Origin of the sequence: Rahnella sp. BIGb0236 (assembly GCF_004364755.1) — a bacterium.
Taxonomy (GTDB): domain Bacteria; phylum Pseudomonadota; class Gammaproteobacteria; order Enterobacterales; family Enterobacteriaceae; genus Rahnella; species Rahnella victoriana.
On sequence record NZ_SOAO01000016.1, the window covers coordinates 57,672 to 115,342 of the forward strand.

Below are 57,671 nucleotides of genomic sequence, written 5' to 3' on the forward strand. Positions count from 1 at the left end.
CGCCAGCGGTCAGCAACCGGGGTGCGGAACAAAATGTCGCTGCTGGCTTCAATGGTCAGCCAGGCATTTTCCAGCAACTCTTTCTCCAGCTGGCCCTGTTCCCATGCGGCGTAACCCAGCGCCACCAGCACATCTTTCGGCTGGTCTGGCGTACCCAGTGTTTCCAGCACGTCTTTGGAAGTGGTGATCATGGTGCAGTCAGAAATACGAATGCTGGAACCAAAACCTTCGCGCGGCGTATGCAGGATAAAACCGCGATCGTCAGCCAGCGGGCCGCCGGAAAATACCGGGCGATCGAGACGAATGTTCAGGTCACGGGGTTCGGGTGTGATATCCAGTTTGTCGAGCACGCTTTCAACCGTGAAATCGTCGACCAGCTTGTTAATCACCAGACCCATTGCGCCGTCTTCATTATGTTCGCAGATGTACACGACTGAACGTTTGAACTGGGGTTCATCCAGTCCGGGCATCGCAATAAGAAAGTGATGTTGTAGATTCATGGTATGTAGGATGTTTAACCTCAGGAAATAAACATGGCGTAATAAAAATATTACGCCATTTCAACACAGTTAGCGGGCAGAAAGACGCTTTTCAATGGCATCCATCAGCATGCCGGTAATGGAAATCGGGAAGGCGGCTTCGATTTCACGGGCACAGGTCGGGCTGGTGACGTTAATTTCCGTCAGGCGATCGCCAATGATGTCCAGACCAACAAAAATCAGGCCTTTCTGTTTGAGGACAGGTGCCACGGTGCGGGCAATCGCCCAGTCACTTTCGCTCAGCGGACGCGCTTCGCCCCGGCCACCGGCGGCCAGATTACCACGGGTTTCGCCCTGTGCCGGAATACGTGCCAGACAGTAAGGCACCGGCTCGCCATCGACCACCAGAACGCGCTTGTCGCCGTCCTTGATGGCCGGCAGGTAGTTTTGCGCCATGCAGAAACGGCTGCCATGTTCGGTCAGGGTTTCAATCACCACGGAGACGTTGGCATCTTCCGGTTTCAGACGGAAGATGGACGCGCCGCCCATGCCATCAAGTGGCTTGAGGATCACGTCAGTATGTTCTTTATGGAACGCTTTCAGCTGCGCGGCATTGCGGGTCACCAGCGTATCCGGCGTCAGTTCCGGGAACCACGCGGTGAACAGCTTTTCGTTACAGTCGCGCAGGCTCTGCGGTTTGTTGACGATCAGCGTGCCTTTTTCTTCGGCGCGTTCGAGGATATAGGTGGCATAAATGAATTCGGTATCGAACGGCGGATCCTTACGCATCAGGATCACATCCAGTTCCTGCAGGGCGATATCCTGCTCAGTGCCGAACTCATACCAGCCGTCGTAATCCTGCTTCACGCTGAGTTTTTTGGTGGTCGCACGGCCTTCGCCGCCACGCAGATACAGGGAATTCATTTCCATGTAATGCAGTTCATAACCGCGACTCTGCGCTTCCAGCAACATAGCGAAACTGGTGTCTTTTTTGATGTTGATGGAAGAGATCGGGTCCATCACGATGCCAAGCTTGATCATTTAGTTTCCTCTTAACCCAGATCGCCGAAACGGACCTGTAAGGCCGTTATCGCGGTGAGTGCTGTGGTTTCTGTACGCAGAACACGGGGGCCCAGCAGGATATCAGTAAATCCGTAGCCGGAGGTCATTGCAATTTCATCAGCGGATAAACCGCCTTCCGGGCCGATCAGCAGGCGAACATGGCTCACCGGCAACGGCAGGGTATTAATACTGTGGCTGGCGCGCGGATGCAGATTCAGCTTCAGGCTGTCATCCTGTTCGGCGCACCAGGCTTCGAGGGGCATCGCCGGGCGAATGTCCGGGATACGGTTACGGCCACATTGTTCACAGGCGGCAATGGCGATTTTCTGCCACTGCTGCAATTTCTTCTCCAGACGTTCGCCGTCCAGCTTCACGCCGCAACGCTCAGAGAACAGCGGTGTAATGGTGTTCACGCCCAGTTCGATGGATTTCTGAATAGTGAATTCCATTTTCTCGCCGCGTGAAATCACCTGGCCGAGATGCAGATTCAGCGGAGATTCGTTGTCTGACAGCACGCCCTCGCTCAGGCTGACGCGCACGCTTTTCTTATCAACCTGGGTGATGCTGGCGTCGAAAACCTGATTGCTGCCGTCAAACAGCTGGATCATCTGACCGGGTTGCATACGCAAAACGCGTCCGACATGGTTCGCGGCATCTTCGCTCAGCGCGATGTCGCTGTGCGCGGTCAGGGGGTCGGGATGATAAATGCGGGGAATGCGCATGTGAGGCTGCTGTCCTTAAACGGTTGAAGTGGGCTATTTTGGCAACTGTTGCCAGCCCTGTCGCTGACTATTGTGCCCTATAGTAGGTTAGCTTTTTCTCTGCGCGCAAGCCTGCTGAACATACGGGTTATGATTCCCCTGCACATTCGCGATGCGGTTATCGCGTTCACACTCCCAGGCCGTCACCGGATACTGACGATCCCATGCGGTGAACAGCTGTGTCTGCTGGCGTGACAGGTTCAGTTTGTACTGGTCGCGCATGTAGAAGTAGGTGCGGGCGATAGCGCCGCGGGCGCGGGCCGGTGGCTCAGCGGCTTTGGCCTTGAAGTCGATTTTCATCTCGCAACGGCCATACTGGCCTTCGCCGCCATTCCACTGGCTGTACATGAAGTTGTTGCGGTCGCCGTTCACTTCACCGATGGCCGGTTCAAGGTTATGCAGATCAGTTTCTATCTGACGGTAGTCGGCGCTTTTTGCGCAGTTTTTGCGTCCGCCATCCTGCCAGCATTGCATCTGATGGCCAAACTGCCACGCAGGGACCACGTGTTCCCACTCAATCCGGCTGGCGCGCTGTTCGCTTTTGCGCACCGCGTAGCCGCAGGATTGCAGATCCGGCGTGCCTTTTTTTCCCTGCCAGCTGATCTGGCAGCCGCAGTAAAATGTCGGCGCGCCCTGATTGATTTTCACGGCAGCGGCTTTGGCCTGACTGAAGTTATTGATGGCGTGACCGGACTGACTGAAGGCGCTCAGCGGTGCCAGCGCACCGATAAACAGAAAAGATAAGAACGTTTTACGAAACATGTTTCCGAATAATCCCTGTGTAAAAGGGCGGAAGGGTAACGGATGGCGCGCGGTGTGACAATCAGACATTGCTGCGATTGAGTGATTGATTTTTCAGCCGTTAGAGGTGCCGTTAGCGTTAAAACGTAACAGTTCGCCGCAATGACGGCAGCGGTATTCCGACTCTTTGCGCATCACTTTATTGTGGCGTCGCACGGTCAGCTGATGATCGCGACAGGCACATAAATAGGGATAGGTTTTGCTTTGCACGGAGGCGACTTCGAACTTGTGCGTTCTGCTGGCGGAAACCCCCAGCACATGTTCCATCATCCAGCGCCACTCTTTGCCGTGCGGTGCAGGTGCGCGACCAAAGCGGCGATAGACCAGTAAATGCGCCAGTTCATGTGGCACGACTTCATCGATAAAAGGCTGTTGATTTTCCAGCAGCAAAACAGGATTCAGGCGGATTTGCCAGTGTTGCAGGTACGCACTGCCCGCGCTGGTGCCGCGTTGCTGGTAGGTGATTTCCGGCTCCGGATAATCGGTGCCAAAAAACTGGTTTGCCATCTGGAGTTTTTCCCGCAGGCAGCGCATAACGGCTTGTTGCAGGGCAATGGGGAGGCGTGAGGTTTTCATCTGGCGAAGGATAAATCTGGCGGGAGAGAGATGCAATACGGAATTCCTCCCCTTTGCAGGGGAGGAACGGCAGACTTATTTATTGCTAACTTATTTACCGATGTCGCGCAGGGCTTCGCCTTTCATCAGATTGCGTTCGATGTGTTCCAGAGAGACGTTTTTAGTCTCAGGGATCAGCGCAATGGTGATGAAGATGAAGACCACGTTCAGCGCGGCGTACACCCAGAAGGTGTTGGCGTTGCCGAGGCTGTCGAGCATGGTCAGGAAGGTCGCGCCGACAATCATGTTGGCGATCCAGTTGGTTGCGGTAGACACAGTGATACCAAAATCGCGGCCTTTCAGCGGCTGAATTTCAGAACACAGTACCCAGATCAGCGGACCGGCACTCATGGCAAAACCGACGATAAACATCAGCAGCATAGCGATAGAGAAGTATTTCGCTGCATCGGATTCGACACCGATATGCAGCATGGTACCCAGCACGCCCATACCGACGGCCATCACCAGGAAGCCCAGTTTCAGCGTCGGTTTACGGCCCCAGCGGTCAACCAGACCGATGGCAATGAAGGTCGCCAGAACGTTGACCAGACCGACGATAACCGTGCCCCACATCTGCTGAGAGGTGCTGGCGAAACCGGCGATGCCGAAGATTTTTGGCGCGTAATACATGATCACGTTCATCCCGGTGAACTGCTGCATCACCTGCAACAGAATGCCGAGGTAAACCGCACGACGGAAGTTTTTGTTGTTAACAAACAGTCCCCAGCCGCTTTGTTTAACTTTCAGGCTTTCACGGATTTCATCCAGTTCGCGTTTAGCCTGCTCGCTGGAATCACGCAGTTTTTCCAGGACGCGGCGCGCTTTGCCATCATCGCCACGTGCGGCCAGCCAGCGCGGGCTGTCCGGCAGGAAGAAGACACCAATCAGCAGCAGCAGCGCAGGAATGGTGATGATACCCAGCATCCAGCGCCATGCGCCGGTATAGCTGAACGCGGTATCAGACAGATACGCCGCCAGAATACCGATGGTGATCATCAGCTGATACATGGAAATCATGCTGCCACGGATTTTCTCCGGTGCGATTTCTGACAGGTAAATCGGTGCGGTGTAAGACGCGATACCGACTGCCAGACCCAGCAGAACGCGGGCAACAATCAGGATTTCTGCATTGGGTGCAAAGGCGGAACACAGTGAACCGATAACGAACAGAACCGCGCCAATCATCAGGCTGTATTTACGTCCCAGGCGGAAGTTCAGCCAGCCGCTGCCGACAGCACCGACGGCGGCACCAAACATCATGGAACTGACAACCCATTCCTGTTGATGGTTTGTGATCTGGAAGTCATGGCTGATAAAGGGCAGGGCACCAGCGATGACGCCGATATCTAAGCCGAACAGCAGTCCGGCAAGTGCAGCGAGAAAACAGACAAAGAAAGTGACGCTTTTGTTCGAGCGTTTTCCTTTGGTGGAAGTTGAGTTGTTCATCCGGTCTCCAAAATAGTGCAATCGTTTTGAGTTGTAATAATGCTTAGGCTGTTATGTTATTAACCCTGTACACAGCTTAACGTGAACCCGGTCACAGTGTTGTAATCGTTTACACTAATAGGTGTGATTGGGCGTCTTGTTTTTGAAGGGTTTCAAACGGATAGCGTAACAGGAAGGGGATGTGCCTGAGAGTAATAGCCTGAAAATTGATTTATATCAATCAATACTGTGTATCAAACTTTTACATATACAAATAACTAATTAATTTATAACAAGTTATGTTCTGTAACCGTTTTCATTCAGGCCGTTATCTGACAGGGAAATTTTCCACTTCCTGCTTTTGAGTGTAATCGTTGAAATACTCGATTCGGACATTTTCAGAGGAAACTGAAGCCGGTAGGGCGGATGAAAGTGTGAAAGGTTTGCCTGGATAGACGTTTTTCTTCAGCTCCTGCCACTGACAGCGGGCCTCTTTTTTATCGCTGTCACACTGGCCGATACGCTGCACCACCAGATGAATATTGCCGGTATTGGTGATTTGTTGACGTGATGCATCCCAGCCCAGTCTGGCGATGGGTTTTGCAGGCGGCACCATGACTACTACGCCCCAGACAATGGTCAGGCTCAAATCGCTGCTGAAATTTTGGTCGCTGGCAGTGCTTTTGAATTCTTCCGGAGTCATTGACTGAAAATGCACGCGGTAGATTTTTTCTTCGTTGCTTTCACCAAGGCCGACGATCCTGACCGGCTGGCTGTTACCGGCAGGCAAGCCAAATTTCAGCGGTGATACCACCAGGCTGTTTTGCGCGCCTTGCGGTGCGGGTGTCTCGTTTTCTTCTGCGGTGCCCGGATTGTGAACTTCGGTGATTTTTCCCTGAATATATTGCGTCGTTTCACTTTTTGAACTGATGACCAGTGCCGCAGCATGCTGCTCATTAAGCATCACTTTCATCGGAGAAACGGTGATATTGGCAAAACACAGGGCAGGCATTGCCAGCATCAGCAACGGGAGTATTTTCATAGCTGAGACGGGTAAATTCCTTTGTGTCATATGTGTCGCCTTCGGGTGAAGTTAGTAAAGGGAGGTGGTGAAATTAAGCTTAAGTGTGCCCCGGTAATACCCGGCATTTTTACTGCTCACTGCTAAATATCCGGTACTGAGCTCGAGGGGCGCAGGGACACAGATAACGGGTTCCGGGATTCCGGGTAAATGTACCTGACGGATACGGGCCTGCTGTATTTTTGTCAGATTCATCTGGCGGGCACGGCTCACGGTTTGCAGGGTATTCGTATCAGGATTAAGCATATTGATCGTGTAATCCATGCGATCTCTTTCGTTGTTCGCATCACCACCCTGACGGACAATGGAAAAATTGATCCCCGAACGGTTACTCTGCCCGGTGAAGTCGTCGTCCAGGGTTAACATAAACGTGCTGCTGTTAGCGTTGTAACCATCATATAAACATACATCAATATTTGCGGTGCCGGTCACAGACACTTTGTTATTCCCTGTTCCGGGAAGCGGACGCATATTGAGGCTTACCAGCGGCGCGGCATTGCCAAATTCCGGTAAATAAATTTGCTGGTTATTATTGTCGGTGACATTGAGGGTAATATGGGCGTTCCAGTCTGCCAGTTTGAGGCGCGGATCCCATTGTGTAAGAGACATTTTTAACTCAGCTTTCCAGATGCCGCCAACAGGAAGTTTTTGTAATTCTGAAGAGGAAATGAAAGCACTTTCTTTTGTCTCGGAGATGCCGCTCCAAAATGCAGCCGCTGTAGATAAAAGATCGTCATAATCCCCTGATTTATGATATGCAGTGATATTGATAACCTGGGTTAAGCCGCTTTTTTGTTCTTTAAATTCTGTTGCCACCTGTGTATGCCCGTATCCATACCACTGCGGAGATGTTGCGCACTGGCCATTTGTTGGAGAACTGTTGGATACACATACCCAGGAGTTACGCCCCCATAAAGCCTGATTGCTTGTGTCGTAGCCGCCACTTTCATTCTTCCAGATGTCAATTTGCGAAGGTAAGCTGGATTTATCAAATGTTGCCGTAACCGGCGTATCACGTCCCGTGGGCTCTACCCGTTCAGCTCTTGTTGATTGCGCGGTTAACCCACTTACCATTATTAACAGGGCCACGATAAAATACGTTTTTGTCAGGTTCATGGTATTCGCCTGCCTAAAGCTGTGGAGTAAACGTCACGATCAGGTGCCCGGTATAATGCCCGGCTTGTTTGCTATTGATATCCAATGTTTTGGTGCTTAATTGCAACGGCGCCGGGACGCACAATACCGCCTGCGGGATCCCCGGAAGATGCACCGGCCGGACATGGGCGGTCTGAATATCCGGGATTACCAGATCTTCACCACGTTTCACGCTGACGTATTTGCCGTCGGGTGCCTGCATTTTCACGTAATAGTCGATACGGCCGGAATCCAGATTGACGTCGCCGTGGTCGGAATAAATAGAGAAATAGCCGCTGTTACGCTGAATCGTTCCCTGCTGTTGATCGTCAAATTTTAGCGTAAAGCTGGTACTGTTCGAGCCATAACCGTCGTATAAACACATATCCAGAGTAGCAGCGCCATTCATTTGCGTCTGATTACCACCGGTGCCTGGCAGCGGGCGCATATTAAGGTCAACCCGTGGTGCGGCTTCACCAAATTCAGGTAAGTAGATTTGCTGGTTATTATTATCCGTCGCGTTAAGTGTGATATGCGCTGTCCATCTTGCCAGGTTTTTCCCGGGCGACCATTGCCACAAGTCCAGAGCCAGCGTGCCTTCCCAGATCCCGCCGACGGGCAGTTTTTTTAACTCAGCAGAGGTAATGTAAACACTTAAAAACTGTTCGCTCCCGCTCCCCGCTGAATCAGCAGAAGTGACCTGAAATTTGCCGTTCTCACCAGCATGATAACCTTCGAGATTAATGACTGCCTGTAAACCTGTCCTTTTTTCTATGAACAGGGTCGGGATGGATGTCGTCCCTCCCGCACCCCAGTCACCCTGAGAATTTTTTGCTTCACCACTTTTACATTGTCCGGTAGAAGGCGATGTATTAGATAAGCAACGCCAGTTATTCCTCCCCCATAATGACGGGTTATCCGGGTTAAATCCCCCAGATTCATGATTCCAAATATTAAAATTTGATGGTGATGATGAAAGATCATAATTAACGCTAACACTTGTATCGCGGCCAGTGGGTTCAACCACAGCCGCGTACGCATAAGATGTTATTAAAAGCTGAGCACTTACTAAGAGCAGTGTCGAAATTATAGATGCAGAGAGTTTCATTTTATTTCCCGGCGAGTTTCAGGCAGTTCAGAAGACTGAACTGTTTTGCAGAGCGTTTTCCCGACATAGCGCACCACATCACGGTTTGATTGCACGGTAACCGCACACTGATAGTTCTGATTGCCATTACGAACATACAGGTTCTTCGCTAAAGACGTCATTTCTGCGGTAAAGCCGCCATCTTCTGAGCTGCTGTAGGCATTCGCATTGAGCATGTTGCCGCCACTGAGCGGTTCGCCCGTGCTGGTAACCAGTTGTCCGACATAGGTGTAATGAGATTCCATCGTGACTTCGCGTACTTTCATTTTCCCCGGCAGCAGGAATAAGTTCTGGCTACCTGCACCCTGGGTAATGCTGGCCTGGCTGCCGGTGCTGACATCACGACTTTCGTTCACAGAGACTTTACCTTCTTCAAAACCGGTCACCGGGAACAGGGCTTTGCTGTTCTGTTTCATTTTGGTGGCACCGCCGCCCTGAACCGAAACGTCGATCAGTGCATCGTCTGCCGCATCGGGTTCTTCTTCGCTGCCTTTCACTTTCACTGCGACTGCTGCGCCCGGAGAACCCGTACCGCCCGGCCCCCAGAAGAAGCCAGATTTAGACACTGCGACGGAAGAACTGTAGCTGCCGGTGACAGCACCCTGATGGGTCTGTTGCTGGTTGTCATAGCTGTCAGAAACCGTCATTTCGCCGTCGCCATACTGACCATTAAGACGCCCGTGAACCGCGGCGTTGGCGTTATCGGTATCCGTGCCGCCGACATCAATCCCCAGCTCGCGCTCGTTATTGCTGCCCCAGTCCCAGTTCTGACTGGCGTTGTAGGTCATCTGCGCATCGCCATTCTGGCTGCCCTGATAATCCGTACTGAAGGAGGTATTGCTGCTGCGAAGCTGCGTATCTTTTGGCGTATTGCGTGACAGGGAGAAACCCATGTAGACGCCTTTATCGTTATCACTGGCACTGCTGCTTTCACGGCGGTATCCGCCAAAGCGCGTGGTGATGGTCATCTGCTTCCAGTTGAAGCTTTTGTTCAGGCTCAGTTGCACCGTGTTGGACGTGCTCTGCGATTCGGTGTTGTTGATCATATTGTCTTCAAAGGGCTTTGAAGGATCATATGACGACGTGTCCGGCGAAAGGCTGGTGTTTTTATTGTAAGTGTAGCCCAGTGAGGCGGACCAGCCTTTGACCGGCACGGAAAGTGTGGCGTTCACCGATTCGTAACAGCCAATATCGGCGTAATCATTCTCATCGACATTGGCGCTGGTGCAACTTTTGCCGTAAGCCGCGTTGCGATATACGCTCATGGAGAAACCGTCGTTATAACTGATTTGCTCCACGTTACCTTTCGAACCGTCGGTGCCGCTGAACACATTGGCCTGCATATCCAGCACGCCGTCGATCAGTTTGCCGTTAAAACCGTGTGTCCATTGCACGCCCGCTTCACCGTAATTTTCATTATCGGTATTGGCGATACCTGCTGTCGCTGTCAGTTCGGCAAAAACCGGCAGACGCGCCCCGGCCTGCATCACCGGCTGGCGAGATGTGCTGCTTTGGTCATCGTCACTGGTGGAACTGACGACTTTGTTATCTGCCGTTTCACCTGCCTGTATAAACCACTGCAGATGTCCGTCACCGATCCCGCCCGTTTTGGTAAAAGGCTGAGTGTCGGTGCGCACGAGCTGGTTATTTTCATAAATTCGCAAGGTGACCGCATAACTGCCGCTCGGGAAGTTGCCGGTATCGAGAGTATTCGAGCCATTATTCAGATAGAAAGTGCCGAGTAACTGGTTGCCACGGTAAGCATCGACGCGGGATTTGCTGGAAAGCAAGACCACTAATGGCGAGCCTTTGCTGGCTTCTTCAAGATTCAGATAGCTCAGGGAACTGCCCGCGCGAACACCGTCGATGGCGTTCAGTGGCAGCAGCGAGAAGCTGATATTCCCGCCGAGATTGCTGGAAAGGTCGCGTGAATCCATGCGTCCGGCCTGCACGTAGTGGCGCTTGCCCAGACTCTGGCGGAAATAGAGATCATCGACAGACACCGTCTGGCTGTCGCTGTCATCACTTTTGTATGAATCGAGTGACCAGTCAAAACCGACATAACCGTTGGTCAGCACACCTAATGCGCCGGAGCCCTGTAATGACAGGCTCTGGTACTCATCTTGCGCCGCGATGTTAAGCGTTTGCTGATGAATCAGGGCATTTTCAGTTTGTGCGGTAGGGGTGTAATAAAGGGTTTTTTTCCCGGCATCTGGCACCAGCTTTTTGCTGACAAAGACGTCGGCCGCGCTGTTGTTTTCATCATAGATCAGGGCAAGGGAATCGGTTTCCAGATAACCACAGCCTTTGGCATTGGCGTTACTGCCGCAGGCCAGATTGCCGTGACGTGCCAGCGGCGCGGACAATGCTGTCAGCATCTGTTGATACTCAGGCGTACCGGCTTTCAGCGGAAGATTTAAGGCTTTCAGTACGCCTTGCGGATCTTTGAATTGCACCGTTTCCAGCGTGACGCTGGCTTCATATAATCCGGCAGACTGGCCGAGTAAATTAACATTCAGCCAGACGTTCTGACCGGAGACCAGTTCTTCAAAGCCGGGCGGAACGTCAGAGCCCGCCAAAGCAAGATTGCTGAACAAAGCAAAATGAATTGCCAGAAAGCAAAGTGAGACTTTCAGATTGGGTTTCATTATTTTCCTTTATTCAAAAATCTGGAGAGGAGAAAAGAATCGGCCTGATTAACAGGCCGATGAGGAATGACTTAGGAGGAATGAACGCTTATGGCGTTTCAGTTGCCTGAGTCAGGACAACGCTGACCACACCGCTGTAGTTACCGGAAGCAACCGGTGCCTGAGTGGTCTGGCTGACTTTCAGAGGCTGAATGATGGAACCATTTGCGGTATCGCCATTCGGGAACAGGGTAGTTGCGGCCATGGTCTGCTGAGCCTGAGTCAGGGTCAGGTCGCCATATTTCACGGTCAGTGGGATATTTGCGTTGGTCCCTACGGTATCCATTAATTGCGGAGTACCTGCCAGGTTGATGTTTACGTCTTTCTCTGCATCGTTAGAGAAGATTTTAGTCATCTGGGTAACAGGTTGCAGACCCACGCCTGGCATATAACCCATTTCCATCGTTGAAGGTAATACTTCGCCGGTGTCAGTGGTCATATCCAAAGTGGCATCAACGTTTGCAGTCACAGTAATATCTTTCTGTACAGCAGAAGCATTAATGGCGAAGCCCATGATTGCAGTGACCAGCAATGGTTTGATAATTGATTTCATTTTAAATTCCTAATTAAGAAGATGCATATTGCTATGCTGGGTTTATAACGAGAGTTATTCTTTATGCGAAATAATGAATTTTATTTTGCACTGAATTCTTTTACGCCAACGGTTTTATCGGTCCAGTTGGAATATTTCACCTTCACCACGCTATAATTAGCGCCTTTAAATAAGGCAGGATCTAATGTGGCGTGCTGATTTGGGTAAATGCTGTTTTTAACCGGTTTGCTCCATTTGCATCCATCATCAGTGTGTTGCTGAGGACATAAACCGATACTGTTAATTTTCAGATGAATATTGCCGGTGTTGCTGACCACGCGGCTTGACGGGTTCAGCGTGAAGTCCAGCCTCGGCGCGGCAGGCGGTACGGTAACCAGTACGCCCCAGATCATGCTGACGCCGAGTTTGACCGGGCTTTTTGCTTCACTTTTATTATTATTGCTGTTCAGTCCCGGCACCCCTTCGAAATAAACGCGATACGCTTCTTCGGTTTGCGGAGGCTGAATATTAATCAGACGTATAATCCGGGTTGTGCCGGGAGCCAGTCCGAATTTCTCCGGTGTGACCACAATACCGTTTCCTGATGACTGACTGATTGTGGTTTCATTTTCCTGCGGCGTTGCCGGGTTATTAATTTTCTTTACTGTTGTTTTGACATATTCCGTATCGGCGGAGTTTGTGGTCACGCTTATTTGTGCGCCGCCGCTTTTCTGCATCGGGACCGAAATAGGATAGACGCTTATTCCTGCAAATGATGCTGCTGATAAAAGTAATGGGGTGGCCGCTAAAATCATTGTCCATGATTTTAATTTCATTAATTGCATTGTCATTTTCTCAATGTTTAATAAGTCTCTATCCTGAAGAAGATGTCGTTAATTCCCTTTGAGTAAATATTTGTCTGGATGCTTTCGATGGGGTGAATAATAGATTCAATGAATGTTCAGGTCAATGACATAGAAATTAGCTATTTGTGTTATTTGTTTCGGTATAAATGAGATTCAACACAAATATAACATTTGGCAAAATTTTCACTGTCATGATTATGAAAGGATTTTATGCGCTATTTTGTTTTTATTATCGGAATTGTTAAATAAAAGAGGGCGGTTAAATCTAATATTACGTATATCTTCATGCTGCATTAAGTAAAGTGCATATAAAGAGTATTTAAAAATTCATCATTAAAATCATTGAGATAAAAACCCGTGTTGGCTTGTCGTTATTAGGGGTTCAGGTATTGAAATGGCGAAAGGGAAGCGATCAGAAACGAAATGGAAAGGTGAGGGCAATAAAAAACCCCGTTTGCGGCGGGGTTTGAGGTTTTTTACGAGGCGCGGGTTTCTTATAAACCGGCGGCTTCGCGCAGCTGGGCTGCTTTGTCGGTTTTTTCCCATGGGAAGTGCTCACGACCAAAGTGACCGTAGGCAGCGGTTTCTTTATAGATCGGGTGTAACAGATCCATCATCTGGATCAGGCCGTATGGACGCAGATCGAAGAACTCGCGCACCAGCAGGGTCAGCTGTTCGTTAGAGACTTTACCGGTACCGAAGGTTTCCACCATGATGGAAGTCGGTTCAGCCACGCCGATGGCGTAAGACACCTGGATTTCACAACGGTCAGCCAGACCGGCCGCCACGATGTTTTTCGCCACATAACGGGCGGCGTAAGCGGCTGAACGGTCAACTTTAGACGGATCTTTACCGGAGAACGCACCGCCACCGTGACGGGCCATGCCGCCGTAGGTATCCACGATGATTTTACGACCGGTCAGACCGCAGTCACCCATCGGGCCGCCGATAACGAAACGGCCGGTCGGGTTGATGTGGTATTTGGTCCCGGCGTTCAGCCATTCTGCCGGCAGGACAGGTTTGATGATTTCTTCCATTACCGCTTCCTGCAGATCTTTCAGCGCGATGTCTTCAGAGTGCTGAGTAGACAGCACAACCGCATCGATACCGACGATTTTGCCTTCATCGTACTGGAAAGTGACCTGGCTTTTCGCATCAGGACGCAACCACGGCAGGGTGCCTGATTTGCGCACTTCTGCCTGACGCTGCACCAGACGGTGTGCGTAAGTTACCGGGGCTGGCATCAGCACGTCGGTTTCATTGGTCGCGTAACCAAACATCAGACCCTGGTCGCCCGCGCCTTGTTCCAGCGGATCAGTACGGTCAACGCCCTGATTGATGTCCGGCGATTGCTTACCGATAGCGCTCAGGACTGCGCAGGAATTGGCATCGAAACCCATGTCAGAATGGATATAGCCAATTTCACGAACAGTCTGACGCGTGATTTCTTCAACGTCGACCCATGCGCTGGTGGTGATTTCACCGCCAACCAGGACCATGCCGGTTTTGACATAAGTTTCACATGCAACACGTGCTTTTGGGTCTTGCTCTAAAATCGCGTCAAGTACGGCATCAGAAATCTGGTCCGCGATTTTATCTGGATGTCCTTCCGAAACGGATTCGGACGTGAAGAGGTGTTTAGCCATTATGTTCTTTACCTTACATACGACGGGTTAGATATCACTGCATAGCACTGGGGAGACTGGCAGATGAGGAGCGAAGCTCGCCATTGTCGCAATGCGTCCTGCATGTCCCCATTAGGCAAAGCCTGAAGCAGCTTCATAGTCAACCCGATAGACGGATTAACATCTGGACGGCTATTTTAGGATAGCAGGCGTTCTGAATGCCAGTCATTTTTGTGACAGAGTTAGTGTTATTGTGCGGGATCCCAGTGATATTCACGGTCTGAAACTATTTGTACTGCATTTTCATTTTGCAATTACAGCGGGTTGCCGGTATAAACGGCGCGCGCTATGCACATTTCTGTAGGCCCTATAGAAGCAGCGTATTCCAGTAATTACTGTTTTCTCAGCTCGAATGCCCGCGGGTGATGCGTGGCACGTGTGGAGGTGGTTAGTTTAATGACCCACTTTTTACCGTTTGTAACATTTCAACAGCATCCCCTGCAGCCTTTATTGCGTTCTGCAGCATTCCCTTCAGCATTTCTTTCAGTAAAACGTCTGAACTCTCTGCGATGTTTAAGACAGCCTGCCTGTAGACAGGTCAGTTGCCGACATCGGTACGCTACTCAGTAATCTCCGGTCTGCGTGAACATCGCAATCCCGACATAATACTGATGTAGCCTGCAACCTCTTGGGGCATCTGCCCCTGATTTCTCCCGACTCGTTACACGGAGTCTAAAAACGTGTTTTACAATGATATGAGTGGAAAACAGTCCCGTGGCTGTGGCTCGCAGGGTTTTATCCTGTCTGAAAGCCAGCCTTGCGGGTTGTTCTCACCTGTTGTTACTGCGATAGTGGCTGGCCATGTTGTCAGTATAGAAAGAGGATTTACCTATGTCTGATGACATCCAGTCCCACCGTCCGTCACTCGCGGGCGATACTGTTTCTTTGCGCTCCATGCAGGAGGTTGCCGTGAACGATCGTGATGCCAGCAAGATGCTGCGCACTTACAACGTTGCCTATTGGGGTAACAATTATTATGACGTCAACGAACTGGGCCACATCAGTGTCTGCCCGGATCCTGACGAGCCTTCTGCCCGTGTTGATCTGGCACAACTGGTGAAAGACATGCGTGAGCAGGACGGTCAGCGTCTGCCTGCATTGTTCTGTTTCCCACAAATTTTGCAGCACCGTCTGCGTTCGATTAACGCCGCGTTCAAACGTGCGCGTGAATCGTTCGGTTACGAGGGTGACTACTTCCTGGTGTACCCGATTAAGGTAAACCAGCACCGCCGCGTGATCGAATCGCTGGTGGAATCCGGTGAACCGCTGGGTCTGGAAGCCGGCTCGAAAGCCGAGCTGATGGCCGTTCTGGCACACGCCGGGATGACCCGTTCCGTTATCGTCTGTAACGGCTATAAAGACCGCGAATATATCCGTCTGGCGCTGATCGGCGAAAAACTCGGTCACAAGGTGTATCTGGTTATCGAGAAGATGACTGAGATTAAACTGGTGCTGGAAGAAGCCGAACGTCTGAACGTGATCCCGCGTCTGGGCGTACGTGCGCGTCTGTCTTCGCAGGGTTCCGGCAAATGGCAGTCCAGCGGCGGCGAGAAATCCAAATTTGGTCTGGCGGCGTCTCAGGTGCTGCAACTGGTCGAAATGCTGCGCGAAGCAGGGCGTCTGGAAAGCCTGCAACTGCTGCATTTCCATCTGGGTTCGCAGCTGGCGAATATCCGCGATATCTCTACCGGAGTCCGTGAGTCCGCGCGTTTCTACGTCGAACTGCACAAGCTGGGCGTCAACATTCAGTGCTTCGACGTCGGCGGCGGTTTGGGTGTGGATTACGAAGGCACCCGTTCACAGTCTGACTGCTCCGTGAACTATGGCCTGAACGAATACGCCAACAACGTCATCTGGGGTATCGGCGACGCCTGTAATGAGCATGGCCTGCCGCATCCGACGGTGATCACCGAGTCTGGCCGCGCCGTAACCGCGCACCATACCGTGCTGGTTTCCAACGTGATTGGCGTTGAGCGTAACGAATTCAAAGAGCCGGTGGCGCCTGAAAATGACGCGCCGCGCGCACTGGGCAGCATGTGGGATACCTGGAACGAAATGCACGATCCGGAAAACCGCCGTTCTCTGCGTGAATGGCTGCACGACAGCCAGATGGATTTGCACGACGTCCATTCGCAATATGCGCACGGGATTTTGGATCTGACGCAGCGCGCCTGGGCGGAAGACATCTACCTGAATATCTGTAATAAAATTCAGGATCAGCTGGATCCAAGCAACCGCGCACACCGTCCGATCATCGACGAATTGCAGGAACGTATGGCGGACAAACTGTACGTCAACTTCTCGCTGTTCCAGTCGATGCCGGATGCGTGGGGTATCGATCAGCTGTTCCCGGTTCTGCCGCTGGAAGGTCTGGACAAACCACCGGTTGGCCGTGCGGTGCTGCTGGACATTACCTGCGATTCCGACGGCACCATCGATCATTACATCGACGGTGACGGCGTAGCCACGACCATGCCAATGCCGCCGTACGATCCGGAGGATCCGCCGGTACTGGGCTTCTTTATGGTCGGCGCGTATCAGGAAATCCTCGGCAACATGCATAACCTGTTCGGCGATACCGCGGCGGTGGATGTGTTTGTCTTCCCTGACGGCAGCATTGAAGTGCAGCAGTCCGACGAAGGCGATACCGTGGCGGACATGCTGGAGTATGTGCAACTGGATCCGAATGTGTTGCTGGCCCGTTTCCGCGATCAGGTGAAAGAAACCGATCTGGATGCAGAACTGCAGGCGCAGTTCGTTGAAGAATTTGAATCCGGTTTATACGGTTATACGTATCTGGAAGAAGACGAATAAGGCGGCGAAATAATACGCCGTGTTTCCGTCACAACATATGGCGAAGGGTGATCCCTTCGCCGTTTTTTTAATTATTCATAATTAACAACAAAAGTGCCGGTAGCTGAGAAACGTCCTACCGAAATACTTTTGGAATCGCCGACTAGTTGCGCGTTAAACTGTAATTGTTTAGATGAAGGCATATTTAAATCTGTCACTGAGTAAATGGAATTAGTGTCGTTAGGTTTTAACTGGCTGCCAGAACCTGTGGTGATTTTCACCCCCACACCGGTTGCCGCATTTGACGTCACTGAATTACCCAATAACATATTGTTCCCCGGTGCGACAATGTTCGTCGTTACCCGGGTCTTAAACATATTCACATTCGTACAGCCTGAAGCATTAAGACTGAATTTCATCACGCTGGTAGCGCCTGAATTGACTTTTGCTGCACTGTAATCCCCCAGCGGGATGGTACCGCCGCCCACACTACTCACCAGAGAAGTACAGGTTGGCGTTTTCACCGGGAAGGAGAAACTACTCATATCCAGGCTGATGCGATGATTGTCAGTATCCTCTTTACCTACCCTGAAAGCGCCGATATACCCTGGGGTAGCCGGCTGAATGGAGGTCACGCCACTGGGAATACCGGTAAACTGGGGTGTCTGAAAAAGCACAATATAGTAATCATACCATTGCCCCCAATCCATACTACTTTCCATGTCTTCAGTGTTCATTGCCATCCTCTCACTTGAACCGTAAAAATAAGGCATGAAAGCCTTAATGTTGCCGGCGCCACCAGTGCCTCTGATTTGAACTGAATAAAGGATCCCCGGGATATTGGTAGCATATAACCCCGCAGTGGGGGAAACATCTGAATAATAGCCAGTCTGAGAAACGGCGCCTGCTATGCCATATAAAATCTCACCGGAATCTCCGGCGCGACAATCAGTACGGGCACTCTTCGTTGTGGTTGCTTTTTGATTTAAGTCCGTAATCATTTGCGTACTGGTCACGTGCGGTAGCAGAGAAACCACAGAGCCGGAAAAGCTTAATGTTGCGGTGTAGGGGGCATCCTTGAAATAACATTCTTTTGCCGCATCAGCCGGTTTAACGATTAAACACCCCGTTAGTACTAATAAAGCAATAAAAGTGAATGCGCGGATGAAACGAGACGAACGTATAGATACCGAATTAAAAGATAAATGATTATTCATAGCTTACGCTCACTAATACTTTCGAGGTTACCTGACCGGCTGAGACAGCACCTGTATTCTGATAACGGGTATAAAAGTGATAGTCCGTTTTTTCAGCCACGGGCGTTGCAGCGTTCATCGGGAAATTCACATCGGAAGAACCGTCGGCCTCCAGTACATTGGTATTGTATTCCCGGGAAAAAATCACCAGACCCACGTTTTTTGCGCCATCCGCTGAACCGTCAGTTTCGCTGATAAATACCTGTTTAGAGCCCGATGCGAAATTACCTGACTGCGGGGCGAAACTGAAATGAACATTCTCGATCAGATCATTGCATTCGCTCAGGCTCAGGGTAAAAGGATAACCCCCCAACTGATCGGTCGGCAATATTGGCGAAGGCGGGGAACCCCGGTCGGAAAAATAATTGACACTGACCGTGGGCAAATGAATGGCACCGCCATTCTGTACCGTTAACTGACAGGTTGTCTCAAGAATATTGGCCTGAATATTCAGACTGAGATCATCTTGCGCACCAACGCCAAAAGAACACCCCGCAAGCAATAACGCGGATATCCGAAATAATATTCTATTTTTATTGGCCGGGTGGTTTGTCATAAGAATTCCGTTGATTTTATTCAGGTCATTTATTGATAGATGATCACAAATGTGATTGGGGCAATAAAACTCCCGGTAGTGACATCTGATATCGTGCGGCCTGCCGCAATCACCATTCGGGCATTCATATTCAACGTTGTGCCTGCCGGGGTAAGCGCGATGGTTTGTGGTGTGGCTCTGTTCGCACAACTAAATTGATTCCCGCTGTCGGGTGCATTGCGCCAGAGTTCGACCGCGGCGGCGGAGGCTGAGCCGCCGTTATTGGAAAAAGAATCACCATTTGAGTCCGCCCCCGAACATCCCCCTGACGTTGGGTTGGCCGTAATATCTGCCGATTTAACGCCCGAACAGGCACTAAAAACCAGTTTGAAAGGCTGTATTTTACTTTTCTGTTTCAGTTCCGATTTATAGACATCATTAAAGTTGATGGATGATGTCGGGGCGCCGGCGGCATTTTGAATCTGCGCGACGCAGGTGCCTGCTTCAATAGTGGACGTAAAGGTGGCCGTCAGATTTTCCGTTGGTGTGAGCTCAACGGCCTGTGTTGAAAAAGTGATGATGAATGCCGCTGAAAGCAGCCAAATATTTTTGGATTTCACGTTGTTCCTCTCCGTGCAGATCGTTTGAAATCTGTTTTTTTCTGCGTCATTCATAGTTGAAATTAAACGTGGCTACGCCGCTGAAATTACCGGTTGTTCCTTTGCCTGACTGTGTTTCTACCAGGCGGGAAATCAGTGAAACCTCTTTTGCGCTGATTTCTGCGCTGCTCCAGTTAAGCCGTTCGCTGTCATTAGTGGAATTTATAACAAAAGGTCGATTTGACGCAGAGCTGCGGGCAATAGAAACACCCAAAAAGGTCGAAGCGCCTTCTCCGCTAAGACTGCTGATGAGCGCCGTAGCCAGATAACCTGACTGCGTTCCAATGACGGTAGTTTTAATCGAGGTTATTCCCGCTGGGCATTCCACAATTTTTATCTTGAAGGTCGCGGTAGCAGCATTATCTCCCGAAATGATTTTATCTAAACTGACCTTCCCGCCGGAACCAATAGGGATCGTGTTGTTGATGCCATTGCCTGTGCCGCCTTCCAGTTTCATTTCACACGTTGTTTCAATTATGTTGGCGCTAAAAGTAACATTGACATTTTGTGCGTAAACCGGTGCCATATTCATGCCGAAAAATAAGGCAGCGCATGGCGATAATAATGTTCTGTATTCCTTTATCATCTTTTTTCCTGTTTATTCTGTTTTCTCAGAAATCAATCTGTCATTTTACAAGCGATATTTTTTAACATGACCGTCAGGTTCACTTTTTCGGGGTTTTCTGAAATAGAGTAATTAATTTTACAGGATTGGTCAGACTCACTTCCCCAAACAACATGAAGTGTCCCTTTATCGTCAATACCACGAATGAAAGCTCTTCCGCCTTGTCCAATATTTCCGACGAGGATATTTTTATCATTAAAGACATCAGCGCCTAAAGGAATAAAACCGTTATCGGAACGCTGCAGTTCCATAATAACCGAGCGACCTTCATCAGTCTCGAAATTAACTAATACCACTGAACCACTGCGTGGATAGGTAATGGTGCTGGTGTTAACAATATTAACGTCCGTCTCCAGTGTGCTGATGTCCAGACCGACGTTGTTTTCCCGATAAGGCGAAAGATAAGGGGTGACCGCATACCCGTTACTGTCAATCCGGCCTTCACCCACACTCATTTTTGTGCCTTTTGCCCCTTTGGCTTTAACCAGCGCGAGCGTATCGGTGTCGTTGATATTTCCGGGAGCAAAAGTAATACCACCTGCATGAACCACCATCCCTCCGCTGGAACCAAATGAAGCCTGCCGTCCGCCGTCATCGGTTAAAGAGGCGGAAAGACTCATGGGGCCATACGCGCTGTTATAACTTCCGTATCCACCAATCTGATTTAAGCTTTGGGAATCAGCCAGTGAAGAGGAGGTGTTAACACTGTAGTTATAACGGTTATCCTCGCTGTAACCGCCTGCGCTCATATCCAGTTGCGACGTGCCCTTAAAGTCAGTGCTCAAGCCGGTATTCAGATTGGTAAATCCACCAGGACGTTTACCCAGCGCAAACAGATTTTCTAAAGGAATGCTCAGGCTAATATAAAGGCGGTTATCCTGATCGCCATTCTCGTTATAGTCACGCTGTAATGAAATGCTGTAGTTAATCCAGCGCCAGGCATTATTATATCCGAGAGAAAACTGCGAGGTTTTTTTACTCTGATTCCAGTACGACTCCCAACTGCCTGTCAGATAAAGCGAACCATAATCTTGTTCCGCATATTCCAGAGGCTGATTAATATTAATCTGAATCTGGTTTTTCATTCTGTCGTAGTTTTTAAACGTTTCTTCTTTATTCAAAGAATCATCATTCATCTCATCTTGCAGCGATGCCGCATCTTGCAGGCTCAGATAATCCTGTGTTGAGAACCGGTAAGCGGCCACATTCAGCGAGGTATTGGTTTCGGTTAACAGCTTATTATAGGAAATACGGTAGCTCTGACCTTCCATTGATTTATCGCTATCGATATCCGCGCGTGAGTGCGTAATATCAAAAGCAAATGCCCCGGCAGGGGTGTTCATGGCCAGTCCCGCTAATGCGGACACGTAATCGGATGACATCGCCTCAATACCGGCATAACCCGTGAAGGTATTACTGATACCGTAATAGCCCGTCAGCACCGCCACGTCAGGGGAATTACCGGATGAACTGTCATTGAGTTTGCCGACGCCGATATCCCAGCGGGTATTACCGGGGCGCAGCATCTGCGTCACCGAAGAGTAGGGCAATGAAAACGTCCGTTTGCTGCCATCAGACTCTTCTACAGTCACGTCGATACTGTTGCCATAGCCGGTCGGATTGATGTCATCAATGACAAAAGGACCCGGTGGAACCGTCACTTCATAAATCACCGAACCACTCTGGCGGACCGTCACTTTCGCATTACTGTTTGCTGTACCACGGATCACCGGCGCATAGTTGCTCGCTGAACCCGGCTGCATGCGGCTGTCACTGAATATCCGAAATCCTCTCAGACTGATCGAATCAAAGGTGTCGCCCTGGGTGTAGGTATCGCCCAGCACGAACTGGGCTTTTAACGCGGTAATATCGTGCTGAACATAAGCATCCTGACTGGAATAGGTGACACCGTTTTCCTGGTCCCAGTTGGTTGACCCTCTTGCACGAAAACGCCAGCCGGCAAAGTTCGCACCGTAATTTAAACCGCCGTATGCACTGTCGCGGGAATCCCCGTCAGCGGCAGAACGGTAGGCGTTAAAATCGTACGACAGCATGAACGCGGTGATGCCTTCTTCCCACAGGGCCGGATTCACATAACCGGCGGGATGTTTGGCGAGATAGATTTGCGGAACCGTGATATCCAGTCGCTGTTCGGCGGTATCAAACCGGACCCGTGAACCGCTCAGTTTGTTACTGAGTTCCTCACAGGAAGCGGCGTTTTGCCCGGCGTCTTGCGGACCGGTGTCCGGCGTGTCGGCGTTTTCCAGAAGAATATCGAGCTGTTCAAGGAGTTTTGGCGTCAGGCAGGCGCTGGCCGTGGCGCTGCCATTATCGATAAAAGTGACTTTTGTATTGAGTTTCAGCGTGCCATTCACAAAAATGCCGACGCTATAAATACCCGGAATAATGGGATTCCCTTTGCTGAAACGCCGGGTATCTATTTTGTCACTGTCCAGTGTGTTGTAGAGAAACTGGCTGTCAAATTCTACCGTTTCATCTTCATCCGCAGTGACATCCTTTGCCGCCACGGTTTCCGCCACGGATAACGGCGACCACAAGGCCATCACGCCCTGAGTCAATGGAAGCAGTAATAATCCACTTATAATTTTATTTAATTTCATCATATTACTGGCTTTCTAATGGAATGACGCTTCGGATGTGTTTTGTTTAAAGCGAAAAGTCGTGATTGATATTTCCGCCGTAATCACTGATGGCGGAATAGGTTATTTTCCCTGCGCTGACCGGCTGGCTTAATCCGTTGACTTTCATCAGCTTCGACGAACCTGGCGCAACCATATTTTTTTCAATGTCATACTTACTGCCATTGGCATTGAGGGTCGCTTCATTCACCGTGACAAAATAAGGAGAGGCATTGTTAACCTCGGTAAATACCTGCTGATCCTTTTTGACGATTTTCCATGTCAGGGCCGTCGCCGCTTCTGAAGGCGATCCTTTCAGTCCTTCCGGACGATAAAAGACTTTGATGCGCGTACGGAAAGCCAGCTGAAGTAAATTCTCATCGGTAGTGCTTTTCGCTTTAGGGGGGATTTCAAGCACATTAAACCAAAAGATACTTTCTTTATCTTGTGGCAGGTTTCCGCCAAGACTGGCAATTTTAATAGTCTGGCCCTGTTTGGCATTCATGCGAGAAATAGGTGGCGTCACCAGAAAAGGAATTTTCATCTCCTGCGGATTAATATCTTCACGACCGTCATCCATCCACGCCTGCACCAGCAACGCTTTCTCGCCACGGTTATCCAGTTTTACCGTGACCTCTTTTGCCTGAGCAGGATAGATAACCCGGGTGCCGGAGATAACAATATCTGCACTGGCATCAGATGCAATAAATCCCAGCATTGCCAGACTGCATGCAATAATTTTTTTAGCAGATATAAAATTCATAGTTCCCTCTGGATAATTTTATAATAAAAGCGCGCCACCTCTCTGCCGGTGGCTCGCTTAATCATTCGCTAAACAGCGATAATGTTTATTCGTAAGCCATGGTGAAGGTGACGTTAGTATTCACTTTACCTGCATGAACCGAGTTGCTTTCAGACCAGTCAGCGCTTGGAACGTAAGCCGCTTTATAGGCAAACACACCACGTCCGTCGGCCAGGGTGACGCTTTGTGGCACATCAGTCGGATCACCGACCAGTACCTGGTTCACGTTGGTTGTCGTGTTGTTGTACAACGCAACACTGACGTTTTGCGCCGAGCCAGAGACCGTGGAGTCAGGTTTCAGCGTGCCATTAGACAATTCGGCAAACTGCTGAGAAGAGAAGCTGACGGTCGCTTTGGTCACGGATTCTCCACAGTCGTTCAGCATCAGTTCGAACTCTTTCGCCCCGACACCGCCCGCTGCCAGCGTGGTGGCATCCACCGCGGCTTTGGTGACAACAGGCATAGAAATGGTCACGTTATTGGCGGCAATACCGTTATTGGTGGTGATTTCGCACGTGGTATCAGATACCGCGCCATCAAAGGTAATTAACCCGATATCGGCTGCTTGTGCAGATAGGCTGCCGAACGCCAGACAAAATACGGATAAAGGGAGAAGCGTATTAATCTTTTTCATGAAATGTCCTTTTCATTATTAAAATAACAAAGGTATTAAATAAAGGGATAGTAATTAAATAAGCTTTTAACGGCTTATTGGTGTTGGAGTGTAATTCCCGTTGATATTGAGATCAAATTGAAATTAAGGTGATATAAATGTAACTAAATAATTCTTATTGGTTATTCAGAATAAGTAAACCCAATTTAATGATTAAGTTTTTACTATTGAGTTTTGTTCTTTCGGTCGTTATTAATTATCAGATTAAGAGATCTTGAGGATCAGTTTATTTAATTGAAGTGGAAATCCTGCCAGAAACACCTATCAAAATATATGATGTGTAACGCTTTACGATCTATGAGAATGATAAACAAATTGTGCTATTGGCTGTGAATTAAGACAACGGGTGATGAGTTGTGTGAATAATAAACAAGGCGCAGTAAACGGCCGGGAGGTGGGAACATCGGGGAAAAGAAAGGCACCCGCAGGTGCCTGAATGATTAACGCAGTGATATCACGCGCCGGTGACGGCGTATGCGTGACAAACTCTGGCGTTATTTACCTTGTGCAATGCGTGCCTTGATATGGTCAGCGCGTTCCTGAGAGGGCGGATGCGAGCTGAATAAACTCTTCTCGCTGCTGCCGCTCATTTTTGCCAGCTTCTCAAAACCGGTCACCAGGCCTTGTGTTGGCAGGCCGCGTTTTTTCAGCAAGTCATAGGAATAATCATCCGCATCAGATTCCTGTTTCTGTGAGAATTGTGCGTTGATGAGTTCTTCACCCAGATCTGCCAGTTGGGTACTGGAAAGTTGTCCGGCTATGCCACCGGCTGCGCCCGCTGCATTGTGCGCGGCAGAAGCACTGTAGGCGACCTGCATGGCTTTTTTGCTGTGACCGAGCGCGACGTGCCCCATTTCATGCCCCAGTACGCCTTCGACTTCGTCATCCGTCATCAGATCCATCAGACCGCTGTAAACGCGGATACAGCCGTTGGCCATCGCCCAGGCGTTGACGTCACTGGTGAGATAGACTTTATAGTTAGCCGGTCTGCCGTTGATGTCATTACCGAGATTTTTGGCAATTTTATTCAGACGTTTGGTGTATTTGCTTTTTGATGAGGCGATTTTAGATTCCGCGTCCAGTGCTTTACACGATCCTTCGGTCATATTGATGACGTCCTGATCGGTCAGCGTTGCCGCTTTATAGGCATCTGAACCGGATTTCATTAATGCATCCGTATTGAGTGAGCCGTTCTGACAGCCCGTTAATAATACGGCAACGCTTAACGCGATTGAGGTAATACGAAAATTCATAATCCATCTTCCTTTGACAGTTAAATGATACAGCGCAGGAAGAATAACCAAACAGGACAAGTAAGCGAGGGAAATACAGCGGGACGTAATATTTTCAGATTCTGTGCAGTGGCGCTTTCTGTTTTACGGAACATGCAGAAATAACTTTCTGAATAAAAAAGAGATACACCTGATGATGCATCTCTTCCTTTATCATTATTTCCCGGCAGCAATTCGCTCGCGGATGTGTTTCGCCCGCGCTTCTGAGGAAGGGTGGTCGTCAAACCAGCCGATGCTGCTTCCCTGATCCAGTTTAGCCAGCTTCTCAAAACTGGTTGCCAGACCGGTCGGATCGATACCGCGTTTTTTCAGCAGGTCGAAAGAGTAATCGTCCGCTTCTGATTCCTGTTTCTGCGAGAACTGCGCGTTGACATATTTCTCGCCCAGATCGGCAAGTTGCGACTGTGACAATGTGGCGCTGACGCCGCCGAGAGATGAAATCGCAGATCGCGCCGCCGTCGCGCTGTACGCCACCTGCATGGCTTTGCGGGTATGACCGAGTGCGACGTGGCCCATTTCGTGGCCGAGTACGCCTTCCACTTCATTGTCGTTCATCATGTCCATCAGACCACTGTAAACGCGGATACAGCCGTTCGCCATTGCCCAGGCGTTGACGTCTTTAGTCAGATACACCTTATAGTTGGCCGGCGTGCCGTTGATATTATCGCCCAGCGCTGCCGAGATTTTTTTCAGGCGTTGTGCATATTCACTGCTGTCGGGCGCAATTTGTGCCTTTTTATCCATTTCTTCACACGACTGCACGCTCAGCGTTTTGACGTCGGCATCGCTCAGCGTATACGCCTGATAAGCCTGTGCGCCGGACTGCATTAAGGTATCGGTATTGACCGTGGCACAGCCGCTGACCAGCGTGGCTGCAAACAGACTTAACATAACAGGATGAAATTTCATCAATTGAGGTTCCCGGAGAGAGTGTACAAAACAGAAAATTCGGCCCCAAAAAGGCCCTTACTGTAAGGATAGCGTTAAGGTAGGTTTTTCGCAGCGCCCGATCTATAGTGTAAGTCCGAAAAAACGCACTGATTTAAAAGCGGATTTCGTGAACTTAATCACGAGAGTGATTAGAGATTGCCGTTTTAATGCCGAGTCTGAGAAAATGACTTTCTTGACTGCTTTTTTAATCCGACCTGGAGTAGAACATGTCCTCTCGTAAAGAGCTTGCGAACGCTATTCGCGCACTTAGTATGGATGCCGTGCAGAAAGCGAATTCCGGCCACCCTGGTGCCCCTATGGGCATGGCAGACATTGCCGAAGTGCTGTGGCGCGATTACCTGAACCATAACCCGACAAACCCGCACTGGGCTGACCGCGACCGCTTCGTGCTGTCCAATGGTCATGGTTCTATGCTGATTTACAGCCTGCTGCACCTCACTGGCTATGATCTGCCGATGAGCGAGCTGGCGAACTTCCGTCAGCTGCACTCCAAAACCCCGGGTCACCCTGAATACGGTTACACCCCTGGCGTTGAAACCACCACCGGTCCGCTGGGGCAGGGCATCGCCAACGCCGTCGGTTTTGCTATCGCAGAACGTACGCTGGCTGCACAGTTCAACAAACCAGGTCATGACATCGTCGATCACCATACTTATGCATTCCTGGGCGACGGCTGCATGATGGAAGGCATTTCTCACGAAGTGTGTTCTCTGGCCGGTACCATGAAACTCGGCAAACTGACCGCGTTTTATGATGACAACGGGATCTCCATCGACGGCCACGTAGAAGGCTGGTTCACCGATGACACCGCGGCACGTTTCGAAGCGTACGGCTGGCACGTTGTGCGTCACGTTGATGGTCACAATCCTGACGCCATCAAAGCGGCTATCGAAGAAGCACATAAAGTGACCGATAAGCCCTCCCTGCTGATGTGCAAAACCGTGATCGGTTTCGGTTCACCGAACAAAGCCGGTACTCACGATGTACACGGCGCGGCGCTGGGTGCTGCTGAAGTGGCGGCAACCCGTGAAGCATTGGGCTGGAAATACGCTGCGTTTGAAATCCCGCAAGACATCTATGCGCAGTGGGATGCAAAAGAAGCCGGTCAGGCCAAAGAAGCGGCATGGAACGACAAGTTTGATGCTTACGCTAAAGCCCACCCGGAACTGGCAAAAGAGTTCAAACGTCGTGTGAACGGCGAGCTGCCAGCAAACTGGGAAACCGAAGCACAGAAATTCATCGAACAGCTGCAGGCTAACCCTGCAAACATCGCCAGCCGTAAAGCGTCTCAGAATGCGCTGGAAGCGTTCGGTAAAGTGTTGCCAGAATTCCTCGGCGGCTCGGCTGACCTGGCGCCAAGCAACCTGACCATGTGGTCCGGTTCTAAGTCTATCGGCGACGATCAGGCGGGTAACTACATCCATTATGGTGTGCGCGAATTCGGTATGACCGCCATCACCAACGGTATCGCATTGCATGGCGGTTTCCTGCCGTACTCTGCAACCTTCCTGATGTTCGTGGAATACGCACGTAATGCCGTTCGTATGGCTGCGCTGATGAAAATCCGCAACGTGTTCGTCTACACCCATGACTCCATCGGTCTGGGCGAAGATGGCCCGACGCACCAGCCGGTTGAGCAAATCGCCAGCCTGCGCGTTACGCCAAACATGAGCACCTGGCGTCCTGCGGATCAGGTTGAATCTGCTGTGGCATGGAAATACGCGATTGAGCGTAACGACGGCCCGGTGACCCTGATCTTCTCCCGTCAGAACCTGACCCAGCAACCACGTACCGCTGAGCAATTAGCCAACGTGGCGCGCGGTGGTTATGTGCTGAAAGATTGCGACGGCACACCAGAAGTGATCCTGATCGCGACCGGTTCTGAAGTCGGTATCACGGTAGAAGCGGCGGACAAACTGGCTGCTGCGGGCACCAAAGTCCGTGTGGTTTCCATGCCATCCACCGATGCCTTCGACAAACAGGACGCGGCTTACCGTGAATCTGTCCTGCCGAAAGCGGTTTCTGCCCGTGTGGCAGTGGAAGCCGGTATCGCGGATTACTGGTTCAAATACGTGGGCCTGAATGGCGCTATCGTCGGTATGCACAGCTTCGGCGAATCTGCTCCGGCAGAGCTGCTGTTCAAAGAATTCGGTTTCACTGTTGATAACGTTGTGGCTCAGGCACAGGCGTTACTGAAGTAATTCCGCTTTCTTAAAACTGCTTAAAAGCACCTTCGGGTGCTTTTTTTTCGCCCGGATTTTCATGCGCGGGTTCTCAGTTTCCTGCGAAATGACGCAGGTCAAACCCCGCTAAGGTGGACTCGGCTACACTGCCCGCATTCTGAAAGTGTTTCATTCAGTCAGTTTTTGCGAAAAATCACTGTCTAAAAGGTGATGAAAAAGTAAAATCACTGTGAATACACAGAATTGCCTGGTGTTTTTTTCAGCGATCGGTGCGATTAATGCGTCTGTTTTCTGGGAATTATTCCTTTTAATCATCGTTTGGTTTATTCTCAGCTGAACCGTTTCAGTCGGGCTATTTGAGCTTAACATCGTCACCAGGTTGTTATCGTGCCTGAAACTGAAACTTTTTTGCCGCACGCTTTGTGCGAACAGATGATGATGGTGATTCACCGTAAACGCACGCTGCATTACTATAGGTGTTACTGAAATTGAGTAACAACCGTGTAACAGGGAGATGTATGCCAATACGTATTGCAATTAATGGCTTTGGTCGCATTGGCCGTAGCGTATTGCGCGCGTTATACGAATCCGGGCGTCGGGCGGAAATCTCCGTCATTGCCATCAATGAAATTGCCAGCCCAGAAGGCATGGCCCATCTGCTTAAATACGACTCCAGCCACGGGCGCTTCGCCTGGGATGTCCGCCAGGAAGGTGAAAATCTTTACGTCGGCGACGACTCCATCCGTTTACTTCATCAGCCTGATGCCAGCCAGTTGCCATGGGGCGAACTGAGCATTGACGTGGTGCTCGATTGCACCGGCGTTTATGGCAGCCGTGAAGACGGAGAAGCCCAGCTTGCGGCCGGGGCCAAAAAAATTCTGTTCGCGCATCCGGGCGGTCATGATCTTGACGCCACGGTGGTTTACGGTGTGAACCACGAGTTGCTCGAACGTCAGCACCGCATTGTGTCCAATGCGTCCTGCACCACCAACTGTATTATCCCTGTGATCAAGCTGCTCGACGATGCCTTTGGTATTGAGTCCGGCACGGTAACGACCATCCATTCCTCGATGAATGACCAGCCGGTGATTGATGCGTACCATGCGGATTTACGCCGTACGCGCGCCGCCAGCCAGTCCATTATCCCGGTCGATACCAAACTGGCCGCAGGGATCACGCGCATCATGCCTAAATTCTGCGATCGCTTTGAAGCGATCTCGGTGCGCGTGCCGACAATCAATGTCACAGCCATTGATCTGAGCGTATTTGTCGGGGGTTCTGTGACGGTAGACGAGGTGAACCAGCTGCTGCAAAAGGCCGCAACAGGTGCTTTTCGTGGTATAGTTGACTATACCGAACTACCATTAGTCTCGACAGATTTTAACCACGATCCCCACAGCGCCATCGTAGATGGAACGCAGACGCGGGTAAGTGGACAGCACCTGATTAAGACACTTGTCTGGTGCGATAACGAGTGGGGTTTTGCCAACCGAATGTTGGATACAACATTGGCAATGTCCTCCAGCGGTTTCTAGTACGGCTGTTCCGGCCTTCTGGCCGAAATTGCCTTCAAGCAACTTTAAAGAGAATCAACGAGAGGATTCACCATGTCTGTTATTAAGATGAGCGATCTGGATTTAGCGGGTAAACGCGTACTGATCCGTGCCGATCTGAACGTGCCAGTTAAAGATGGCAAAGTAACGTCAGATGCACGTATCCGCGCTTCTTTACCAACCATCGAAATTGCCCTGAAACAAGGCGCACGCGTGATGGTTACCTCGCATCTGGGTCGTCCGACTGAAGGCGAATATAACGAAGAGTTTTCTCTGCTGCCGGTTGTTAACTACCTGAAAGACAAACTGTCTTCTCCTGTACGTCTGGCTAAAGACTATCTGGATGGCGTTGAAGTTGCCGAAGGCGAGCTGGTTGTTCTGGAAAACGTTCGCTTCAACAAAGGCGAAAAGAAAGACGACGAAGCCCTGTCCAAAAAATATGCTGCCCTGTGTGACATCTATGTGATGGACGCATTCGGTACTGCGCACCGCGCGCAAGCTTCTACTCATGGCGTGGGCAAATTTGCGCCAATCGCCTGTGCGGGTCCGCTGCTGTCAGCAGAACTGGAAGCATTGGGTAAAGCACTGGGTAACCCGGCGCGTCCGATGGTCGCTATCGTGGGTGGTTCTAAAGTTTCTACCAAACTGACCGTTCTGGATTCCCTGTCCAAAATCGCTGACCAGCTGATCGTTGGCGGTGGTATCGCGAACACCTTCGTGGCGGCTCAGGGCAACAACGTGGGTAAATCTCTGTACGAAGCAGACCTGGTCGGTACCGCAAGCAAATTGCTGGAAACCTGCGACATTCCTGTTCCTACCGATGTTCGCGTGGCGACCGAGTTCTCTGAAACGGCCACCGCGACCGTGAAGTCTGTGAAAGACATCAAAGATGACGAACAAATTCTCGACATGGGCGATGAGTCTGCAAACCGTCTGGCTGAGATCATTAAAAACGCTAAAACCATTCTGTGGAATGGTCCTGTAGGCGTGTTCGAGTTCCCTAACTTCCGTAAAGGGACCGAAATTGTGGCGCAGGCCATTGCTGACAGCGAAGCATTCTCTATCGCAGGCGGCGGCGACACTCTGGCAGCTATCGACCTGTTCGGTATCGCTGACAAAATTTCCTATATCTCCACTGGCGGTGGCGCATTCCTGGAATTCGTTGAAGGGAAAGCACTGCCAGCGGTTGTGATGCTGGAAGAGCGTGCTAAGAAGTAATGAACCCTGAACGGGGAGCATAACGCTGTCCGTTCTTCTTTGCCGCGCGGGGGGCTGCACAGTGGAACCCGCGCGACATAGCAAACCGATTCAATCCATCTACGGCCGACGAATACAGGACAAAGAACTATGTCTAAAATTTTTGATTTCGTAAAACCAGGCGTTATCACTGGTGATGATGTACAGAAAGTTTTCGCTATTGCTAAAGAAAACAAATTTGCTCTGCCAGCAGTTAACTGCGTAGGTACTGACTCCATCAACGCCGTTCTCGAAGCTGCTGCGAAAGTCCGTTCACCGGTTATCGTTCAGTTCTCCAACGGTGGCGCTGCGTTCATCGCGGGTAAAGGTCTGAAAACTGACGTGCCACAAGGCGCGGCAATCCTGGGCGCAATCTCTGGCGCGCACCACGTGCATCAGATGGCAGAACATTACGGCGTGCCGGTTATCCTGCACACCGACCACTGCGCGAAAAAACTGCTGCCATGGATCGACGGTCTGCTGGACGCGGGTGAAGCTCACTACGCGAAAACCGGTAAACCACTGTTCTCTTCACACATGATCGACCTGTCTGAAGAATCTCTGGAAGAAAACATCGAAATTTGCAGCAAGTACTTAGCGCGCATGGCAAAAATCGACATGACTCTGGAAATCGAACTGGGTTGTACCGGCGGTGAAGAAGATGGCGTGGACAACAGCCATATGGACGCATCTGCACTGTACACTCAGCCACAAGACGTTGATTACGCATACGAAAAACTGAACGCTATCAGCCCGCGTTTCACTATCGCTGCGTCATTCGGTAACGTACACGGTGTTTACAAACCAGGTAACGTTAAACTGACTCCAACGATCCTGCGTGATTCTCAGGAATACGTGTGCAAGAAACACAACCTGCCACACAACAGCCTGAACTTCGTGTTCCACGGCGGTTCCGGTTCTACTGCAGCAGAAATCAAAGAATCTGTAGGTTACGGTGTTATCAAAATGAACATCGATACCGACACCCAGTGGGCTAACTGGGACGGCATCCTGCAGTTCTACAAGAAAAACGAAGCTTACCTGCAAGGTCAGTTGGGTAACCCGGAAGGCGCGGACAAACCTAACAAGAAATTCTATGACCCGCGCGTATGGCTGCGTTCTGCACAGTCTTCCATGGTGACTCGCCTGGAACTGGCATTCAAAGAACTGAACGCGATCGACGTACTGTAATTCTTACGCTTCCGGTGCTTGACCACCGGAATGTGAGGATAATCGTCAAAGGGGCTTCGGCCCCTTTTTTATTGCCTGCTTTCCGGCCACAATAGCCCGTTATCTGTGTTTCGCCAGAATCCCCGAAGAGAGAGCCATGAAGCCAAAATCTGTCACCCTCGATGATGTCGCGCGCCACGCCGGTGTGTCTTATCAGACCGTTTCGCGCGTCCTGAATCAGGCTGCGCACGTCTCGGTCAGAACGCGCAATAAAGTCGAACAGGCGATGGCGGCGCTGAATTACGTTCCGAACCGTGTCGCCCAGCAACTGGCGGGCAAACAAAGTTACACGCTGGGTCTGGCGACCACCGAACTGGCCCTGCATGCGCCGTCACAAATTGCCTCGGCGATGAAAACCCGCGCGAACCAGTTAGGCTTCAACGTCGTGATTTCGATGATTGATAACCTGAGCCTTGCTGCGTGCCGTACGGCGGTGAATGAACTGATGTCGCAGCGGGTCGATGGCGTGCTGATCAACGTGCCGCTGTCGAATGACGACGCTGACGCGATCGCCCGGCTTTGTGGCAATTTACCGGCGTTGTTTCTGGATGTGGATCCGCAGGCGGATGTGTTCAAGATTCTGTTCGATCCGCATTGCGGGGCAGAGCAGGGCGTGGAACATTTGCTGACACTCGGTCATCAGCAGATCGCGGTGCTGACCGGCCCGCTGGAATCCATCTCTGCGCGACTGCGCTATGAAGGCTGGCTGAAGACGCTGGCGACGCACCATATTACGCCCTGTGCGGTTCAGCACGGCGACTGGAGCGCGGCGTCCGGTTATCAGCAGGCCCTGTTGTTGCTCAGTCAGCCGGTACGTCCTACGGCTATTCTGGTCGCCAATGACCAGATGGCGCTGGGTGTCCTGCGTGCCGTCCATGAGTTTGGTTTGCGGGTGCCGGAACAGATCTCGGTGATTGGCTATGACGACACCGAAGACAGCGCCTTTTTCTTCCCGCCGCTGACCACCATCAAACAGGATTTCCGCCTGCTCGGGCACGAGAGCATTAACCGGCTGGTTGAGCATCTGCATACGCATGGCGATCATCAGCAATCCTCGCTGTTACTGCCCACGTCCCTGGTGGAACGCCACACAACCGCCAGACCCGGCGAAGACAATGTGTCACAGGAAGCCTTGTCGCAGGAACTGATCCGCATCGCCCGCCAGCTCAGCGCGCTGTAACCCCCTTTTCAGAACAGACTGACGCGGAATTTGTGATCCGCGTCCCTTTCCCGCATCCCTCCGCTTTACTTACGCCTCACGGTTACGCATGTTTATATGATTGTGAGCGCATAACAATTTAGCGGGGAAACATTATGACGTCATCATCGGAAGATACATTATCATCACTGGCCACTGTTCTGGCCCGCCGTGACTGGGAAAAACCGGCCTCGACGCAGTGCAACAGATTACCTGCGCATCCGCCATTCAGCAGCTGGCGAAATGCTGAGAAAGCCAGAGAGGGTAAGGCTTCAGAGCAAGTTCGCAGCCTGAATGGCGAGTGGGTATTCAGCTATTTCACCCGTCCCGAAGCCGTGCCTGAGCAATGGCTGCAACAGGATCTGGACGGTGCCGATCTTGTGCAAGTGCCCTCTAACTGGCAACTGGCGGGATACGACGCGCCGATTTATACCAACGTTCAGTATCCGATCCCGGTCAATCCGCCGTTTGTGCCGGAAGAAAACCCTACCGGTTGTTACTCGCTCACAGTTTCTGTGGATAATGACTGGCTGACCTGCGGGCAGACGCGCATTGTGTTCAACGGCGTGAATTCTGCTTTCTACTTATGGTGTAACGGTCAGTGGGTCGGCTATTCGCAGGACAGCCGTTTACCGGCCGAATTCGATCTCAGCGGCGTACTGCATGCGGGTGAAAACCGGCTGGCGGTGATGGTGCTGCGCTGGAGCGACGGCAGCTATCTGGAAGATCAGGATATGTGGCGCATGAGCGGGATTTTCCGCGATGTCACCTTGCTGCATAAACCGGCGGAACAAATTACTGACATGCAGGTGCGCACGCATCTGTTCCACGGTTTCACCCAGGCCGAACTGGAAGTGCAGGTCAGCGCCGCCGTGCCGCAGGAAAACGCCGCGGATTATCAGGTGCGCGTCCAGTTGTGGCAGGGCGATAAACCGGTGGCGGAACATCAGCAACCGCTCGGCAGCGACATCATTGATGAACGCGGGGCGGCCTTTGACCGCACCACGCTGCGTCTGCCGGTCAGTCAGCCCGCCTTGTGGAGTGCAGAACAGCCCGCATTATACCGCGCGGTGGTTTCCCTGATTTCGCCGCAGGGGCAGCTTCTTGAAGCCGAAGCCTGCGACGTCGGTTTCCGTCAGGTGGAAATCAGCAACGGGCTGCTGAAAGTGAACGGTCAGCCGGTACTGATCCGCGGCACCAACCGTCACGAGCATCATCCTGAAAACGGTCAGGTGATGGACGAAGCAACGATGCGCCGCGACATCGTGCTGATGAAACAGCACAACTTTAACGCCGTGCGCTGCTCGCATTATCCGAACCATCCGCTGTGGTACAAGCTGTGTGACCAATACGGCCTGTATGTGGTCGATGAAGCCAATATCGAAACCCACGGCATGCAGCCGATGAACCGTCTGTCGGATGATCCGGTATGGTTCAATGCTTTCAGCGAACGCGTTACCCGTATGGTTCAGCGCGACCGCAACCATCCGTGCATCATCATCTGGTCACTGGGCAACGAATCCGGCCACGGCGCGAATCACGATGCGCTTTACCGCTGGATCAAATCTGTCGATCCGACCCGTCCGGTGCAGTACGAAGGCGGCGGCGCCAACAGCGCGGCAACTGACATTATCTGCCCGATGTATTCCCGTGTTGAGCAGGATCAGCCCTTCCCGGCAGTGCCGAAATGGTCAATCAAAAAGTGGATCAGCATGCCGGACGAAACGCGTCCGCTGATCCTCTGCGAATACGCCCATGCGATGGGCAACAGCTTTGGCGGCTTCGATAAATACTGGAAAGCGTTCCGCCAGTTCCCGCGTCTGCAGGGCGGTTTTGTCTGGGACTGGGTCGATCAGAGTCTGCTGCGCACCGGCGAAGACGGCGGGCGTTATATGGCCTACGGCGGTGATTTTGGCGATACGCCAAACGACCGCCAGTTCTGCATGAACGGTCTGGTGTTTGCTGACCGCACGCCGCACCCGTCGTTGTTTGAAGCGCAGCGCGCCCAGCAATTCTTCCAGTTCTCGCTGATCAGCACCGCGCCGCTGACGCTGGAAATCCACAGCGAATATCTGTTCCGTCACAGCGACAACGAACAACTGGTCTGGCGTATCGAACGTGACGGCGAGGTGATTTCGCAGGGCGAGGCCGCGCTGAATATTGCACCAAACGGCAAGCAAACCCTCAATCTGGGCGATATCCCGCCGGCAGAAGGTGATCTGTGGCTGAACGTCGCCGTGCATCAGCCGCAGGCGACGGCCTGGTCAGACGCCGGTCACCGCAGTGCCTGGGATCAATGGCAGCTGCCGCAGCCGCTGACGTTGCCGGTTCCCGAAAAAATCTCCGCCGCCGCGCCGGTGCTGGATCAGCAGGGCGATCAGATCACGGTATTGCATGGCGCGCAACGCTGGCAGTTCAGCCATCAGAGCGGATTGCTGGAGCAGTGGTTTGATGGCAAAAAGCCGCGTCTGCTTTCTGCGCTGCGTGACCAGTTTGTCCGTGCGCCGGTGGATAACGATATCGGCGTCAGCGAAGTCACCCGTATCGATCCGAATGCCTGGGTTGAACGCTGGAAAGCCGCCGGGATGTATCAGCTGGAATCGCGTTTATTAAACATTTCCGCCGATCAGTTGCAGGACGGCGTGGTGATCATCACCACCCACGCGTACATGGCGGGGGACGAAACGCGTCTGCTGAGCCGCAAGATTTTCCGCATCGATAATCAGGGCGAGCTGCATATCAGCGCCGATGTCCGCGTGGCGTCAAACGTGCCGTCGCCGGGACGTATCGGCCTTACCTGTCAGCTGGCGGAAACGGCAGAGAATGTCAGCTGGCTGGGGCTGGGACCGCATGAAAACTATCCGGATCGTCGTCTGGCCGCACAACACGGGCGCTGGACGTTGCCACTTGGCGAACTCTACACGCCCTATGTTTTCCCGACCGAAAACGGCCTGCGTGGAGAAACCCGCGAGCTGGATTACGCCGGATGGAAGCTGCGCGGCAATTTCCACTTTGGCCTGAGCCGCTACAGCCTGCAACAGCTGATGGAAACCAGCCATCGCCACCTGTTGCGCGAAGAAGAGGGCACCTGGCTGAACATCGACGGCTTCCATATGGGCGTCGGGGGGGATGATTCGTGGAGTCCGAGCGTCAGCCCTGATTTCCTGCTGACCGCCGGCCAGTATCGTTATTCACTCACCTGGAAACGTGCCTGACATCCCGCGCTGTGGCGTTAACGCGCCGCAGCGCAGTATTCAGACGTAAGGAAACTGCTTATGTATTACCTGAAAAATACTAACTTTTGGATGTTCGGGCTGTTCTTCTTCTTCTACTTTTTCATCATGGGAGCCTACTTCCCGTTCTTCCCGATCTGGCTGCATGACATCAATCAGATCAGCAAAAGTGACACCGGCATTATCTTTGCCAGCATTTCGCTGTTCTCGCTGTTGTTCCAGCCGGTGTTTGGTTTACTGGCCGATAAACTGGGGCTGAAAAAACATCTGTTGTGGATCATTACCGGCATGCTGATCCTGTTCGCGCCGTTCTTTATCTACGTGTTTGGCCCGCTGCTAAAAATCAATATCTATCTGGGATCGGTGGTCGGCGGGATTTATCTTGGCCTGATTTACAACGCCGGTGCGCCTGCGATTGAAGCCTATATCGAAAAAGTCAGCCGTCGCAGCAGCTTTGAATTTGGCCGCGCGCGGATGTTCGGGTGTGTCGGCTGGGCGCTGTGTGCGTCGGTGGTTGGCATCATGTTTACCATCGATAATGAATTTGTGTTCTGGCTCGGCTCCGGCTGTGCGGTGATCCTCGCCATCCTGTTGCTGATCGCCAAACCGGAAGTCACCTCCAGTGCCCGCGTGGCTAATGAACTGGGGGCGAACACCAAACCCTTCAATCTCAAACTGGCGGTCGAACTGCTGAAAGATAAAAAACTGTGGTTCCTGGCGCTGTACGTCATCGGCGTTTCCTGTACCTACGACGTGTTCGACCAGCAGTTTGCTAACTTCTTTACCTCGTTCTTCACATCGTCTTCAGAAGGCACGCGCGTCTTTGGCTATGTGACCACCATGGGCGAACTGCTGAACGCCTGCATCATGTTCTTCGCGCCGCTGATCGTGAACCGCATTGGCGGCAAGAATGCGCTGCTGCTGGCCGGGACGATCATGTCAGTACGCATCATCGGCTCCTCTTTCGCGTCATCGCCGCTGGAAGTGGTGGTACTGAAAACCCTGCATATGTTTGAAGTGCCGTTCCTGATTGTCGGTTGTTTCAAATACATCACCTCCGTCTTTGAGGTGCGTTTCTCGGCAACGATTTATCTGGTGACGTTCTGCTTCTTCAAACAGGTGGCGATCATCTTTATGTCGGTGTTTGCGGGCAACATGTATGACCGTATCGGCTTCCACGGCACCTATCTGATCCTCGGCTTGGTCGCGCTGACCTTCACGGTGATTTCTGCCTTTACGCTGACCGGACGCGGACCGCTTCAGGCATTCAAAACCCCTGAGCCGCTGAATAAGAGTGCTGTAAATTCTTAATTTATCTGAAGTCCTGACCGTCAGATTGGCACTTCATCGCATTGTTAGTTAACCTTAAAGCACACTTGCTGCCCGCATCGTCGGGCAGCTTTGGTTTCTTGCAGCCCGTCAGGGTGTAATTTTGAGGTACTTTAAATGGATGATTTGAACGTTGTGGGCAGCATTAACAATGCTGGCAACTGGTTGGTAAGAAACCAGGCGTTACTGCTTCATTACGCTGTGAATATTGTGGCCGCTATTTTCATTCTGATTGTGGGGATGATCATCGCCCGCATCGTTTCCGGCGCGGTCAGCCGGGTGTTAAAAGTTCGCGGTATCGATGTCACGGTTTCCGACTTCCTTTCCGCCATGGTGCGTTATGCGATTATCGCGTTCACGCTGATTGCGGTGCTGGGACGGATAGGCGTGCAAACCACCTCGGTGATCGCGGTGATCGGTGCCGCCGGTCTGGCCGTCGGTCTGGCATTGCAAGGCTCGCTGTCTAACTTTGCAGCAGGCGTTTTGCTGGTGATCTTCCGTCCGTTCCGTGCCGGTGAGTATGTCGATCTCGGCGGTGTGGCGGGGACTGTCACTCAGGTGCAGATTTTCTCCACCACCCTGCGTACGCCGGACAACAAAATCATTGTGGTGCCGAACGGCAAAATCATCGCCGGTAACATCATCAACAACTCCCGCGAACCGACCAGCCGTATCGACCTGACCATCGGCGTGGGTTATGACTCGGATATCGATCTGGTGAAGAAGATCCTGACCGACATCATCACTGCCGATCAGCGCGTATTGAAAGATAAAGACGTGGTGGTTCGCCTGAACGAAATGGCGGCCTCAACCCTGAATTTCATCGTTTACGCCTGGACCAACAACGGTGATGCGCAGAACGTGAAATGGGATCTGCTGGAATCGTTCAAACGCGCGCTGGATAAAAACAACATCAATATTGCTTATCCGCAAATGGATGTTCATCTCTATCAGGTCGCTAATGCAGCGGCCAGTCAGCAGGAAGAACAACGCGCGATAGAGCAGAAAGGGACGGCGGAGTAATTCTTCCCGAATCCCTACGATGACAGGCGCCTGCGGGCGCCTTTTTCATGCCCGAAACCCCCGCCCGCCGATGATAAGCCAGCCTAATGACCGATTAGAAATATCCATTTCCTCTTATGCCAGCAAAGCCCTTACACTGCGCGCAATCTCTGTTATTTATTTTCTGAAGGAGTTCTCCGTGCTGGCTATTTTCCTGCAAGGACTGGCGATGAGCGCCGCAATGATTTTACCGATTGGACCGCAAAATGCGTTTGTGATGAATCAGGGCATCCGCCGTCAGTATCATCTGATGATTGCCGGGTTGTGCGCGCTGAGCGATATCGCACTGATTTGCGGCGGCATCTTTGGCGGCAGCGCGCTGCTGAGCAAATCCCCGACCTTACTGATGCTGGTGAGCTGGGGCGGCGTGGCGTTTTTACTCTGGTATGGCTGGGGCGCGTTTCGTACTGCCTTCAGCAAAAATCCCGAACTGGCGCAGGCCGAAGTGGCGAAGCAAAGCCGCTGGAAAATCGTGGTCAGCATGCTGGCGGTCACCTGGCTGAATCCGCACGTATATCTCGATACTTTCGTGGTACTCGGCAGTCTGGGCGGCAGTCTCAGCCATGATGAGCGTTCATGGTTTGCACTCGGTGCGGTCAGTGCGTCGGTGATGTGGTTCTTCGGGCTGGCGATCCTCGCCGCCATGCTCGCGCCCTGGCTGAATACCGGCAAAGTACAGCGCGTCATCAACTTTATCGTCGGTGCAATTATGTGGGGAATTGCAATACAACTGGCGCGTCAGACCGGGCTATTTTAAGTTTTGTCACTAATCTTAGTTTCTGTTGTAACGGATTATGCTACGGTTTCGCAGATTGTTTGACCTATCTATTGCCAGATCTTTGATGATTAATGGAGGCACTGTGAAACTGAAAGCATTGGCTGTAGCAGCGATGTTGGGATTAGGGACATTACCGCTGGCGTTACAGGCGGCAGAATTACCTGCCGGGCCGCACGTCGTGACGTCAGGCACCGCAAGCGTGGATGCCACGCCGGATATCGCGACGCTGGCGATCGAAGTCAGCGTGTCAGCGAACGATTCAGCCAGCGCCAAAAAGCAGGCTGATGAGCGCGTGGCAGAGTACTTTGCTTTCCTGCAGAAAAACGGCATTGAGAAAAAAGACATCAATGCGGCGAACCTGCGTACTCAGCCGGAATACAATTACCTGAAAGACGGCACGTCACAGCTGAAAGGTTATCGTGCGGTACGTCAGGTGCAGGTGACCTTGCGTCAGCTGGATAAACTGAACGAACTGCTGGATGGCGCACTGAAATCAGGCCTGAATGAAGTGCGTGCGGTGGAACTGGGCGTGGCCAATCCGGATAAATTCCGTGATGAAGCGCGTCAGAAAGCCATCGAAAACGCCACGCAGCAAGCCCGATCGCTGGCCGAAGGTTTCCATACCAAACTGGGACCGGTATACAGCATTCGTTATCACGTGGCTAATTACCAGCCGATGCCGGTGGCGCGCATGTATAAAACCGCCGAAGCCGCAGGGCAGAGCGATGTTGCGCAGACCTACGAACAGCAGAGTATTCACTTCGACGATCAGGTCGATGTGGTATTTGAATTGCAGCCACAGGCACCGGCTCCGGCTCCGGCTCAGTAAGCATGATGCTGTAAAAATGAAAAAACCCGCTCCGGCGGGTTTTTTATTATTCCTTTTAAATAAGTTGTCAGTTCTATTGTTTTTCAATTAATTAGTTTTTCGTATGGTTTGAGTAAAGATAATTGTCGTTAATATATTAACTGTTTTAAAAATAACATTCAGTATGGGAGGGCGATATTAACAGCGAGAATAATGGGGATGCATGAAGACATAACATCTCAATTATTTTTCTGATTCTATGGACTGAATATGAATATTCATAAAACACTTCTGGCAATCGCAATAAGCGCAGGCAGTTTTTCTGCCTGTGCCAGCATCGCTCCGTTAGTTTTCCATCAACAAGATGACGCCATTAACAGCCTGACGGGTTCCCTTAAAGGGCAGGTGAAGTTTGCTCAAACCCATACCATTGATCCTGCTAATAACAGCGCGCAGGAAATGCCGCGTCTGGTCAGCCTGCGTGACACGTTATTTATGTTTATCCCGCATTCGGACAGCACGGGAACAAAGTACACAATACAGCTGACGGATAAAAAGGGCGTCAGCCATGGTCCGTTTACGCTTTCTCCGCCTTCCGCATTGCCAGCCAGTGACAAGGCAGATCCGGCTGACAGCGCACATCCCGACGTGGTGTATTCCGATAATGCCTACAGCGCGAAACTTTCCTGGGATCTGATCGAACCCGGAATGGTGATTTCAATTTCCGATGAAAATGGCCACACGGGCCTGCTGGCGGATATTGATGTGGGCGCTGAAAATGAGGTCATGATCCAGAATATCCGGCTCGGAATGCTGACTGAACCGGCGAAAACCAATGAACTTGAGGGTAATTCCACCTTAGCGGCGGATTATTTCCAGAAAATACCGGTCTCACGGCTGATTGTCGGAAATTACTCCCCGCTGCACCTGACTAAAGTTGTGCTGTCAGATGGCAAGGTTTATGACTATCAAAGCGATACCACCGGGGATGTGTACAGCGGTGATATGCGCGAGGATATCGCCAAGAACCTGATTTCGATGGGCATTGATAATGCCAACTTCGGCATTAATGATTCCGCAGGTTCAACGCAATGGCAACCGGCGTGGTTTAATATTTATGCTGTGCATGAGGCATGTGGCTTTTATCAAAACGGTGTCGTTGAGCATGGCCTGAGCGGTGGAAACGGGATGGCAACGCTGACTCAGACCACCGGCAATGAATTCAGCCATGAACTTGGGCATGCATACGGATTGGGTCATTATCCTGGCGGCGGCATGTGGTCGACACATAATCCGAATTCCGGCTGGGGTTGGGACAGCTTTAATAACCGTTTTATCGCGAACTTTTTCTGGGATGAAAACGGGAATGTGGTTTCTGAAGGGGTTACCACCTTGCCATTTTCGGGTGTCTATCGCTTCAATACGGATGCGATGGCGGGTGGGGTAGCCAGTTCGCCTTATTCTGCCTATACGTTGTACACCGGCTATTCCCAAAAACGTATTCAGGCCGGAATGGAAAATACCGGTGTCATTTCTGAGTCCGCTGCTTCGGGTTATCTGATCTGGGATGAAGATAAGCATGAAATGGTTGAACGTAATGATCCAACCCGACTTAAGCCGGTGAAATTTGGCGTTCCTGTGACGACACTGGTCGGTTTTTACGATCCGGTTAAGGACGTGAAAGGCTACATTTACCCGCCGATGACCAGCAGTTATGGCTACGTCTATGCGCCACAGCCGGTGAAAGGGGGGCAATGCTGGGCGGAAGTGACCTTTGCCGACAATCACAAACAACGTTATCCGCTGGCAGGTGCCCGTCATAACACCGCGCGTATGAATAAATTCCATTTCAATGTTGAAACCGCGAGCAACCCGCAATCCGTCTCCGTGAATTGTCCGCAAGAAGACATGAGTGCGGCTTACGATACCTGGAGAAATGACTACTTCGGCGTGGAAAGAATTAAGAACTGGAGTGCCGACAAAAACGGTGTTGCGGGAGATGTTTACCTCGACACCGATGGCCGCTATTTCAAGCTTAAACATCCGGGTTATTGGTATTACCCTGCGGGTACACAAAGTAATAACGATTGGGAATATCTGACCAATGAGAAGGCGTTGAACGATCTTTTCGCGGCAGAACTCGCCGGGCAAAGCTATGACAGTATGGGCGTTGAATTACTCGATCAGCGTACTATTGAACCCGCCACCGTTGAACCTGCGCCCGCTGTCGTCATCGGGAAATCTGAGGGTTTCACTCAGGTGCTGGAACAGACGATCCGGTTTGAACAAAATGCTCAGCTAAAACCTCACAGCTATGCCACTGTTGAGGCTTTCGAAAAGGATGTTCGCACCTCTTATGGGAAAAGCGACATTAAAACCTGGAGCTCAAAAGGTAAAGACAGCGGTATGCCGGGAGACCTGTACGTCTATGAAAACCCGTACACCAAAACCCGCGACTACTTTATTCTTAAGCAAAAGAACTACTGGTATTTCCCGACCAGCCAGCAGTCTACTCAGGTTTGGGGATATATAGGTTCAGCGACACAATATGTTCATAATGACGTTTCGCCGCTGTTTGCACATATCAACAAATCTCTTTCAACAGAAAGCTTGCTGAAAAAATATTTCTCCAGGGAGGATATTTTTAGCTGGTCTCAGCGAAAGGCCACCACGCAAGACAGAGAGATATTCGTCTATCAGAACCCTCACAATAAAGATAAGGAGTATTTCCTTCAGCGCAACAGGACGTCCGGGCATTATTTCCCAACCAATAAAAAATCGAATGCAGACTGGTATTATATTGGCGACGAAAAAACGCTGGAAGCGATGAAGCAACTCTCTCAGGCTGATATGGAACAGCAGTTATTGTCATGGTATGGCAAAACCGAATTCAAGCCGTGGCAGAGCAATGCGACCAACAATACGATCGGTGACTTATATAAAAATGACAATAAGGGAACCCAGGATTACTTCATGCTGAAAACGCCAACCTATTGGTACTTCCCGACTAACCTCACATCAAACAACGACTGGGAATATTTAGGCAGTTATTAACCTTTCCCACATAATGGAAAAACCCGCTCCGGCGGGTTTTTTATTTGTGAACATTTACATCGCGGTCAGGACTCTTTATCCGCCGAAAACGTCACGCCTTTCTGTGCTTCCAGCGCCCGCAATCTTTCCGTCAGTGCGTGGCTGATTGAGGCATAAGCGGTACTGCCCAGCGCCAGACGCAGCGGTGGATTCACTTCACCGGCAGCGGCGATCATCGCCCTGACGGTGTTCAGCGCGTCACCTTTAATGGCAAAATCACCGGAAGCTATCGCCCGGCGGACCTCTCCGGCAGGTGTTTTTTCATAGCAAGGCAAGGGTGTTGCATGATCCAGCCCGGTGCCGAATTCAGTGCGGGTCGGGCCGGGTTCGATGATCAGGAAATCAATGCCAAACGGTGCCACCTCCTGCGCAACGGATTCAATAAAACCTTCAATTCCCCATTTGGTTGCATGATAAAGGCTGAAATTCGGATAGGCGATCTGTCCGCCTTCTGATGAAACCTGCACAATCCGGCCGCCGCCTTGCGCGCGCAGGTGCGGCAAAACGGCGCGGATCAGTTGAATGGAGCCGACCAGATTGGTTGCGATTTGTCTGTCGATTTGTGCGTCACTGATTTCTTCCCCCGCACCGAACAAACCATATCCCGCATTGCTGACCACGACATCAATTCGCCCCATCTTAGTGAATGCCCCGGCGACGGCCGTTCTGATTGACTGCGTCTCTGTCACGTCAAGCGTGATGATATGCAACTGATCACCATAGAGTGCCTGTAAGGTGTCGAGCGCACCCGGCTTGCGTAAGGTGGCGATCACGCGGTCACCGCGCTCAAGTAGCTGTTCAGTGAGCAGCCGTCCCAGGCCGGTCGATGTGCCTGTAATAAACCATGTCTTTGCCATTCTCAAATGCCTCTGTTGCAGGAGTTGCCAGACATTCAGGGTAGGGCAATACTATTGTTGCGTTAATACCCCATAAACTGCATGAACAGGTGAATAAAATCACACCAATGAGCAAACCGACACTGGCAGAACTCAGGGCCTTTATGGCCGTAGCCGAACACCGCAGTTTCCGCCGCGCCGCCGATCTTCTCGGCATCACGCGATCCTCGCTCAGCCACATTATGCGCGGGCTTGAAGACCGTCTGGGTGCACGACTTTTACACCGCACGACGCGCAGTGTGTCGCTGACCGACACGGGGGAACGCCTGCTTAAACGGATTGACCCGCTGATGAGCGGCCTTGATGCTGCGCTGGAAGATGTGGCGGGCGAGCAGGGACGGCTGACCGGCGAATTGCGGATAAACGGCAGCGAAGGCGCTATCCGCCTGTTGTTACGAGAGATTGTGCCGCAATTCATGGCGCGTTATCCCGGCATTACGCTGGATCTGGTGGCGGAAGGAAAGCTGGTGGATATTGTCGGGGAAGGGTTTGATGCAGGGATCCGGCTGGGGGAAGCGGTTCCCCGGGACATGATCGCGGTACGACTCAGTCCCGATATGCGTTTTCTGGCCGTGGCCTCGCCGGATTATCTTGCGGCGCATCCCGCCCCTGAAACGCCGGATGATCTCGCCCGTCATCAGTGTCTGCGCCAGCGCCTGCCCAGTGGCAAACGCTATCGCTGGGAATTTCAAAAACGCGCAGAGGAAGTGGCGATGGACGTGCCGGGAAGTCTGACACTGGATAATACGCAACTGATGGTGGAGGCTGCGCAGAACGGGCTGGGGATCGCATATGTTCCTGAGGATTATGCGCAGGTTGCGCTGAAAGAAGGGCGTTTAAAGACGGTGCTGGATGACTGGTGCCCGCCGATCCCCGGTTTATTTCTTTACTTCTCGGGCAACCGGCATGTGCCCGCGAGCCTGCGGGCATTGATAGATCTGGTCCGGGAGAAAAGCGGTTAAACGCCACTTTTCACGCCGGATCATTCCGTCAGTCCTGACGCAATACCTGATGGCCGTGGGCGATCAGCGCGTCGGTCACTTTACGCATCATGCGGCTTTCCGGCGCGAAACGGTGCCAGTACAACATCCGGCGCTGGAACAGACCCGGTGTCAGGTCGATCAGTTCGCCGCTTTCCAGTTCTTTCTCGATTTGCAGATGCGGGATCATGCAGCAGGTGGTGCCCTGACGGGCGAGCTGGACGAACGCTTCTGACGAGTTAACGATGTGGCACGGCACGCTGCCCGGCGACAAGTCGAAATTCTGTTGCAGGAAAGCCTGATGCATATCGTCCAGATGGTCGAACGCCACCGCAGGCGCTTTCAGTAAGGCCGAACGGGTGACGCCATTCGGGAAATAGCGGTCAGCAAAAGGCTTGGAGCCGACAAACAGATAGTCCAGCGCACCCAATTGATCCACCAGACAGCTTGGCAACGGTTGTGGCTGAATACTCACCGCCCCGACCACTTCGCCGCGACGCAGACGTTCCTGAGTGCGCGTTTCATCTTCCACCTGTAAATTCAGGCGGATAGGGGAATCAACCAGCACCGATTTCAGTGCCGGTAACAGCCAGGTTGCCAGGCTGTCGGCGTTGACCGCCAGCGAAAGCAACAGCGGCGTATCATTGCTTTCATTGTTGCTGTCACTGCCCAGCCACTCTTCTTCCAGCAATTCCACCTGATGTAACAACGCCAGCAGTTTCTGACCCTGCTCGGTCGGGCGAGGCGGAACGGTACGCACCAGCAGCGGCTGGCCGAATAAATTTTCCAGTTGTTTAATACGCTGAGAGACCGCCGATTGTGTGATGCAAAGTTTCTGCGCAGCGCGCTCAAAACCGCGCTCACGGATCACCGCGTCCAGTGCCTGTAGCGTTCTATAGTCCGGGCGTTTCATCGGAATTCTGTCCCTTGGATTTAATTTTATCCGGACACTATGCCACAGATTGTCAGGTTTTGTGGTGAGGAAAATCGGAGGAATGGCAGCACAATTGCACTTAATAAGTGTGATCTGGTCACGCACCTGGTCGCCCAATTTGCCGGGACATGCTTTATAATCACCGGCAGAATTCGTTTCATCCCACTATTCACAGCACTTTCGTGTTATCAGACAGAGAAGCCATTATGACGCAGGAAGAATTGAAAAAAGCAGTCGGCTGGGCCGCGCTGGATTACGTGACTCCGGGCACCATTGTAGGTGTCGGCACCGGATCTACCGCCGCGCATTTCATTGATGCACTGGGTTCTGTCAAAGGCCAGATCGAAGGCGCAGTGTCCAGCTCCGATGCCTCCACCGCAAAACTGAAAAGCTTAGGCATTCATGTTTTCGACAGCAACGAAGTGGATTCTCTGGATGTGTACGTTGACGGTGCCGATGAAATCAACGGCTCAATGCAGATGATCAAAGGCGGCGGTGCTGCGCTGACCCGTGAAAAAATCATTGCCGCGATCGCCAAAAAATTCATCTGCATTGTGGATGCTTCCAAACAGGTCGATGTGCTGGGCAAATTCCCGCTGCCGGTGGAAGTGATCCCGATGGCACGTTCTTATGTGGCGCGTGAACTGGTGAAACTCGGCGGCCTGCCGGAGTACCGCCAGAATGTGCTGACCGATAACGGTAACGTGATCCTCGATGTGCATAATCTGAATATCGTCGATGCCGTCGCGATGGAAAATAAGATCAACAGTATTGCCGGTGTGGTGACGGTGGGGCTGTTTGCTAACCGTGGCGCGGACGTGGCGCTGGTCGGGACATCTGAAGGCGTTAAAACTGTTAAGCTGAAATAAGACAGCGATAAGCAGAAGATCTGGCTGCTCAGACAAAAGCAGCCAGACACACTCCTGTCATAACGCAATGTTATGAAGATGATAATTTTCTGACTGAATCATCTTTTCTTCAGAAGCCGTAATTTGGTGACTTATGTCACATTCCTGTGTTTCTCCTCCAGAACGTCTGGCTCCGCAAAATCTAACCAGCATGAAATGCTAAAAACCATCACGCGCGGTGAGCCTTCTGCTACCGGGCAGGCAATCGTTTGTATTGATGATGGCGGATTTTTTGTTATGTTGACGGGGAGCAGTCACCTTGCAGTCAGATTTCAGTCAGAAAATATAGGGTCGGGAAATGGCAAAAGTATCACTTGAGAAAGACAAGATTAAATTTTTGTTAGTGGAAGGCGTCCACCAAAGTGCGGTTGATACACTCCGTGCAGCGGGTTACACCAATATTGAATTTCACAAAGGTGCTTTAGACACGCAATCGCTGAAAGAATCGATCCGTGATGCGCACTTTGTTGGACTCCGATCGCGTACTCAGCTGACTGAAGAAGTGTTCCAGGCAGCAGAAAAACTGGTGGCTGTTGGCTGTTTCTGTATCGGTACCAATCAGGTGGATCTGAAAGCCGCCACCCGTCGCGGTGTTCCGGTCTTTAACGCGCCGTTCTCCAATACCCGTTCTGTGGCGGAAATGGTACTGGGCGAAATGCTGCTGATGATGCGCGGCATTCCGGAAGCCAACGCCAAAGCACACCGTGGTGTCTGGAACAAGCTGGCAGTCGGATCCTTCGAAGCGCGCGGCAAACGTCTGGGCATCATTGGTTACGGCCACATCGGTACGCAGTTGGGGATCCTCGCGGAAAGCCTGGGGATGCGCGTCTTCTATTACGACATCGAAAGCAAATTGCCATTGGGTAATGCGCAGCCGATTGCCTCGCTGGAAGAATTGCTCAACACCAGCGACGTCGTGACGTTACATGTGCCGGAAACCCTGAGCACCAAAGACATGATTTCTGAAGTGCAGCTGGCACAGATGAAGCCGGGCGCACTGCTGATCAACGCCTCACGTGGCACCGTGATCGACATTCCTGCGCTGTGCAATGCACTGCGCAGCAAACATTTGTCCGGCGCGGCCATCGACGTCTTCCCGGAAGAACCGGCAACCAACAGCGATCCGTTTAATTCACCGCTGTGTGAATTCGATAACGTGCTGCTGACGCCACACATCGGCGGTTCCACCATGGAAGCGCAGGAAGGTATCGGCCTCGAAGTGGCAGGCAAACTGGCGAAATACTCTGACAACGGTTCCACGCTGTCAGCGGTTAACTTCCCGGAAGCATCGCTGCCCGCTCACACCGAGAAAGCCAGCCGTCTGCTGCATATCCACGAAAACCGTCCGGGCGTGCTGACCAGCATCAACCAGATTTTCGCGGAGCAAGGTATCAACATTGCTGCACAGTATCTGCAAACCAGCCCTGAAATCGGTTATGTGGTTATCGATGCAGAAACAGATACCGCAACACTGAATACCGCGTTGCAGCTGATGAAGGCCATTCCGGGCACCATCCGCGCCCGTCTGCTTTACTGATCTCAGCCTGAAATGACAAAGGCGCCTGAGGGCGCCTTTTTGCTGTCTGCGGTTTAGCGCCTCTTTCTACCACGTCCATACTTTGCCGGGGGTAATCACCTGCGGCAAAGGCACATCCCAGTGTTCCACCGGCAGGGCATCGACATGCTGACAATCGTGCGCCAGACCAATCGGATAAGGTCCGCCATTCTTCCAGCGTTCCAGCGTGCGGTCATAAAAACCGCCGCCCATGCCTAAACGTTGCCCGACGCTGTCGAACGCCACCAGCGGCGTCAGAATAACATCCAGCCGGGACAGCGGAATGACCTGCGTGACATCCAGTTGCGGTTCGAGAATATTGAGACGATTACGCACCAGCGGCGTGTCAGGGGTATAACGCAGGAAAAGCAGATTACCGGGGACGAAAGGGTGCAGCACCGGCAGACACAGTTGTTTGCCTTCACGCCACAGACGGGCGATGACGGGTGCGGTATCGAGTTCACCATCAAAGGACAGAAACAGGGAAACGGTGATGGCAGATTGAATCTCAGGATGCGTGGCGACACGTTCTGCGGCCTGCAGGGCAAAAGCGGTTTGCTGTTCAGTGGTCAGCGCGTTTCTGCGTTGGCGTATTTCATTGCGGATGAGGTGTCGGGCTGAAGCGAACAAAGGTGTGTAAGGCATAGATACAAACACCAGAAAGGGATGTACCGAAAAGAAAGGGGAATCTCCGAGATGCCGTCGCAGGCTGTAACCCTTGAACCCATGGTTCAAGGTGAACGTGCTGTCGCAATCTTTAGGCTTCTCGGACGGACCGAGCATGCGCACCGATTACGGATCATCACATTCTGTTGGTACTAATTATCGGCTCAGGGGACGGGCCCGCTGGCGAACATCTCAGAGAAATTTTTTACCGTTTCTGACGACCTGTGACCAGTCAGTCAGCAACGTGTGTTATTCGAAAGGCGCCCCTTCACGTTCAGAGATCCGGCCTTGTTCGAGCAATGCCTGCTCGATGGTTTGTTGCAGCATCCGGATACGTTGTTCCATATTGGATGCGTAATCGCGCGTTTTCAACCTTTCCTGAGCAAGTTCGTGACATACGTTCAATGCCGCGATGAAGACCAGTTGCTCTGTATTGGTGACTCTAGTGCGAACTTTCAGATCTTGCAACCGCTGATTAAGATCTTCAGCTGCCAGATTCAGTGCTTCCTGTTGTTCTGGCGGACAATTCACCCGTAAAGAGCGACCAAAAATTTGAATATCTACCGGTTGTGCAGACATGCCACCTTCCTGCTGATTTATTCGTCCGCCCCAACGTGACCACTACGACCTGGCGCAGGATGTTGGAAGCGGGCGCCACTATAACTATCTCAATACCAGGTTACAACCCCATGACCGACTGACTGCTGCCCGATTGTTCAGGGCGTGCCATTCATGCCTTAGACCACCCAATCGCGGGCTGCTAATCTGGTACTACGACAGACCTTGGTGGTAGCATAACACGAACTTAACCTGCCAACGATGGCGAATGCGCATGTCTATTGAGAATACTTACCCTACTTACGATTCGTTGGATCAAAACCTGAAACAACAGTCGGTTGCTCTGACCGCAGCAGAAATGCACGGTTTGATCAGTGGCTTGCTGTGCGGCGGTAATCGCGACGGCAGCTGGCTGACTCTGGTTCATGATCTGACTAACGAAGGCATCGCCTTCCCGCACACGCTGGCGGATTTGCTGCAACAACTGCGCAAAGTCACTGCAGATACGCTGGAAGATGACAGCTTCGAATTTAAAATGATGATGCCGGATGACGATAAAAACGTCTTTGAGCGTGCTGATGCACTGGCGGGCTGGGTTAACCATTTCCTGCTGGGGCTGGGCATGATGCAGCCAAAACTCGCTAAAGTGAAAGGCGAAGTCGGTGAGGCGATCGACGATTTGCGTAGCATCGCGCAACTCGGTTACGACGAAGATGAAGATCAGGAACAATTAGCGCAGTCTTTAGAGGAAGTGGTGGAGTACGTCCGCGTGGCGGCCATCCTGTGCTTTGGTGAATTCGGTCACAGCCGCCCGACGGCTGCAGAAAATCACCGTACATTGCATTAATTAAAACGATTTCAGGAGAAGGTGATGACTCAGCAAGAGTACGAGAATCGTCGTCAGGCGCTGTTAGCGAAGATGGCACCGGGAAGCGCGGCAATCATTTTTTCTGCGCCGGAAGCACCGCGCAGTGCCGACAGTGAATACCCGTATCGTCAGAGCAGTGATTTCTGGTATTTCACCGGATTCAATGAACCGGAAGCGGTGTTGATCCTGGTGAAAAGTGATGAAAATCATAACCACAGCGTCCTGTTCAACCGTGTTCGTGATCTCACTGCTGAAATCTGGTTTGGTCGTCGTCTGGGTCAGGACGCGGCACCCGCTAAACTTGGCGTGACCAAAGCGTTGCCGTTTGACGATATCAACGACCAGCTTCACCTTCTGCTTAACGGCCTCGACGTGGTGTACCACGCGCAAGGCGATTACGCCTATGCCGATGACATCGTGAACCGTGCGATGGAAAAACTGCGTAAAGGTTTCCGTCAGAATTTCTCTGCTCCGGCCACGGTCACCGACTGGCGTCCGTGGGTGCATGATATGCGCCTGTTCAAATCAGCGGAAGAAATCGCCATCATGCGCCGCGCCGGACAGATCACCGCGCTGGCCCATACCCGCGCGATGGAAAAATGCCGTCCGGGCATGTTCGAATACCACCTTGAAGGCGAAATTCATCACGAATTTAACCGTCATGGCGCACGTTATCCTTCCTACAACACCATTGTGGGCGGCGGCGTAAACGGCTGCATTCTGCATTACACCGAAAACGAATGCGAACTGCGTGACGGCGATTTAGTGCTGATCGACGCCGGTTGTGAATATCAGGGCTACGCCGGTGATATTACCCGTACGTTCCCGGTGAACGGCAAATTTAGCAAAGCGCAACGTGAAATCTACGACATCGTGCTGGCGTCAGAATACAAAGCGCTGGAAGTTTTCGGACCGGGCAGCAGCATTCAGGCCGCGACCGAGGCCGCAGTGCGCGTGATGATTGAAGGCCTGATCAAACTCGGCGTGATGAAGGGCGACGTCGAAACCCTTTACGCTGAACAGGCGCACAAACAGTTCTTCATGCACGGTTTATCGCACTGGCTGGGGCTGGACGTGCATGACGTCGGCCATTACGGCTCGGCAGATCGCAGCCGTACGCTGGAACCGGGCATGGTGCTGACCGTTGAACCGGGTCTGTATATCGCGCCGGACGCCGACGTACCGGAAGCGTACCGTGGCATCGGTATCCGTATCGAAGACGACATTCTGATCACCGCCACCGGCATTGAAATTCTGACCGGCGATGTGGTGAAAGAAGCCGATGATATTGAAGCCCTGATGGCGGCGGCACAGAAATAATATGAGCATTGTCATTGTTGGCGGCGGGATGACCGGCGCAACGCTGGCGCTGGCGATTTCCTCGCTGACCGAGGGGCGCTTGCCGGTGCATCTGGTGGAAGCCACTGCGCCTGAACATCACGGACATCCGGGTTTTGATGCCCGTTCGATTGCGCTGGCACAAGGCACCTGCCAGCAATTATCGCGGGTGGGTATCTGGCCTGCGCTGGCGAATATCGCCACGCCCATCCGGGATATTCACGTCAGCGATCGCGGTCACGCGGCCTTTGTGAACCTCAATGCCGCGCATTATGGCGTTGAGGCGCTGGGGCAGGTGGTTGAGTTGCATGAAGTCGGTAAGCGCCTGTTTGCGATGCTGAAAAATGCCCCCGGCGTCACGCTGCATTGTCCGGCCAAAGTCACGGATGTCGCGCGTTCGCAAGAGTCTGCCAGCGTGACACTCGACAACGGTGAAACGCTGACCGCACAACTTCTGGTGGCGGCGGACGGCTCACACTCCTCACTGGCCAAAGCCTGCAACATTGGCTGGCAGCGTGAAGATTACGGTCAGATTGCCGTGATCGCGAATATCGCCACCAGCGAGCCACACCACAACCGGGCGTTTGAACGCTTCACGAAGCACGGACCGCTGGCGTTACTGCCGATGTCCGATGGCCGCAGTTCGCTGGTCTGGTGTCATCCGCGCGAAGCCAAAGAAGAAATCGATAACTGGACTGAAGCACAGTTCCTCAGTGAGCTGCAAAAAGCCTTCGGCTGGCGGCTGGGTACCATGAAACAGGCCGGTAAACGGTTCAGTTATCCGCTGCAATTGCAGCGAGCCAACAGCCATATCAGCCACCGTCTGGCGCTGGTGGGGAATGCGGCGCAAACACTGCATCCGATTGCCGGACAGGGTTTTAACCTCGGTCTGCGTGATGTCATGACACTGGCCGAAACGCTGGCTAATGCCGCGGCACAAGGCGCGGATGTTGGCAGTTACCGCGTACTGAGTGACTATCAGCAGCGCCGACAACCCGATCAGCAGGCAACCGTCGGCGTGACCGACGGCCTGATCCACCTCTTTGCCAACCGCTGGCTGCCGTTAATGGTCGGACGTAATCTCGGCTTACTGGCGATGGAAGGCATTACGCCATTACGCGATGCGTTTACCCGAAGAACTTTAGGCTGGGTTGACCGTTAAGCCTTACAGGAAAAATTATGCAATCTTTTGATGTGGTTATCGCCGGTGGCGGAATGGTTGGTCTGGCGCTGGCGTGCGGATTACAGGGCAGCGGTTTGCGCATTGCGGTGCTGGAAAACCAGCAACCGGATCTCGATTCGCCGTTACCGGAACAGCCGGGTTTACGGGTTTCAGCTATTAATGCTGCCAGTGAACGTCTGCTGAAATATATCGGCGTCTGGGACAACATTATTGCTCAGCGTGCCAATGCCTATCAGGGGATGGAAGTCTGGGATCGTGACAGCTTCGGCAAAATCGCCTTCCGTGGCGAAGAATATGGCTTCAGCCATCTGGGTCACATCATTGAGAATCAGGTGATCCACCGTGCGCTGTGGCAGCGTGCGGAAAAATCTTCCGACATCACGTTGCTCGCACCCGCCACGTTGAAGAACGTAGCCTGGGGCGAAAACGAAGCGTTTATCACCCTTAATGATGATCGCCAGCTCAGCGCGCGTTTAGTGGTCGGCGCGGACGGCGCACAGTCATGGCTGCGCCAGCATGCCGACATCCCGCTGACTTTCTGGGATTACCGTCATCATGCACTGGTAGCGACCATCCGCACGGAAGAGCCGCACCAGTCTGTTGCACGTCAGGTCTTTCACGGTGAAGGTATTCTGGCATTTCTGCCGCTGGCCGATACCCATTTGTCTTCTATCGTCTGGTCAGTGTCACCGGATGAAGCACAGCGCCTGAGCGCGCTGGAGCCTGAAAAGTTCAACAAAATCCTCGCCAGCACTTTTGACCTGCGACTTGGCGTGTGTCGCGTAGAAAGTGAGCGCCTGACCTTCCCGCTGACCGGCCGTTATGCCCGCAGCTTTGCCTCACAACGTCTGGCGCTGGTCGGCGATGCGGCACACACCGTGCATCCGCTGGCCGGACAGGGCGTGAACTTAGGCTTTATGGATGCTGCTGAACTGGCGTCTGAAATCAAACGTCTGCAAAAAGAAGGCAAAGATTTCGGCCAGCACATGTACCTGCGCCGTTACGAGCGTCGTCGTAAACACAGCGCGGCGCTGATGCTGGCGGGTATGCAGGGCTTCCGCGAACTGTTTGCCGGGGATAATCCAGCCAAAAAACTGCTGCGCGACATCGGCCTGACGCTGGCGGATTCCCTGCCGGGTGTGAAACCGAAACTGGTCCGTCAGGCGATGGGGCTGAACGATTTACCCGAATGGTTACGGGACGATTCACTTCGATTGAAATAATCTAATTTCAGCTCAATTTTTTCATTACATTTTCTAATCCGGGGCCGGATTTTTCATTCTGCAAATGGTGAGAAATCCGGCCTTGTCGTTATATAACATCGATACTTTTGCTGTTTATTTGTAGATTTTGCGCCGCAAACCCCAGTTTACCAGTCAAAAACTCTGCACAATGCCCTTGTGAAATCACTGACATTCCCGCTGCTCTGCATATTTTAACTTATGGTTAGTGAGCTTATTCAGTGGTAAGTTCGAGCGAGGGTATCGTTTGCGCGGTGTGCTGTTTATGCACTTAATTAAATGAGGAATAAGATGGTTAAGCAGACTCAGCTTTATGAACAACATGTTGCGTGCGGCGCGCGTATGGTCGATTTCCACGGCTGGATGATGCCTTTGCATTATGGCTCTCAGCTGGATGAACACCACATCGTGCGTCAGGATGCCGGTATGTTTGACGTCTCGCACATGACCATTGTCGATCTCCACGGTGCCCGTACCCGTGAATTCCTCCGTTATCTTCTGGCGAACGATGTCGCCAAGCTCACCGTTCCCGGCAAAGCGCTGTACACCGGCATGCTCAATGCGTCCGGCGGCGTGATAGACGACCTGATCGTTTACTTCCTCAACGAAAATTATTTCCGTCTGGTGGTTAACTCCGCTACTCGTGAGAAAGATCTGGCATGGATTTCGCAGCATGCAGAACCGTACGCTGTTGAACTGACGGTGCGTGATGATCTGGCGCTGGTCGCTGTGCAGGGGCCGCAGGCGAAAGAAAAAGCGGAAACTTTGTTTACCGCTGAACAAAAACAAGCGGTCGCGGGCATGAAGCCGTTCTTTGGCGTTCAGGCGGGCGATCTGTTTATCGCCACCACCGGTTATACCGGCGAAGCGGGTTATGAAATCGCGCTGCCGCAAGAGCAGGTGGCTGATTTCTGGCAGAAATTGCTGGCCGCAGGCGTGAAACCCGCCGGTCTGGGCGCACGCGACACGCTGCGTCTGGAAGCTGGCATGAATCTCTACGGTCAGGAAATGGACGAAGGCGTGTCACCACTGGCGGCCAATATGGGCTGGACCATCGCATGGGCACCGGAAGACCGTAACTTTATTGGCCGTGACGCACTGGAAAGACAGCGCGAGCAGGGCACTGAACAGCTGGTAGGCCTGGTGATGACCGAGAAAGGCGTATTGCGTAACGAACTGCCGGTACGATTCACCGACAGCGCGGGCAACACGCTGGAAGGCGTGATCACCAGCGGTTCGTTCTCCCCGACGCTGGGCTACAGTATTGCTCTGGCACGCGTTCCGGCGGGCATTGGCGAACATGCCATTGTGCAAATCCGTAACCGCGAAATGCCGGTAAAAGTCACCAAACCAGGTTTTGTCCGTAACGGCAAACCTCTGGCGCAGTAACGAATTCGAGATAAAAATTATCCAGTTAACGCTGAATTAAGCACTTTTTGGAGAAAATAACATGAGCAATGTTCCAGCAGATTTGAAATACGCCTCTTCCCACGAGTGGGTACGTTCAGAAGGCAACGGCGTTTACACCGTAGGCATCACCGAACACGCGCAGGAATTACTGGGCGACATGGTTTTCGTTGATCTGCCAGAAGTCGGCCGCGAAGTGACTGCCGGTGAAGACTGTGCCGTGGCTGAATCCGTGAAAGCGGCTTCCGACATTTACTCTCCAGTTAGCGGCGAAATCGTTGCAGTGAACGGCGAACTGGAAGGTTCCCCGGAGCTGGTCAACAGCGAGCCATATGGCAGCGGTTTCCTGTTTCAGATTAAAGCGTCAGACGAAAGCGAACTGGCTAAGCTGCTTGATGCAGATGCCTATTCAGCTTCCATCGACGAATAATTACACATTGTTTTACCCGCCCCGCAGCCTGCGGGGCAGTTCCCGACCCGTAGCTTTTGTCAGTATCCCAAGACACCTCCAGCAGATTTCAGGAATGCGTAGCAAATGACTCAGACTCTCAGCCAACTCGAACACAGCGAAGCCTTTATCGGCCGCCATATCGGTCCGTCTTCTCAGCAACAGCAACAGATGCTGGAAACGGTCGGTGCGGATTCCTTAAACGCGCTGATCCAGCAGATCGTTCCGGTCGATATCCAGTTGCCGGGGCCACCGGCCGTCGGCGATGCCGTGACGGAACATCAGGCGCTGGCTGAGCTGAAAGCCATTGCCAGCCAGAACCAACGCTATAAATCCTACATCGGTATGGGTTACAGCGCGGTGCTGACGCCGCCGGTTATCCTGCGCAACATGCTGGAAAATCCGGGCTGGTATACCGCGTACACGCCGTATCAGCCGGAAGTGTCGCAGGGCCGTCTTGAAGCGCTGCTGAACTTCCAGCAACTG

48 protein-coding genes and 1 other RNA gene (2 of these 49 cut by a window edge) are annotated in these 57,671 nt (G+C 52.0%); 22 read left to right on the top strand and 27 right to left on the bottom strand.

What is annotated here, in order from left to right; genetic code table 11:
* From EDF78_RS22745 to metK, 13 genes are all read right to left on the bottom strand, one after another.
* Positions 1-500, bottom strand: partial view of a YqgE/AlgH family protein gene (locus EDF78_RS22745; protein ID WP_095924799.1) — the 5' portion only. It extends 64 nt beyond the left edge of the window; only the first 500 of its 564 coding nucleotides appear in the window; it begins with the start codon at positions 498-500; its stop codon lies off the left edge, out of view.
* Between the two features lie 69 nt (positions 501-569).
* Positions 570-1,520 (bottom strand): glutathione synthase, encoded by a 951-nt coding sequence (gshB, locus tag EDF78_RS22750; protein ID WP_095924800.1) that lies wholly within the window; start codon positions 1,518-1,520, stop codon positions 570-572.
* An 11-nt stretch (positions 1,521-1,531) separates the two neighbouring features.
* The gene (gene rsmE, locus EDF78_RS22755; RefSeq protein WP_133823954.1) at positions 1,532-2,263 is read right to left on the bottom strand and encodes a 16S rRNA (uracil(1498)-N(3))-methyltransferase; all 732 of its coding nucleotides are present in this window, start codon (positions 2,261-2,263) and stop codon (positions 1,532-1,534) included.
* An 87-nt stretch (positions 2,264-2,350) separates the two neighbouring features.
* Positions 2,351-3,064, bottom strand: coding sequence for a deoxyribonuclease I (endA, locus tag EDF78_RS22760; protein WP_095924802.1), 714 nt, complete (start codon positions 3,062-3,064; stop codon positions 2,351-2,353).
* A 93-nt stretch (positions 3,065-3,157) separates the two neighbouring features.
* A complete protein-coding gene (locus EDF78_RS22765) occupies positions 3,158-3,679 on the bottom strand; it encodes a SprT family zinc-dependent metalloprotease (protein ID WP_095924803.1) in 522 nt (173 codons plus the stop codon).
* Positions 3,680-3,769: 90 nt separating this feature from the next.
* Entirely contained in the window at positions 3,770-5,164 is a 1,395-nt protein-coding gene (locus tag EDF78_RS22770; RefSeq protein ID WP_095924804.1) for a sugar porter family MFS transporter, read from the bottom strand.
* A 307-nt stretch (positions 5,165-5,471) separates the two neighbouring features.
* A complete protein-coding gene (locus tag EDF78_RS22775; RefSeq protein ID WP_133823955.1) occupies positions 5,472-6,185 on the bottom strand; it encodes a fimbria/pilus periplasmic chaperone in 714 nt (237 codons plus the stop codon).
* 51 nt (positions 6,186-6,236) lie between these two features.
* Positions 6,237-7,340, bottom strand: coding sequence for a CfaE/CblD family pilus tip adhesin (locus tag EDF78_RS22780; protein WP_095924806.1), 1,104 nt, complete (start codon positions 7,338-7,340; stop codon positions 6,237-6,239).
* Between the two features lie 13 nt (positions 7,341-7,353).
* Positions 7,354-8,466, bottom strand: coding sequence for a CfaE/CblD family pilus tip adhesin (locus tag EDF78_RS22785; protein WP_095924807.1), 1,113 nt, complete (start codon positions 8,464-8,466; stop codon positions 7,354-7,356).
* On the bottom strand, positions 8,463-11,153 hold the full coding sequence (locus EDF78_RS22790; protein ID WP_133823956.1) for a TcfC E-set like domain-containing protein: 2,691 nt from the start codon (positions 11,151-11,153) through the stop codon (positions 8,463-8,465). Before EDF78_RS22790 ends, EDF78_RS22785 begins: the two co-directional genes overlap by 4 nt.
* Before the next feature lie 88 nt (positions 11,154-11,241).
* A complete protein-coding gene (locus EDF78_RS22795) occupies positions 11,242-11,745 on the bottom strand; it encodes a CS1 type fimbrial major subunit (RefSeq protein WP_095924809.1) in 504 nt (167 codons plus the stop codon).
* A gap of 80 nt (positions 11,746-11,825) precedes the next feature.
* The gene (locus EDF78_RS22800; protein ID WP_243839476.1) at positions 11,826-12,431 is read right to left on the bottom strand and encodes a pilus assembly protein PapD; all 606 of its coding nucleotides are present in this window, start codon (positions 12,429-12,431) and stop codon (positions 11,826-11,828) included.
* Positions 12,432-13,084: 653 nt separating this feature from the next.
* Complete coding sequence (gene metK / locus EDF78_RS22805; RefSeq protein WP_095924811.1) at positions 13,085-14,236, bottom strand: methionine adenosyltransferase; 1,152 nt, start codon at positions 14,234-14,236, stop codon at positions 13,085-13,087.
* 870 nt (positions 14,237-15,106) lie between these two features.
* Between metK and speA the strand changes: the two genes are divergently transcribed.
* The gene (speA, locus tag EDF78_RS22810) at positions 15,107-17,089 is read left to right on the top strand and encodes a biosynthetic arginine decarboxylase (protein WP_095924812.1); all 1,983 of its coding nucleotides are present in this window, start codon (positions 15,107-15,109) and stop codon (positions 17,087-17,089) included.
* Between the two features lie 71 nt (positions 17,090-17,160).
* Here speA and EDF78_RS22815 read toward each other — a convergent pair whose 3' ends face one another.
* From EDF78_RS22815 to EDF78_RS22855, 9 genes are all read right to left on the bottom strand, one after another.
* Positions 17,161-18,285 carry a fimbrial protein gene (locus tag EDF78_RS22815; RefSeq protein ID WP_119826899.1) on the bottom strand — a complete coding sequence of 375 codons (1,125 nt, stop codon included), beginning with the start codon at positions 18,283-18,285 and terminating at the stop codon, positions 17,161-17,163.
* Entirely contained in the window at positions 18,278-18,880 is a 603-nt protein-coding gene (locus EDF78_RS22820; protein ID WP_133823957.1) for a fimbrial-like protein, read from the bottom strand. The genes EDF78_RS22815 and EDF78_RS22820 overlap by 8 nt, the downstream gene beginning before the upstream one ends.
* Before the next feature lie 29 nt (positions 18,881-18,909).
* Entirely contained in the window at positions 18,910-19,479 is a 570-nt protein-coding gene (locus EDF78_RS22825) for a fimbrial protein (RefSeq protein ID WP_095925285.1), read from the bottom strand.
* A gap of 46 nt (positions 19,480-19,525) precedes the next feature.
* Positions 19,526-20,104, bottom strand: a complete 579-nt coding sequence (locus EDF78_RS22830) for a fimbrial protein (protein WP_095924815.1) — start codon at positions 20,102-20,104, stop codon at positions 19,526-19,528.
* Between the two features lie 32 nt (positions 20,105-20,136).
* Positions 20,137-22,764, bottom strand: coding sequence for an outer membrane usher protein (locus EDF78_RS22835; protein WP_133823970.1), 2,628 nt, complete (start codon positions 22,762-22,764; stop codon positions 20,137-20,139).
* Positions 22,765-22,810: 46 nt separating this feature from the next.
* Entirely contained in the window at positions 22,811-23,545 is a 735-nt protein-coding gene (locus EDF78_RS22840; RefSeq protein WP_095924816.1) for a fimbrial chaperone, read from the bottom strand.
* Between the two features lie 85 nt (positions 23,546-23,630).
* On the bottom strand, positions 23,631-24,218 hold the full coding sequence (locus EDF78_RS22845; RefSeq protein ID WP_095924817.1) for a fimbrial protein: 588 nt from the start codon (positions 24,216-24,218) through the stop codon (positions 23,631-23,633).
* 533 nt (positions 24,219-24,751) lie between these two features.
* Positions 24,752-25,510, bottom strand: coding sequence for a M48 family metallopeptidase (locus EDF78_RS22850; RefSeq protein WP_095924818.1), 759 nt, complete (start codon positions 25,508-25,510; stop codon positions 24,752-24,754).
* Positions 25,511-25,705: 195 nt separating this feature from the next.
* On the bottom strand, positions 25,706-26,458 hold the full coding sequence (locus EDF78_RS22855) for a M48 family metallopeptidase (RefSeq protein ID WP_119826893.1): 753 nt from the start codon (positions 26,456-26,458) through the stop codon (positions 25,706-25,708).
* Positions 26,459-26,706: 248 nt separating this feature from the next.
* Here EDF78_RS22855 and tkt point away from each other — a divergent pair, with 248 nt between their 5' ends.
* From tkt to EDF78_RS22910, 11 genes are all read left to right on the top strand, one after another.
* Entirely contained in the window at positions 26,707-28,701 is a 1,995-nt protein-coding gene (tkt, locus tag EDF78_RS22860; RefSeq protein WP_133823958.1) for a transketolase, read from the top strand.
* Between the two features lie 500 nt (positions 28,702-29,201).
* Positions 29,202-30,218: an erythrose-4-phosphate dehydrogenase gene (epd, locus tag EDF78_RS22865; protein WP_133823959.1), complete on the top strand. Its 1,017-nt coding sequence runs from the start codon at positions 29,202-29,204 to the stop codon at positions 30,216-30,218.
* 72 nt (positions 30,219-30,290) lie between these two features.
* A complete protein-coding gene (gene pgk, locus EDF78_RS22870) occupies positions 30,291-31,454 on the top strand; it encodes a phosphoglycerate kinase (protein ID WP_095924823.1) in 1,164 nt (387 codons plus the stop codon).
* A gap of 129 nt (positions 31,455-31,583) precedes the next feature.
* A complete protein-coding gene (fbaA, locus tag EDF78_RS22875; protein ID WP_013576802.1) occupies positions 31,584-32,663 on the top strand; it encodes a class II fructose-bisphosphate aldolase in 1,080 nt (359 codons plus the stop codon).
* Between the two features lie 136 nt (positions 32,664-32,799).
* Positions 32,800-33,882: a LacI family DNA-binding transcriptional regulator gene (locus tag EDF78_RS22880; RefSeq protein ID WP_133823960.1), complete on the top strand. Its 1,083-nt coding sequence runs from the start codon at positions 32,800-32,802 to the stop codon at positions 33,880-33,882.
* Positions 33,883-34,016: 134 nt separating this feature from the next.
* A complete protein-coding gene (locus EDF78_RS22885; RefSeq protein WP_133823961.1) occupies positions 34,017-37,115 on the top strand; it encodes a beta-galactosidase in 3,099 nt (1,032 codons plus the stop codon).
* A 60-nt stretch (positions 37,116-37,175) separates the two neighbouring features.
* Positions 37,176-38,444, top strand: coding sequence for an MFS transporter (locus EDF78_RS22890; RefSeq protein WP_095924826.1), 1,269 nt, complete (start codon positions 37,176-37,178; stop codon positions 38,442-38,444).
* Between the two features lie 135 nt (positions 38,445-38,579).
* Positions 38,580-39,485, top strand: coding sequence for a small-conductance mechanosensitive channel MscS (gene mscS, locus EDF78_RS22895; protein WP_119826888.1), 906 nt, complete (start codon positions 38,580-38,582; stop codon positions 39,483-39,485).
* 178 nt (positions 39,486-39,663) lie between these two features.
* Complete coding sequence (argO, locus tag EDF78_RS22900) at positions 39,664-40,281, top strand: arginine exporter ArgO (protein ID WP_131694102.1); 618 nt, start codon at positions 39,664-39,666, stop codon at positions 40,279-40,281.
* A gap of 103 nt (positions 40,282-40,384) precedes the next feature.
* Complete coding sequence (locus EDF78_RS22905) at positions 40,385-41,131, top strand: oxidative stress defense protein (RefSeq protein ID WP_133823962.1); 747 nt, start codon at positions 40,385-40,387, stop codon at positions 41,129-41,131.
* Positions 41,132-41,380: 249 nt separating this feature from the next.
* Complete coding sequence (locus tag EDF78_RS22910; RefSeq protein WP_133823963.1) at positions 41,381-44,164, top strand: M66 family metalloprotease; 2,784 nt, start codon at positions 41,381-41,383, stop codon at positions 44,162-44,164.
* Between the two features lie 65 nt (positions 44,165-44,229).
* Here EDF78_RS22910 and EDF78_RS22915 read toward each other — a convergent pair whose 3' ends face one another.
* A complete protein-coding gene (locus tag EDF78_RS22915) occupies positions 44,230-45,060 on the bottom strand; it encodes an SDR family oxidoreductase (RefSeq protein WP_095924831.1) in 831 nt (276 codons plus the stop codon).
* A gap of 107 nt (positions 45,061-45,167) precedes the next feature.
* On the opposite strand from EDF78_RS22915, the gene EDF78_RS22920 reads away from it, so the two are divergent.
* Positions 45,168-46,061, top strand: a complete 894-nt coding sequence (locus EDF78_RS22920) for a LysR family transcriptional regulator (protein ID WP_095924832.1) — start codon at positions 45,168-45,170, stop codon at positions 46,059-46,061.
* Positions 46,062-46,089: 28 nt separating this feature from the next.
* Here EDF78_RS22920 and EDF78_RS22925 read toward each other — a convergent pair whose 3' ends face one another.
* Positions 46,090-46,992 carry a LysR family transcriptional regulator ArgP gene (locus EDF78_RS22925; RefSeq protein ID WP_013576793.1) on the bottom strand — a complete coding sequence of 301 codons (903 nt, stop codon included), beginning with the start codon at positions 46,990-46,992 and terminating at the stop codon, positions 46,090-46,092.
* 227 nt (positions 46,993-47,219) lie between these two features.
* Between EDF78_RS22925 and rpiA the strand changes: the two genes are divergently transcribed.
* Positions 47,220-47,882 carry a ribose-5-phosphate isomerase RpiA gene (gene rpiA / locus EDF78_RS22930; RefSeq protein ID WP_095924833.1) on the top strand — a complete coding sequence of 221 codons (663 nt, stop codon included), beginning with the start codon at positions 47,220-47,222 and terminating at the stop codon, positions 47,880-47,882.
* A 337-nt stretch (positions 47,883-48,219) separates the two neighbouring features.
* Positions 48,220-49,458 carry a phosphoglycerate dehydrogenase gene (serA, locus tag EDF78_RS22935; protein WP_095924834.1) on the top strand — a complete coding sequence of 413 codons (1,239 nt, stop codon included), beginning with the start codon at positions 48,220-48,222 and terminating at the stop codon, positions 49,456-49,458.
* 66 nt (positions 49,459-49,524) lie between these two features.
* Here the strand turns inward: serA and EDF78_RS22940 are convergent, their stop codons facing one another.
* The 3 genes from EDF78_RS22940 to zapA form a co-directional block, all read right to left on the bottom strand.
* A complete protein-coding gene (locus EDF78_RS22940; protein WP_119826882.1) occupies positions 49,525-50,121 on the bottom strand; it encodes a 5-formyltetrahydrofolate cyclo-ligase in 597 nt (198 codons plus the stop codon).
* A 39-nt stretch (positions 50,122-50,160) separates the two neighbouring features.
* A non-coding RNA gene (ssrS, locus tag EDF78_RS22945) (6S RNA) lies at positions 50,161-50,344 on the bottom strand.
* A gap of 47 nt (positions 50,345-50,391) precedes the next feature.
* Positions 50,392-50,721 (bottom strand): cell division protein ZapA, encoded by a 330-nt coding sequence (gene zapA, locus EDF78_RS22950; RefSeq protein WP_013576788.1) that lies wholly within the window; start codon positions 50,719-50,721, stop codon positions 50,392-50,394.
* Between the two features lie 253 nt (positions 50,722-50,974).
* Here zapA and EDF78_RS22955 point away from each other — a divergent pair, with 253 nt between their 5' ends.
* From EDF78_RS22955 to gcvP, 7 genes are all read left to right on the top strand, one after another.
* Positions 50,975-51,547: a YecA family protein gene (locus EDF78_RS22955; RefSeq protein ID WP_095924836.1), complete on the top strand. Its 573-nt coding sequence runs from the start codon at positions 50,975-50,977 to the stop codon at positions 51,545-51,547.
* Between the two features lie 24 nt (positions 51,548-51,571).
* A complete protein-coding gene (pepP, locus tag EDF78_RS22960) occupies positions 51,572-52,888 on the top strand; it encodes a Xaa-Pro aminopeptidase (RefSeq protein WP_095924837.1) in 1,317 nt (438 codons plus the stop codon).
* A gap of 1 nt (position 52,889) precedes the next feature.
* Positions 52,890-54,068, top strand: coding sequence for a 2-octaprenyl-6-methoxyphenyl hydroxylase (gene ubiH, locus EDF78_RS22965; protein ID WP_133823964.1), 1,179 nt, complete (start codon positions 52,890-52,892; stop codon positions 54,066-54,068).
* Between the two features lie 17 nt (positions 54,069-54,085).
* Positions 54,086-55,312 carry an FAD-dependent 2-octaprenylphenol hydroxylase gene (gene ubiI / locus EDF78_RS22970; RefSeq protein ID WP_133823965.1) on the top strand — a complete coding sequence of 409 codons (1,227 nt, stop codon included), beginning with the start codon at positions 54,086-54,088 and terminating at the stop codon, positions 55,310-55,312.
* Between the two features lie 309 nt (positions 55,313-55,621).
* Positions 55,622-56,719, top strand: a complete 1,098-nt coding sequence (gene gcvT / locus EDF78_RS22975) for a glycine cleavage system aminomethyltransferase GcvT (protein ID WP_133823966.1) — start codon at positions 55,622-55,624, stop codon at positions 56,717-56,719.
* 61 nt (positions 56,720-56,780) lie between these two features.
* Complete coding sequence (gene gcvH / locus EDF78_RS22980; RefSeq protein WP_095924841.1) at positions 56,781-57,167, top strand: glycine cleavage system protein GcvH; 387 nt, start codon at positions 56,781-56,783, stop codon at positions 57,165-57,167.
* Positions 57,168-57,272: 105 nt separating this feature from the next.
* Positions 57,273-57,671, top strand: partial view of an aminomethyl-transferring glycine dehydrogenase gene (gene gcvP, locus EDF78_RS22985; protein WP_095924842.1) — the 5' end (the start) only. 2,475 nt of this gene lie beyond the right edge of the window; the window shows 399 of its 2,874 coding nt (coding positions 1-399); its start codon is at positions 57,273-57,275; its stop codon lies off the right edge, out of view.

Bases quoted from the DNA above. Each gene is read 5' to 3' on its own strand.
- gshB (WP_095924800.1), bottom strand. From the start codon at position 1,520: ATGATCAAGCTTGGCATCGTGATGGACCCGATCTCTTCCATCAACATC.
- rsmE (WP_133823954.1), bottom strand. From the start codon at position 2,263: ATGCGCATTCCCCGCATTTATCATCCCGACCCCCTGACCGCGCACAGC.
- endA (WP_095924802.1), bottom strand. From the start codon at position 3,064: ATGTTTCGTAAAACGTTCTTATCTTTTCTGTTTATCGGTGCGCTGGCA.
- EDF78_RS22765 (WP_095924803.1), bottom strand. From the start codon at position 3,679: ATGAAAACCTCACGCCTCCCCATTGCCCTGCAACAAGCCGTTATGCGC.
- EDF78_RS22770 (WP_095924804.1), bottom strand. From the start codon at position 5,164: ATGAACAACTCAACTTCCACCAAAGGAAAACGCTCGAACAAAAGCGTC.
- EDF78_RS22775 (WP_133823955.1), bottom strand. From the start codon at position 6,185: ATGAAAATACTCCCGTTGCTGATGCTGGCAATGCCTGCCCTGTGTTTT.
- EDF78_RS22780 (WP_095924806.1), bottom strand. From the start codon at position 7,340: ATGAACCTGACAAAAACGTATTTTATCGTGGCCCTGTTAATAATGGTA.
- EDF78_RS22785 (WP_095924807.1), bottom strand. From the start codon at position 8,466: ATGAAACTCTCTGCATCTATAATTTCGACACTGCTCTTAGTAAGTGCT.
- EDF78_RS22790 (WP_133823956.1), bottom strand. From the start codon at position 11,153: ATGAAACCCAATCTGAAAGTCTCACTTTGCTTTCTGGCAATTCATTTT.
- EDF78_RS22795 (WP_095924809.1), bottom strand. From the start codon at position 11,745: ATGAAATCAATTATCAAACCATTGCTGGTCACTGCAATCATGGGCTTC.
- metK (WP_095924811.1), bottom strand. From the start codon at position 14,236: ATGGCTAAACACCTCTTCACGTCCGAATCCGTTTCGGAAGGACATCCA.
- speA (WP_095924812.1), top strand. From the start codon at position 15,107: ATGTCTGATGACATCCAGTCCCACCGTCCGTCACTCGCGGGCGATACT.
- EDF78_RS22815 (WP_119826899.1), bottom strand. From the start codon at position 18,285: ATGAATAATCATTTATCTTTTAATTCGGTATCTATACGTTCGTCTCGT.
- EDF78_RS22820 (WP_133823957.1), bottom strand. From the start codon at position 18,880: ATGACAAACCACCCGGCCAATAAAAATAGAATATTATTTCGGATATCC.
- EDF78_RS22830 (WP_095924815.1), bottom strand. From the start codon at position 20,104: ATGATAAAGGAATACAGAACATTATTATCGCCATGCGCTGCCTTATTT.
- EDF78_RS22835 (WP_133823970.1), bottom strand. From the start codon at position 22,764: ATGAAATTAAATAAAATTATAAGTGGATTATTACTGCTTCCATTGACT.
- EDF78_RS22840 (WP_095924816.1), bottom strand. From the start codon at position 23,545: ATGAATTTTATATCTGCTAAAAAAATTATTGCATGCAGTCTGGCAATG.
- EDF78_RS22845 (WP_095924817.1), bottom strand. From the start codon at position 24,218: ATGAAAAAGATTAATACGCTTCTCCCTTTATCCGTATTTTGTCTGGCG.
- EDF78_RS22850 (WP_095924818.1), bottom strand. From the start codon at position 25,510: ATGAATTTTCGTATTACCTCAATCGCGTTAAGCGTTGCCGTATTATTA.
- EDF78_RS22855 (WP_119826893.1), bottom strand. From the start codon at position 26,458: ATGAAATTTCATCCTGTTATGTTAAGTCTGTTTGCAGCCACGCTGGTC.
- tkt (WP_133823958.1), top strand. From the start codon at position 26,707: ATGTCCTCTCGTAAAGAGCTTGCGAACGCTATTCGCGCACTTAGTATG.
- epd (WP_133823959.1), top strand. From the start codon at position 29,202: ATGCCAATACGTATTGCAATTAATGGCTTTGGTCGCATTGGCCGTAGC.
- pgk (WP_095924823.1), top strand. From the start codon at position 30,291: ATGTCTGTTATTAAGATGAGCGATCTGGATTTAGCGGGTAAACGCGTA.
- fbaA (WP_013576802.1), top strand. From the start codon at position 31,584: ATGTCTAAAATTTTTGATTTCGTAAAACCAGGCGTTATCACTGGTGAT.
- EDF78_RS22880 (WP_133823960.1), top strand. From the start codon at position 32,800: ATGAAGCCAAAATCTGTCACCCTCGATGATGTCGCGCGCCACGCCGGT.
- EDF78_RS22885 (WP_133823961.1), top strand. From the start codon at position 34,017: ATGACGTCATCATCGGAAGATACATTATCATCACTGGCCACTGTTCTG.
- EDF78_RS22890 (WP_095924826.1), top strand. From the start codon at position 37,176: ATGTATTACCTGAAAAATACTAACTTTTGGATGTTCGGGCTGTTCTTC.
- mscS (WP_119826888.1), top strand. From the start codon at position 38,580: ATGGATGATTTGAACGTTGTGGGCAGCATTAACAATGCTGGCAACTGG.
- EDF78_RS22910 (WP_133823963.1), top strand. From the start codon at position 41,381: ATGAATATTCATAAAACACTTCTGGCAATCGCAATAAGCGCAGGCAGT.
- EDF78_RS22915 (WP_095924831.1), bottom strand. From the start codon at position 45,060: ATGGCAAAGACATGGTTTATTACAGGCACATCGACCGGCCTGGGACGG.
- EDF78_RS22920 (WP_095924832.1), top strand. From the start codon at position 45,168: ATGAGCAAACCGACACTGGCAGAACTCAGGGCCTTTATGGCCGTAGCC.
- EDF78_RS22925 (WP_013576793.1), bottom strand. From the start codon at position 46,992: ATGAAACGCCCGGACTATAGAACGCTACAGGCACTGGACGCGGTGATC.
- rpiA (WP_095924833.1), top strand. From the start codon at position 47,220: ATGACGCAGGAAGAATTGAAAAAAGCAGTCGGCTGGGCCGCGCTGGAT.
- serA (WP_095924834.1), top strand. From the start codon at position 48,220: ATGGCAAAAGTATCACTTGAGAAAGACAAGATTAAATTTTTGTTAGTG.
- EDF78_RS22940 (WP_119826882.1), bottom strand. From the start codon at position 50,121: ATGCCTTACACACCTTTGTTCGCTTCAGCCCGACACCTCATCCGCAAT.
- zapA (WP_013576788.1), bottom strand. From the start codon at position 50,721: ATGTCTGCACAACCGGTAGATATTCAAATTTTTGGTCGCTCTTTACGG.
- EDF78_RS22955 (WP_095924836.1), top strand. From the start codon at position 50,975: ATGTCTATTGAGAATACTTACCCTACTTACGATTCGTTGGATCAAAAC.
- pepP (WP_095924837.1), top strand. From the start codon at position 51,572: ATGACTCAGCAAGAGTACGAGAATCGTCGTCAGGCGCTGTTAGCGAAG.
- ubiH (WP_133823964.1), top strand. From the start codon at position 52,890: ATGAGCATTGTCATTGTTGGCGGCGGGATGACCGGCGCAACGCTGGCG.
- ubiI (WP_133823965.1), top strand. From the start codon at position 54,086: ATGCAATCTTTTGATGTGGTTATCGCCGGTGGCGGAATGGTTGGTCTG.
- gcvT (WP_133823966.1), top strand. From the start codon at position 55,622: ATGGTTAAGCAGACTCAGCTTTATGAACAACATGTTGCGTGCGGCGCG.
- gcvH (WP_095924841.1), top strand. From the start codon at position 56,781: ATGAGCAATGTTCCAGCAGATTTGAAATACGCCTCTTCCCACGAGTGG.